Below are 57,311 nucleotides of genomic sequence, written 5' to 3' on the forward strand. Positions count from 1 at the left end.
ACCTGACCGAGCTGCAGGTGCCCAAGGAAGTGACGCTCACCTCCGAGACGATCACCAAGGAGAACGCGAGCAGCTACGACAAGCTCGGGTTCTGACACACGGGGGGAGACCCACCTTGTCCACGACAGACAGAGAACTGCGGGTCGGCATGGTCGGCTACGCGTTCATGGGCGCCGCGCACTCACAGGCGTGGCGCACCGTGAACCGCGTGTACGACCTGCCAGCGCGGGCTCGGATGGCGCTGATCTGCGGCCGGGACGCACCGAAGGTGGCTGACGCCGCCGATCGGCTCGGCTGGGACGCGTACACCACGGACTGGCGAGATCTGATCAACCGGGACGACATCGACGTGGTCGACGTCTGCACCCCGGGCGACAGTCACGCCGAGATCGCTCTCGCCGCGTTGGCCGCCGGCAAGCACGTCCTGTGCGAGAAGCCGCTGGCCAACACGGTGGCCGAGGCGCGGGCGATGACCGCCGCGGCGGACGCCGCCCGGGTCGCCGGGGTGCGGTCGATGTGCGGGTTCAACTACCGCCGGGTCCCCGCGGTCACGATGATGCGCCAGATGGTCGCCGACGGACGGCTCGGGGTGATCCGGCACGTCCGAGCGGTGTACCTGCAGGACTGGATCGTGGACCCGCAGTTCCCGCTGGTTTGGCGGTTGCAGAAGGACAGGGCGGGCTCCGGCGCGCTCGGTGACATCGGTGCGCACATCATCGACCTGACGCAGTTCGTCACCGGCCAGCGGATCACCGGCGTCAGCGCGGTGACCGAGACCTTCATCAAGGAACGGCCGCTGCCGGCCGAGTCGAGCGGCCTGGCGGCCTCTGTGGACGGTGCCGGGCCGGTCGACGGCAACGGCTCCGCCACCGGGGCGGTCACCGTCGACGACGCCGCGGTCTTCGTGGCCCGGCTGGACGGTGGCGCGCTGGCCACGTACGAGGCGAGTCGGTTCGCCACCGGTCGCAAGAACGCCCTGCGGGTCGAGATCAACGGCTCACTCGGCAGCGTGGTCTTCGACCTGGAGCGTCTCAACGAGCTGGAGTTCTACGACGCCACCCGGCCCACCGTGGAACAGGGCTTCAACCGCATCCTGGTGACCGAGGGTGAGCACCCGTACATGTCGGCGTGGTGGCCGCCCGGCCACATCATCGGCTACGAGCACTCCTTCACCCACCAGATGCGGGACTTCATCGAGGCGGTCGCCACCGGCGCCGACCCGGCTCCCTCGTTCGCCGACGCGTTGCAGGTCCAGCTGGTGCTGGACGCGGTGGCCCGTTCGGCGGAGCTCGGCTCCTCCTGGACCGAGGTGGAACCGGCGCTGACCGCGGTGGCCGTCTGACCCATGTTCATCCGCGGTGGCGGTGCGCCTGCCACCACCGCCCGACCGGCTTTCCGGAGCCGACCGGCGAGGGACCGGCCGCGGTTTGCGCCCCGCGGCCGGGACGAGGTCGGCACCGGAGGGCGTGCAGCCGAGCCGTACGGCCCGGTGGCGCACGAGCAGGACGGTCGTCCGGTGCGACCGGACCGGGATTCCCCGGCCGCACCGGAGGACCGCCACCACCCCGGCGACTGTGCAAGTGCGCCGGCCTGAGACGTCCGCTCGGGGCGTGCCAACGCCCCGGTCGGCCGGATGCGGGGGAGGCAGGGTCGAGACGCCGACCCGACCCTGCCTGCCAGCCCCGTCTGCCTGCACCCGTACCGGGAGCCGGTCCGGCGTCGTCGCCGCCGACGCCGACGTCGGAACCCGGTGCCATCCCGGTGCGGGCGGGCGGACGGGGCCCATCCACTCAGGGCGTATCTTTCCGAAGAATATTCTGATATTCCTATATTTAGCTGTACCGACGGTTCCTCCTGAACGGGAAGGAGCACCATGCGAACGGGTGTCTGGCTGGTAGGAGCGCGCGGTTCCGTCGCGACCACCAGCATCGTCGGAGGGCTCGCGCTGCGGGCCGGCCTGGCCGGGTCGACCGGCTGCGTCACCGAACTGCCCGAGCTACGCGGGCCGGCCCTGCCGTCCTTCGCCGACCTGGTCTTCGGCGGGCACGACGTGGCCACCACACCACTGTGCAAGCGCGCCGAGGCCCTGGCCGACGCCGGTGTCGTCCCCTGGCGGCTGGTGGCCGCGCTCCCCGACGAGCTGGCCGCCGTCGAGCAGGAGCTGCGCCCCGCGCCGGTCGGCGACACCCAGGCCGATCGGGCCGCCGCCGTGGTCCGCGACCTCACCACCTTCCGCGAGCGGCACGGGCTGGACCGGGTGGTGGTGGTGAACGTCTCGGCCACCGAACCGGCCCCCCGACCGCACCCCGGCCACGCCGATCCGGCCGCGCTGCGCGCCGCCCTGGCCGGCCCGGACGAGGTGCTGCCGCCCAGCTCCCTCTACGGATACGCGGCGCTGCTGGCCGGCTGCCCGTACGTCGACTTCACCCCGTCCATCGGGCTGCGACTGCCGGCGTTGACAACGTTGGCCCAAGAGGCCCGGCTGCCGTACGCCGGGCACGACGGCAAGACCGGGGAGACCCTGGTCAAGTCGGTGCTCGCGCCGATGTTCGCGATGCGCAACCTCGCCGTACGATCCTGGTCCGGCGTCAACCTGCTCGGCGGCGGCGACGGCGCGACCCTCGCCGACCCGGCCGCCAACGCGGCCAAGGTGCAGAGCAAGCAGCGGGTGCTCGGCGAGACGCTGGGCTACCTGCCGCAGGGCGGCAGCCGGATCGAGTACGTCGAGGAGCTGGGCGACTTCAAGACCGCCTGGGATCTGATCACCTTCGCCGGCTTCCTCGGCACCGGGATGCGGATGGAGTTCACCTGGCACGGCTGCGACTCCGCACTCGCCGCGCCGCTGGTGCTCGACCTGGCCCGGCTCACCGCCGCCGCGCACGCCGCCGGGCACGTCGGGCCCCTGGCCGAGCTGGGCTTCTTCTTCAAGGACCCGATCGGCGCGCCGACCCACTCGCTGGCCGAGCAGTGGGCCCGGCTGACCGACTTCACCCAGCGGCTGCACGCCGGCCGGGACGGTGCCCATGGCCACGCTGGCTGACCTCGCCGAGCTGGTCCGGGCGCCAGCCGCGCTCTCGGTACCCGGCGACGTGGTCGCCGGTGCGGCGGCGGCCGGCGCGCTGAGCCCGCGTACACCCGCCCTGGCCGGCGCGTCGGTCCTGCTCTACTGGGCCGGCATGGCCGCCAACGACTGGGCCGACCGGCGGCTCGACGCCGTGGAACGGCCCGAGCGGCCGATCCCCAGCGGCCGGGTCGCACCGGCCGCCGCGGTCGGGCTCGCCGCCGGCCTCACCGTCGCCGGCGTGGGCCTGGCCGCCGCCGTGGGCGGTCGCCGCGCCGCCGCGCTCGCCGTGCCGCTGGCCGCCACCATCTGGGGGTACGACCTGCTGGCCAAGAACACCGCCGCCGGGCCGGCCGTGATGGCCGCCTGCCGGGGGCTGGATGTGCTGCTCGGCGCGTCCGGCGGCAAGCTGGTCCGGGCCCTGCCCGCGGCGGCGACCGTCGCCGCGCACACCTGGACCGTCACGGCGCTGTCCCGTCGGGAGGTCACCGGCGCCGACGCCGCCCTGCCGCTGCGCACGTTGGCCGGCACCGCCCTGGTGGCCGCCAGCGCCGCCGTCGCCGCCCCGGGCACCCGACCCGGTGCCGCCACCCGGCGTGCCGATCCGACCCTGACCGTCGATCCGACCCTGAGCGGCCGGGCGCGGTCGGCCCGGTTCGCCGCCGCCCTGCCCGCCGTGCTGGCCGGCTGGTACGCCGCCCGGTACGGCGCGGCCCAGGCCCAGGTGGTTCGGGACCCGTCCGCTGGGCGGGTACGCGCGGCGGTCGGCGCCGGGATCACCGGCCTGCCCGCCCTCCAGGGGGCACTCACCGCACGGGGCGGGGCCGGCCTGCTCGGGTTGGCCGTCGCGGCGGCCGCGCCGCTGGGCCGTCGGCTGGCCCGGAAGGTCTCCCCGACATGACCGCCCCCCGGCCCCGGTCGGAGTCGCCGGCCCCGGGCAGCCCGACGCCGCGCTTCGGCTACGGCACCAACGGCTTCGCCAACCACCGGCTCGACGACGCGCTCGCGGTCATCGCCGACCTCGGCTACGTCGGGGTGGCGCTCACCCTGGACCACGATCACCTCGACCCGTTCGCGCCCGGGCTCACCCGCCGGGTGGCGGCGGTCGGCCAGCGGCTCAGCGCGCTGGGCCTCGCGGTCGTGATCGAGACTGGCGCCCGCTACCTGCTCGACCCGTGGCACAAACACGCCCCGACGCTGCTGCACGACGACCCGACCCGCCGGATCGAGTTCCTGCGCCGGGCCGTCCGGATCGGCGCCGACCTCGGCGCGGAGGCGGTCTCCTTCTGGGCCGGCGTACGCCCCGACACCGTGCCGCCGCAGACCGCCTGGGACCGCCTGGTGGCCGGCTGCGCCACCGTGGTCGACGCTGCCGACACCGCGAATGTCACGCTCGGCTTCGAGCCGGAGCCCGGGATGCTGGTCGAGGACATCGCCGGCTGGCGGCGGCTGCGCGCCGCGCTCGGCGAGCCGGCCCGCTTCGGCCTCACCCTCGACATCGGGCACTGCCGCTGTCTGGAGCCGCAGCCGGTGCCGCAGTGCGTCGCCGAGGTGGCCGGGCACCTGGTCAACGTGCAGATCGACGACATGCGCCGGGGCGTGCACGAGCACCTGGAGTTCGGCCAGGGCGAGATCGACTTCCCGCCCGTGCTGGCGGCCCTGACCGAGGCCGGCTACCGCGGTCTGGTCGCCGTCGAGCTGCCCCGGGACTCACACGCCGCGCCGGCCGTGGCCGCCCGGTCCATCGACTTCCTGCGCGCGGCGGTGCCCCAAGCCGTGGGGTGAAGCGGAGCACAGGACGCACTCGGGTACCTGCACAGCAGCACGAGGGAGGAGACGGGATGACACCGGATTCACTACGGGCCGCGCTGCGGGGCGTACCCGATCCTGACTGGCTGGCCACGGCGCTGCGCCGGGTCGCGGCCGAACCCACCGCGATCACCCGGCTCTTCCCCGCCGCCGGCCGGCACTGCGGCCGGGCCGCGCTGCCCGACGCTGCCGGCTGGACCGCCGACGACGCGGCCCGGGTGCTGCTGCTCACCGCGCTGCCCAGCGACCACGTCGCCCATGCCGACGCCCTCTACCGGCACGGCGACGCGGCCGAGCGGCGGGCCGTGCTGCGCGCCCTGCCGTTGCTGCCGATCGGTGCCGCCGGGGTGCCGCTGCTGCACGACGCGATCCGGACCAACGACACCCGGCTGGTCGCCGCGGCCCTCGGCCCGTACGCGCGGCACCTCGACCCGGCGGCCTGGCGGCAGGCGGTGCTCAAGTGCGTGTTCAGTGGCGTACCGCTGGCCGTGGTGGCCGACCTGGACACCCGTGCCGACGAGGAGCTGGGCGTGATGTTGGCCGCGCTGGCCGCCGAGCGGTACGCCGCCGGCCGGGTGCTCCCCGCTGACGCCACCGACCTGCTCGACCGGCTCACCGCCCGCACCCCCACGGAGGCGTGACATGCGCATCTTCGACCCGCACATCCACATGACCTCGCGTACCACCGACGACTACGAGCGGATGGCTGCCGCCGGGGTCCTGGCGGTGGTGGAGCCGGCGTTCTGGCTGGGCCAGCCGCGTACCAGCGCCGCCTCGTTCGCCGACTACTTCGACTCGTTGATCGGCTGGGAGCCGTTCCGGGCCGGGCAGTTCGGGGTGCGGCACCACGCCACCGTGGCGCTCAACCCCAAGGAGGCGAACGACCCGCGCTGCCGCCCGGTCCTCGACCTGCTGCCCCGCTACCTGGACAAGGACGCGGTGGTGGCGGTCGGCGAGATCGGGTACGACTCGATGACCCCGGAGGAGGACGAGGCGTTCGCCGCGCAGCTCGCGCTGGCGGTGGCGTACGACCTGCCGGCGCTGGTGCATACCCCGCACCGGGACAAGGCGCGGGGCGTCGAACGGACTCTCGCCGTGGTCGCCGAGTCCGGTATCGATCCGGGCCGGGTGGTGGTCGACCACCTCAACGAGGTCACCGTCAAGCTGGTCCAGGACAGCGGCTGCTGGCTGGGCTTCTCCATCTATCCGGACACGAAGATGTCGCCACCCCGGATGGTGGAGCTGCTGCTGGAGTACGGGACGGAACGGATGCTGGTCAACTCGGCCGCCGACTGGGGTCGGTCCGACCCGTTGCTGACCCGGGCCACCGGCGAGGCGATGCGCCAGGCCGGGTTCACCGACGACGACATCGACCGGGTGCTGTGGCGTAACCCGGTGGACTTCTACGGGCAGTCGGGCCGGCTCGACCTGAGCGACCTGGCGGTCACGGCGGTCGATCCGCAGACCGGCAACTCGATCCTGCGCGGCGGCAGCTGATGCGGCTGCGGCACGCCAGCGGCGACACCATCCACCTCGGCTACTGCACCAACGTGCATCCCGCCGAGCAGTTCGCCGGCATCCTCGCCCAACTGGACACCTACGCCGTGCCGGTCCGCGCGGCCCTCGGCTCCGACGTGCTCGGCCTCGGCCTGTGGCTGGCCGCCCCGGTCGCCGCCGAGCTGGCCGCCGACCCGGCGCTGCGCCGCCGGCTGCGCGTCGAGCTGGACGCGCGCGGCCTGGAGGTGGTCACCCTCAACGGCTTCCCGTACGCGGCCTTTCAGGCCCCGGTGGTCAAGCACGACGTGTACCGGCCGGACTGGACCACCGAGCAGCGACTGGCGTACACCCTGAATCTGGCCCGGGTGCTGGCCGACCTGCTGCCCGAGGACGCGGCCCGTGGCTCGATCTCGACCCTGCCGCTGGCCTGGCGGCAGCCGTGGGACACCGACCGGGCCGACGCCGCCCGACGCCGGTTGGACCAGTTGGCCACCGGGCTGGCCGCGGTGCAGCGGGACACCGGCCGCGTGGTGCGGGTCGGCTTCGAGCCGGAGCCGGGCTGCGTGGTCGAGAGCACCGGCCAGGCCGCCGCACTGCTGTCCGGAATGGATACCGAACGACTGGGTGTCTGTCTCGATCTGGCCCATCTGGCGTGTGCCTGGGAGGAGCCGGCCGAGGCGCTGGACCGGCTGCGTACGGCCGGCCTGCCGGTGGTGAAGGTGCAGGTCTCGGCCGCCGTCGAGGCGGCCGACCCGGCCGGCGGTGCCGACGCGCTGCGTCGCTGGGTGGAGCCGCGCTTCCTGCACCAGACCCGGGGCGTCGGCTGCGCCGGTGCGGCCGACCCGGCCGACCCGGCCTGGGCCGCCGACGACCTGGACGCCGCCCTGGACGCGACGCTGCCCGGCCCGTGGCGGGTGCACTACCACGTGCCGCTGCACGCCCCACCCGAGGAACCGCTCGGCTCCACCCTGCCGGTGCTGCGCGCCGCGCTGGCCGCGCTCTACACCGGCCCGGCGGCCGGCTGCGACCACCTCGACGTGGAGACGTACACCTGGGGGGTTCTGCCGGAGGCGCGGCGGCCGCGCACCGACGCGGAGCTGGCCGCCGGGATCGCCGCCGAGCTGGCCTTCGCCCGCGACGAGCTGGTGGACCTGGGCCTGACCCCGGCGCGGACCGCGTCGGCAACCATGGAGGTGTCCCGATGAGCCGGCGACTGGTGGTGCTCGACGTGGTCGGGCTGACCCCGCGACTGCTGGCGCACATGCCCCGGCTGCGGGGGGTCGCCGACGGCGGCTTCCGGGCCGAGCTGGGCACCGTGCTGCCCGCGGTGACCTGCTCGGTGCAGTCCACCTTCCTCACCGGGGAACCGCCGAGCGGGCACGGGATCGTCGGCAACGGGTGGTACTTCCGGGAGCTGGGCGAGGTGCTGCTGTGGCGGCAGCACAACGCGCTGGTCGGTGGGGACAAGCTGTGGCAGACGGCCCGTCGGGCCGAGCCCGGCTACACCGTGGCCAACGTCTGCTGGTGGTACGCGATGGGCGCGGACGTGAACTGGACGGTCACTCCGCGCCCGGTGTACTACGCCGACGGGCGCAAGGAACCGGACTGCTACACCGACCCGCCGGAGCTGCACGACGCGCTCACCGGCCGGCTGGGCACGTTCCCGCTGTTCACCTACTGGGGACCGACGGCCGGGCTGCCCTCGTCCCGGTGGATCTGCCAGGCGGCCGAGCAGATCCTGGCCGACGTGTCACCCGATCTGACCCTGGTCTACGTCCCGCACCTGGACTACGACCTGCAACGGTACGGCCCGTCGTCGGCACAGGCGGCAGCCGCGGCAGCCGAACTGGACGCGGTGCTCGGGCCGTTGCTGGACGCCGCCCGGGCCCGCGACGCGACCGTGGTGGTGCTGTCGGAGTACGGCATCACCGACGTGTCCCGGCCGGTGGACGTCAACCGGCTGCTGCGCGCCGAGGGGCTGCTGCGGGTGCACACCCAGGCCGGTATGGAGTACCTCGACCCGTGGACGTCCCGGGCGTTCGCGGTCGCCGACCACCAGGTCGCACACGTCTACGTGCGGGATCCGGCCGACCTGCCGGCGGTGGCGAAGCTCTGCGCCGGGCTACCGGGGGTGGCCGAGGTGCTGGACGCGGAGGGTAAGGCCGCGTACGGACTGGACCACCCTCGCGCCGGCGAGTTGGTGCTGGTGGCCGAGCCGGACGCGTGGTTCACCTACTACTACTGGCTGGACGACGACCACGCGCCCGACTTCGCCCGGCTGGTGGAGATCCACCGCAAGCCGGGGTACGACCCCGCCGAGTTGTTCTTCGACCCGGCCGCACCGGGTGCGGCCAAACGCCGCGCCGGGGTGGCGCTGGCGCGCAAGAAGCTCGGCATGCGCTACCTGATGAGCGCGGTCGGTCTGGACGCCGGGGCGCGGGCGGTACGCGGCTCGCACGGGCGCCTGCCGACCGATCCGGCGGACGCTCCGGTGCTGCTCTGCTCCGATCCGGCCGCCGCCCGGGACCGGATCGCGGCCACCGAGGTCAAGGCGCTGCTGCTGGAGCTGGCCGGGCTGACACCCAGCGGTGCCGCGGCAACAGCCCGGCCGGGGGAGAAAATATGACGGTCACCGTCGCGCCCACCGACACCAGCGGGCTGCGGGCGCGTTTCGACGCCGAGCTCGCCGCGTTCCTCGACCGGCAGGGGCCGGACTGGCCGGACGGGGCGCCGCGCGGGGTGTTCACCGCGCTGCACCGGTTTGTACTGGCCGGGGGCAAGCGGCTGCGCCCGCTGTTCTGCTACTGGGGTTGGCGCGGTGCCGGTGCGGCCGACGGCACCCCGATCGTGGTGGCCGCGGCGGCGCTGGAGCTGTTCCACGCGTTCGCGCTGATCCATGACGACATCCTGGACGGCAGCGACCGCCGCCGGGGGGAGCCGTCGGTGCACCGGCTCTTCGCTGACCTGCACGCCCGCTCGTCGTGGCGGGGCGACCCCGAGGCGTACGGGCGGAACACCGCGCTGCTCTGCGGGGATCTCTGCGCGGCCTGGTCGGACCAGATGTTCCACGAGTGCGGCCTGGGCACCGACCAGGTGCACCGGGGGTACGGGGTGTTCGCCCTGATGCGTACCGAGGTGATCGCGGGGGAGTACCTGGACCTGGTCTCCGGGGTGGGCGACGGCTCGGTGGCCAGCGCGCTCACGGTGATCCGGATGAAGGCGGCCCGCTACACGGTGACCCGACCGTTGCAGATCGGGGCGGCACTGGCCGGTGCGGAGCCGGAGCTGATCTCCGTCCTGGGTGAGTTCGGCGACCCGCTGGGTGACGCGTTCCAGCTCCGCGACGACGTGCTGGGTGTCTTCGGTGACCCGGCGGTCACCGGTAAGTCAGTCCTGGACGACCTGCGCGAGGGCAAGCCCACGGTGATGATGGCGCTGGCCCGCAGCTCCGCCGACCGGCCGCAGACTACCCGGCTGCGAGAGTTGTTCGGCAATCCGGCACTGGACGCCGATGGCGCGGCCGAGCTGCGCGAGATCATCGAGGCGACCGGTGCCCGGGAGCGGATCGAGCAGATGATCCGGGTCCGGACCGAGGCCGCGCTGGCCGCGCTGGAGAACGCGCCGGTGGCCGAGCAGGCCCGTGCCGCGCTGGTCGCGCTGGCCGCCCAGGCGATCGACCGCCGGGCCTGATCCACCGGGTGTCCGCCGGCGCTCGCCGGACGCCCGGTCGCCGGACATCGCGGGGTGGTGTCCGGGGACCTCTTGTTGCCCGGCCGACTTTCGATTGAATCGACAAAAGTTCATGTTGGTTCGCCGGAAGGTATAGACACATCGACACGTGCAATTTAGTGTCGGGGCCAACACGACAATGTTTCGTCGAGGTGAACCGGCGGCGCGGTAACCCATCGACACCCCACCACCGCTACGGCATCCGGCGCGACGGCGCGCGCCCGGCCTGGCAGTCACTCGTCAGGAAGGGACAGCACAACGATGTCCATGAAGGACGCTCCCACACACCGGTCCCGACGATGGTTCTCCGCCGGATCGGCACTCTTGCTGGTTGCCACCGCGGCTGGCACAGCCGCGCTCGGTGCCGCGGCTCCGGCCCAGGCGCACCCGATCAACGCCACCGACTTCCAGCAGGTCGAGCTCGCCCGCGGCGTGGCCGACATGGGCGAGCCGATGTCGTTGGCGGTGCTGCCGGACCGCTCGGTCCTGCACACCGCCCGCAACGGCACCCTGCGTCGCACCGATGCCGCCGGCACCACCTCGGTGATCGGCACCCTGGCCGTCTACACGCACGACGAGGAGGGGTTGCAGGGCGTCGGGGTCGACCCGAACTTCGCCAGCAACCGGCAGATCTTCCTCTACTACGCGCCGCCGCTCTCCACCCCGGCCGGTGACGCGCCCGCCACCGGCACCGACTTCTCGGCCTGGCAGGGCGTCAACCGGCTCTCCCGGTTCACCCTCAACGCCGACTTCACGATCAACCAGGTCAGCAAGGTCGACGTCCTCGACGTACCGGCCGATCGCGGGTTCTGCTGCCACGTGGGCGGCGACATCGACTTCGACGCCGCCGGCAACCTCTACCTCTCCACCGGCGACGACAGCAACCCGTTCGACTCCGCCGGCTACTCCCCGCTGGACGAGCGGACCAACCGCAACCCGGCGTACGACGCGCAGCGCAGCGCCGGCAACACCAACGACCTGCGGGGCAAGATCCTGCGGATCAAGGTGAACGCGAACGGCACGTACGCCATCCCGTCGGGCAACCTATTCGCGCCCGGCACGGCCCGGACCCGCCCGGAGATCTACGCGATGGGCTTCCGCAACCCGTTCCGGATGAGCGTGGACAAGGCCACCGGCGTCGTCTACGTCGGTGACTACGGGCCGGACGCCGGCTCCACCAGTGCCACCCGTGGGCCGTCCGGCCAGGTGGAGTTCAACCGGGTGACCTCGGCGGGCAACTACGGCTGGCCGTACTGCACCGGCACCAACACCAGCACCGAGACGTACAACGAGTGGGACTTCGCGTCCGGCACCGGCGGTGCGAAGTACAACTGCACCGGCGGGCCGACCAACAACTCGTTCCGCAACACCGGCCTGCCCACGCTGCCGGCGGCCCGGCCGGCCTGGATCCGGTACGCCGGTGACGCCGGCACCCCGCCGGAGTTCGGCGGCGGCTCCGAGTCGCCGATGGGTGGCCCGGTCTACCGGTACAACGCGTCGTCGACCTCCACCACGAAGTTCCCGCAGTCCTTCGACGGGCAGTTCTTCGCCACCGAGTTCGGCCGCGGCTGGATCAAGCCGATCCACGTCAACGGCGACGGCTCGCCGGGCACCATCGACACCTTCCCCTGGGTGGGCAAGCAGGTGATGGACTCGGCCTTCGGCCCGGACGGCGCGTACTACGTGCTCGACTACGGCACCGGCTACTTCAACGGGGACGCCAACTCGGCGCTCTACCGCTTCGACTACGTCGCGGGCGGCAACCGGGCCCCCAACGCCGTGGCGAGCGCCAACAGGACCTCCGGTGCGGCACCGCTCACCGTGGCGTTCTCCTCGGCCGGCTCGTCCGACCCCGAGGGCGGCGCGCTGACCTACTCGTGGGCTTTCGGTGACGGCACCACCTCGACGGCCGCCAACCCGTCGAAGACCTACAGCACCAACGGCACCTACACCGCGACGCTGACCGTGCGGGACCCGCAGGGCGCCACCGGCACCGCCAGCGTGACGATCAGCGTCGGCAACACCGCGCCCACGGTGACCATCAACAGCCCCGGCAACGGTCAGGTGTTCAGCTTCGGCGACACGGTGCCGTACAGCATCACGGTGACCGACCCCGAGGACGGCACGATCGACTGCACGCGGGTCAAGATGACCTACGTGCTGGGCCACGACCAGCACGGTCACCAGATCACCTCGAAGAACGGCTGCTCCGGCTCGATCACCATCCCGGTGGACGGTGAGCACGACGACGCCGCGAACATCTTCGCCATCTTCGACGCCGAGTACACCGACAACGGCGGCCTCACCACGCACACCCAGCACACGCTGCCGCCGCGGCACCGCCAGGCCGAGTTCTTCGGCACCTCGTCCGGGATCAACGTGTTCAGCAAGACCCCGGCCGAGGGCGGCAAGACCGTCGGTGACATCAACAACGGCGACTGGATCGCGTTCCAGCCGTACCGGTTGGGCAACGTGACCTCGTTCAGCGCCCGGGTCTCGTCGGCCGGCGCCGGCGGCACCATCCAGGTCCGCGCCGGCTCGGCCACCGGCACGGTGCTCGGCTCGGCCACGGTCCCGGTGACCGGCGGTTGGGAGACCTTCACCAACGTGACCGGGGCGATCACCAACCCGCCGACCGGCACCACGACGCTCTACCTGACCTTCGCAGGGTCGGGCACCGGCGCGCTCTACGACGTGGACGCGTTCACCCTCACCACCGGGACGCCGCCCACCGGCGGGGCCGGTGCGATCAAGGGTCTGGGCGGCAAGTGCCTGGACGTGCGGGCCGGCGCCACCGCGGACGGCACCCAGATCCAGATCTACACCTGCAACGCCAGTACGGCACAGACCTGGACGGTCACCCCGAACTCGACGATCAAGGCGTTGGGCAAGTGCCTCGACGTCTCTGGTGGCGGTTCGGCCGACGGCACCAAGATCCAGCTCTGGACCTGTAACGGCACCGGTGCGCAGAACTGGTCCGCCCAGGCCGACGGCACGCTGCGCAACGCGCAGTCCAGCAAGTGCCTCGACGTCTCCGGGAGCAGCTCCGCCGACAGCACGGTGGTGCACCTGTGGACCTGCACCGCAGCCGCGAACCAGAAGTGGATCCTGCCCTGAGTTGAAAGGAAGGGCCCCTTGTTAACGCCTATCGTTGTACAAGGGGCCCCTCCTAACCGTTCTTAGGAGAGCGACATGCGCAGACTCCTGCGACCCGTCCTCGGCGCGGTCACCGCCGCCCTCGCCGTCATCGCCTGTACCGCACCGGCCACCCCCGCCAGCGCCGCCGACGCCCCGTACGACGTGCTGGTCTTCTCCAAGACCGCCGGCTTCCGGCACGACGCCATCCCGGTCGGCATCCAGACCATCCGGGACCTGGGCGCGGCGAACAACTTCACCGTCACCGCCACCGAGGACGCCGCCGCGTTCACCACGGCGAACCTCGCCCAGTACGAGGCCGTGGTCTTCCTCAACACCACCGGCGACGTGCTCAACGCCACCCAGCAGACCGCCTTCGAGTCGTACATCGGCTCCGGCCGCGGGTACGTGGGCGTGCACGCCGCCGCCGACACCGAGTACGACTGGCCGTTCTACGGCAACCTGGTCGGCGCGTGGTTCGCCTCGCACCCGGCCATCCAGCAGGCCAACGTCAAGGTGGAGGACCGGGGCCAGGCGGCCACCGCGCACCTGCCGCAGACCTGGACCCGCACCGACGAGTGGTACAACTACCGGACCAACGCCCGGTCCACCGCACACGTGCTGGCCACTCTGGACGAGTCGTCGTACTCCGGCGGCGGCATGGGCTCCGACCACCCGCACTCCTGGTGCAAGGGCTACAGCGGCGGCCGGTCCTTCTACACCGGCGGTGGGCACACCCAGGCGTCGTATGCGGAGCCGGCGTTCCGGGCCCACCTGCTCGGTGGCATCCGGTACGCGGCCGGCCGGAGCAAGGCCGACTGCCGGCCCGAGACCGGCTACACCCCGCTCTACAACGGCTCGACCACCGGCTGGTCGCAGGCCGGCCCGGGCAGCCTGACCAACTCCGACGCCACCCTCACCACCACCGGCGGGATGGGGCTGTTCTGGTACAGCGCCAAGCAGTTCACCAACTACTCGCTGAAGATGGACTGGAAGCTGGCCGGCGACGACAACTCCGGCGTGTTCATCGGCTTCCCGCCGTCCAGTGACCCGTGGTCGGCGGTGGACAACGGCTACGAGATCCAGATCGACGCCACCGACGCGGTGGACCGCACCACCGGAGCGGTCTACACGTTCAAGTCCGCCGACATCGCGGCCCGCGACGCGGCGCTCAACGCGCCGGGGGAGTGGAACACCTACGAGCTGCTGGTCGAGGGCGAGCGGCTGCAGGTCTTCCTCAACGGGGTGAAGATCAACGACTTCACCAACACCAATCCGGTACGGTCGCTGGCCGGCCACATCGGCATCCAGAACCACGGCACCGGCGATGACGCCTACTTCCGTAACATCCGGATCAAGGAGCTGGGCACCACCCCGCCGCCGACCGGGAACACCACCATCCAGGCCGAGTCGTTCAGCTCGGTGAACGGGGCCACCCCGTTCACCAAGGCCGGCGCCAACGGCGGCCAGACTCTCGGCTACATCGACCCGGGTGACTGGGCGGCGTACAACGGCGTGAGCCTGACCGGGGTCACCTCGTTCACGTCCCGGGTCGTCTCCGGCGGCGCGGGCGGCACCATCCAGGTGCGTACCGGCTCGGCCACCGGTCCGGTGCTCGGCTCGGTCGCGGTGCCGAACACCGGCAGTTGGGACACCTACGCCAACGTCACCACCACCCTGTCCAACGTCCCGTCCGGCACCCAGAACCTCTACCTGACCTTCACCGGCAGCGGCACCGGGCTCTTCGACGTGGACGACTTCACCCTGGTCCGGGGCGGTGGCACCGGCACCCCGGGGGTCGGCCCGATCAAGGGCCTGGGCGGCAAGTGCCTGGACGTACGGTCCAGCGGCACCGCCGACGGCACCCAGATCCAGATCTACACCTGCAACGGCAGCACCGCGCAGACCTGGACCGTGACGCCGAACTCGACGATCAAGGCGCTCGGCAAGTGCCTGGACGTGTCCGGCAGCGGCACCGCCGACGGCACCAAGATCCAGCTTTGGACCTGCAACGGCACCGGCGCGCAGAACTGGGCGGCCCAGGCCGACGGCAGCCTGCGCAACGCCGCGTCGAGCAAGTGCCTCGACGTCTCCGGGAACAACTCCGCGGACAGCACGATCGTGCACCTCTGGACCTGCAACGGTGCGGCCAACCAGAAGTGGACCCTGCCCTGACCGGCTGAGCGGCACCTGACCCACCCCGCCGGGCGTGCCCCGCCGGCGGGGTGGTGTCGCGTGTGGGGGTGGGCTTGGTGGATGTGGGTGCCGCGGGGTGGTGCACAGGGAACTGCCGTACCTTGACCGGGATGGGGCGTTGGGCGCGGTGGCGCCGGCTGGTGTGGGCGCGCGGGAGCGTGCTGCTGCGCCGTGTCGAGGAGCCGGACGACACGGCTGACCCGGCGCCCAGCCTGAACCGTCTCGACGCGCTGGTGGAGGGCTTCGCCGCAGGTCAGCCGGTGCGTTGGACGCTGGCTGGTCAGCCCCGACCACTGCCCGGCGTGGTCGACGTGGCGGCGTACCGGATCATCGAAGAGTCCTTGACCAACGCGCGCCAGCACGCCCCGGGCGCGCCGGTCGCGGTCCGGCTGCGCTACGACACCAGGGGCGTCACCATCGAGGTACGCGACGAGGGCGCCCCGCCCGGGCCGCCGCCCGAGCACCCGCGCGCCGGGCGTGGCCTGCTCCGCGTCCGTGGGCGAGCCGAGAAGCTCGGCGGCACCTTCTCCGCCGGCCCGCGGGCCGGGGGCGGATTCACCGTCCGGGCCGTCCTGCCCGCGCCCGAGGAACTGGCCGAGTGACGACCGACGGCCGTCGGCCGGAACATCCTGCGTCGGTGGGCTTCCGCGATCGGGTACGGCGGAAATAGGGTGGTGTCGGCGACCGTGACGGTGGCCGGTGACCCTGGTGGGAGGCGCAACCCGCCGGGGCCCAGGTGTGCTCCGCACCCACCGGTGATTCGTCCCGACGCCGCGCACCGGCCCGACCGGTCACCCTCGCCCTGGTCCGCACAAGGAATCCCCATCACAACAGGGGAGAAGGACAATGGCGCGACCCATCACGCTCTTCACCGGCCAGTGGGCCGACCTGCCGTTCGAGGAGGTCTGTCGGCTCGCCTCCGAGTGGGGCTACGACGGTCTGGAGATCGCCTGCTGGGGCGACCACTTCGAGGTCGACAAGGCGCTCGCCGACGACTCGTACGTCGAGCGCAAGCGGGAGACCCTCGCGAAGCACAACCTCGAGGTCTTCACGATCTCGAACCACCTGGTCGGTCAGGCGGTCTGTGACCACCCGATCGACGAGCGGCACCAGGACATCCTGCCCGGCCGGATCTGGGGCGACGGGGAGCCCGAGGGCGTCCGCCAGCGGGCCGCCGAGGAGATCAAGGACACCGCGCGGGCGGCGGCGAAGCTCGGGGTGAAGACGGTCGTCGGTTTCACCGGCTCGTCGATCTGGCACACCCTGGCGATGTTCCCGCCGGTGCCGCCGTCGATGATCGAGCGCGGCTACCAGGACTTCGCCGACCGGTGGAACCCGATCCTCGACGTGTTCGACGAGGTGGGTGTGCGGTTCGCGCACGAGGTGCACCCCAGCGAGATCGCGTACGACTACTGGACGACGAAGCGAACGCTGGAGGCGATCGGCAACCGGCCCGCGTTCGGGCTGAACTGGGACCCGTCGCACTTCGTCTGGCAGGAACTGGACCCGGTGAACTTCATCTTCGACTTCGCCGACCGGATCTACCACGTCGACTGCAAGGACGCGAAGGTGCGCACCGGGGACGGCCGGCGTGGCCGGCTCGCCTCGCACCTGCCCTGGGCGGATCTGCGCCGCGGCTGGGACTTCGTCTCCACCGGCCACGGCGACGTGCCCTGGGAGGACTGCTTCCGGGCGTTGAACGCGATCGGCTACACCGGCCCGATCTCCATCGAGTGGGAGGACGCCGGGATGGACCGCCTGGTCGGTGCCCCGGAGGCGTTGCAGTTCGTCCGCCGGCTCGCCTTCGACGCCCCGAGCGCCGCCTTCGACGCGGCGTTCAGCAGCAAGGACTGACCTGCTCCCGGACAGACCACGGGCCGGTCGCCCTGCGGCGACCGGCCCGTCGACGTGCGATGGGTCAGAGCGTGCTGGCGTTGGTGCCCGAGCCGGACGGCTTGGTGCGGGGGGTGGCGCTGGCCGACGGCGACCCGGAGGTCGTGCCGACCGTGCTGGTGCCCGCCTTGGCGCCCACGGTGGCGGGCGTGCCGGCGAACGCGTCGTCGGCGGCGGTCAGCTCCTGCTTGCCGGAGCTGCCGTTGCCGGTGCCCAGCTTCTCGCCCAGCTTTGTCTGGCCGAGCTTGTCCTTGCCCTCGCTGTAGAGCCGGTTGGCCTGGGCCTGCGCGACTCCGGCCGCCTCCTGGACGGTCGGGTGATCGAGCACCTTGCGGCCCCGGACGACGAGCTCTTCGTACTTCTCCCGGCCGGCACGGGCGCCCAGGACGAATCCCGCAGCCAGCCCGCCAAGAAACATGATCTTTCCGCGCATGGCGGCTCCTTCCGTACCTGACGCGCCGTCGCCCCGCCGGGTTGCCCCGTCGCAGCGACCTGTTCGCGCCTGCGTCCTCTGTCCGCAGCTAACTACCCATCCTGCTCTCCGCTCATGCCTGGTTGTGCCGGGATGACGATTTACCCGAATTGTCGAGGGGGCCCGACGGGGCGGAACCCACTGGACCGACACCCCCGCATGTCCTGTACTCTTGTCCCGTCGCACGGCACCGGAAAGATCCGGAGTCGGGCGGTGTTCGATCCCCTGTAGCTCAATTGGCAGAGCAGCCGGCTGTTAACCGGCAGGTTATTGGTTCGAGTCCAATCGGGGGAGCTTCTCCACCCAGCGCCCGTCGGCGGTATGCCGACGGGCGTTTTCGTGTCCGCGCCACCCGTCGGTCCTGTTTCGCCTCCCCGTGCCGTGCTCGCCCGGCAGGATGGTCCATGTCGACCTAAGCTGCTATTGCGTCGATTGATGCGTCGATTCATGGGGTGAGAGCGGATGTCCGGACGAGGCGGCAAGGCCACGCTGATCGCAGTCGTGGTCGTGCTGGCCTGGCTGGTGATCGGCGGCGTTGCCGGGCCGTACTCCGGGCGCCTCGGTGAGGTCGCCACCAACGACAACGCCGCCTTCCTGCCCACCGACGCCGAGGCGACCCGGGCCCAGGACCTCGCCGGCGAGTTCGTCGACCGGCAGACCATTCCGGCGTTGGTCGTCTACGAGCGGCCCGCCGGGATCACCGACGCGGACCGGCAACGGGTGAGCGCCGACGCGGCCCGGTTCGCCCAGGTGTCCGGAGTGATCACCCCGCTGCCCCCACCGATCCCCAGCGAGGACGGCCAGGCGCTCCAGGTCGTCGTTCCGGTGGACGACGCCGAGGGCGAGGAGATCGGCACGGTCGTCGAGAAGTTGCGCGACATCGCCGGCGGCGACCGGGACGGCCTCAGCGTGGACATCGCCGGACCGGCCGGCCTGCTCGCCGACCTGATCGAGGTGTTCTCCGCCATCGACGGGCCCCTGCTGCTGGTCACCCTGGTCGTGGTGCTGATCATCCTGCTGATCGTCTATCGCAGCCCGGTGCTGTGGGTCTTCCCGCTGCTGGCCGCCGGCATGTCGTACGCGCTGGCCTCGGTCTTCGTCTACCTGCTCGCCGACGCCGGCGTGGTCAAGCTCAACGGGCAGGCCCAGGGCATCCTCACCGTGCTGGTCTTCGGGGCCGGCACCGACTACGCGCTACTGATGATCGCGCGGTACCGGGAGGAACTGCACCGCCACGACCGCCCCTGGGACGCCATGCGTACGGCCTGGAGGGGCGCCGCGCCGGCCATCATCGCCTCCGGCGGCACGGTCATCGTCAGCCTGCTCTGCCTGCTGGTGTCCAGCCTCAACTCCAACCGGGCGTTGGGCCCGGTCGCCGCCCTCGGCATCGCCGCCACGCTGCTGGTGATGCTCACCTTCCTGCCGGCCCTGCTGGTGCTCGGCGGCCGGTGGGCGTTCTGGCCGCGACGCCCCCGCGTCGACCAGGCCGACCCGCAGACCGAGCACGGCATCTGGAGCCGGATCGCCGGCTTCGTGGCCCGGCACGCCCGACCGATCTGGCTGAGCACCGCGGTCGTCCTGGCCGTGCTCACCCTCGGCCTCACCCAGCTCGGCGCCACCACCCTCGGCCAGTCCGACCTGTTCACCCAGCGCACCGACTCGGTGGACGGCCAGGAGGTGATCGCCCGGCACTACCCGGCCGGCACCGGCAGCCCGGCCACCATCTTCACCACCGAGCGGACCGCCCGGCAGGTCACCCAGGTGGCGCGGGGCGTGCCCGGTGTCGCCGCCGTCCGCCCGCTCACCGGTGGGCAGCAGACCGGCCCGCCCGACCCGAACGCGGCACCCAAGGTCGTCGACGGGCGGGTCCAACTGGAGGCGACGCTGGCCGACGCACCGGACAGCGACCGCGCCGAGCGGGCCATCCGCGACCTGCGGGTGGCCGTACACCGGGTGCCCGACGCGGACGCGGTGGTGGGCGGCTTCACCGCGATCAACGTGGACACCTCGGACGCCGCCGAGCGCGACCAGAACGTCATCATCCCGGTGGTGCTGGTGGTCATCGCGGTCATCCTGGCCCTGCTGCTGCGGGCACTGCTCGCCCCGCTGCTGCTGATCGCCACCGTGCTGCTCAGCTTCGCGGCCACCCTCGGCCTGTGCGCGCTGCTGTTCCGGCACGTCTTCGACTTCCCCGGGGTGGACTCGTCGTTCCCGCTGTTCGCGTTCGTCTTCCTGGTCGCGCTCGGCATCGACTACAACATCTTCCTGATGAGCCGGGTCCGCGAGGAGTCGGTCAAACGCGGCACCCGTGCCGGTGTGCTCGCCGGCCTCGCCGTCACCGGCGGGGTGATCACCTCGGCCGGAATCGTGCTCGCCGCGACGTTCTCCGCACTGGCCGTCCTGCCGCTGGTGGTGCTCGTGGAGCTGGGCACCGCCGTCGCGGTCGGAGTCCTGATCGACACCATCGTCGTCCGGTCGCTGCTGGTGCCGGCACTCGCGTACGACATCGGGCCCAAGATCTGGTGGCCGGGCCGGCTGTATCGGGCGAACGGTGAGCGGGCGGCGCGCGATGCGCGTTGAGGCCGACGTGGTCATCGTCGGCGGCGGCCTGGCCGGCCTCGCAGCGGCCCGGCGGCTGCACCGCGCCGGCGTGCCCTGGCGGCTGCTGGAGGCCGACGGCCGGCTCGGCGGCCGGGTCGCCACCGACGCCGTCGACGGGTACCTGCTGGATCGCGGCTTCCAGGTGCTCAACACCGCCTACCCGAGGCTCGGCACACTGCTGGACACCGACCGGCTCGACCTGCGCTACTTCACCTCCGGGGTGCTGGTGCGCAAGGGCGACGACCTGCTGCGGCTGGTCAACCCGCTGCGGGAGCCGACCGGTGGGCCGCGTACCGCGCTGGCCGGGGTCGGCTCCCTGCTCGACCGGCTGCGCTTCGCCGCACTCGCCGCCGGCTGCGCCACCCTGCCCACGTCCCGGCTGCTCGCCGCGCCGGAGACCAGCGCCGAGGCGGCCCTGCGCCGGGCCGGCCTCTCCGACGCGATCATCGAGGAGTTGCTGCGGCCGTTCCTGTCCGGCGTCCTCATCGACCGCGAGTTGGCGACCTCCAGCCGCGTGCTGGCGATGGTGCTGCGCTCCTTCGCCCGCGGCCGGATCGGCCTGCCCGCCGAGGGGATGGCCGCGCTGCCCCGAACCATCGCCGACCCGCTGCCGGCCGACCTCATCGAGCTGAACTGCCCGGTCGACGAGGTCGCGCCCGGCCGGGTCCGCACCCGGGCCGGCGAGATCCACTGCCGGGCCGTCGTGGTCGCCGTCGACCCGCCCGGCGCGGCCGCGCTGCTGCCGACCCTGGCGACCGTACGGATGCACAGCTACACCACCTACTACCACAGCGCACCCGAGCCGCCGCTGACCGAGCCGATCCTGCTCCTCGACGGCGACCGGCGGGAAATCGTCGCCAACACCGTGGTGGTCAGCAACGCCGCCCCGACCTACGCGCCGGCCGGGCGGCACCTGGTGGCCACCTCGGTGGTCGGCCCGGCCCCGACCGAGCCGGCCGTACGGGCCGAGCTGACCCGGCTGTACGGCCGGTCCACCGCCGACTGGAGCCACCTCACCACCGCGCCCGTACCGAACGCGCTACCGGCCGCGCCGCCGCCGCAGGGGCAGCTGCGCAAGCCGGTCGCGCTGGCCGAGGGACTGTTCGTGGCCGGTGACCACCGGGACAGCCCGTCCATTCAGGGCGCGCTGGCCAGCGGCTGGCGTACCGCCGGGGCGGTCCTGGCGGAGCTGCGGGCGGGCTGAGCCGAGCCGGTCGGATCGAGGCGGCGGCGTACCTGATCCGTCGCCGTGATCAACTGGTCGGCCCCGTTCCGGGTACCTCGAAGGGGGACGTCGCCGTCGCAGTTGATCACTTATGATCCCCGCCATGCCCGCCCCTCTCCCGGCCCCCACCTTCGACGCCGGTGTCGCTTACCCCGAGGTCAACGACCTGCGCAAGGCGTTGACCGCCGCCGACTGGCCCGCCGTCCAGGCGGTGTTCGCCGACCGCGACCACGACGACCGGACGAAGCTGGTGGGGATGGCCGGCGACCAGGAGGGGACCGAGCCGTTCCTGCGGCAGGTGTACGACGCCGACCCCGCCGACGCCCTCGCCGGCACGCTGCTCGGCAACAGCCTGGTCCGTACCGGCTGGCGGATCCGCAGCGCAGCCCGTGCCCAGAACGTCAGCCGGGAGCAGTTCGACCACTTCCACGACCACCTGCGTCGCGCCGAGCAGGTGCTCATCGACGTCACCGCCCGGCACCCGGACGACGCCGCCGCCTGGACCCAGCGGGTCACCATCGCCCGGGGTCTGGAGCTGGGGCAGGCCGAGGCCCGCCGCCGCTACGACCGCCTCGCCCACCAGCACCCACACCACCTGCCCGCGCAGGCGAGCCTGCTGCAGCAGCTCTGCCCAAAGTGGAGCGGCGACTGGGACCGGATGTTCGCCTTCGCCCGCGAGCGTGCGCAGGCCGCGCCCGAGGGTGCACCCAACGCCGTGCTGGTCGCCGAGGCGCACATGGAACGCTGGCTCGACTTCGACAGCGACCGGGAGAGCGCGGACTATCTGCACAGCGCGTCGGTGGTCGACGAGATCATGCGGGCCGGGCAACGATCCGTACTGCACCCGGACTACGTCGACCGGGCGGACTGGGTCTGGGTCCGCTCGACGTTCGCGGTGATGTTCAGCCTGATCGAACAGTGGCCCGCCGCCGCCCGCCAGTTCACCGCCCTCGGCAACCTCGGCACGACGAGCCCCTGGGGCTACGTCGGCGGCGCCGAGGGCTACACGAAGTACCGCACCATGGCGTACGCGAAGGGTGGTCAGTCATGATCCAGCACCTGGACGTGGACGGGGTGCCCACGCTGCTCGCCCCCACCGGCGGGCCGATGCACGCCGGGCTGACCTTCCGGGTCGGCACCGCCGACGAGACGCTCGGCCGTGCCGGCATCACCCACCTGCTCGAGCACCTGGCGCTGGCCCCGCTCGGCCTGGCCGACTACCACGTCAACGGTTCGACCGCCCAGGTGTTCACCACGTTCCACACCCAGGGCTCGGGGGCCGACATCGCGGCCTTCCTCACCGCCGTCTGCGGGCACCTGAGCGACCTGCCGTTGGCGAGGCTCGACGTCGAGAAGGAGATCCTGCGGACCGAGTGGAGCAGCCGGGGCGCCGCCGCGACCGACGACATCCCACTGTGGCGGTACGGTGCCCGCGACTACGGGCTGACCAGCTACCCGGAATGGGGACTGGGCGCACTCACCGCCGACGACCTGCGTCAGTGGGCCGCCCGGTGGTTCACCCGGGAGAACGCGGTGCTCTGGATCGCCGGCGGCCAGGTGCCCGCCGGGCTGCGCCTGGCCCTGCCCGCCGGCACCCGCCAGCCGGTACCGGTGGCCTCGTCGGCACTGCCGCGGACACCGGCGTACTTCGTCGGCGGCTCGCGGGCCGTGGTGCTCGACTCGGTGGTGCGGCGCCGTACCGCGGCCAGCGTCTTCGCCGGGGTACTGGAGCGTGAGCTGTACCGCTCGCTGCGCCAGGACGCCGGCCTCTCCTACACCACCACCACCGGGTACGAGCCGCGCGGCGACGGGTACGCCTCGCTGCGGGCACTCGCCGACGCGCTGGCCGAGAAGCAGGGCGCCGTACTCGGCGGCTTCGTCGACGTGCTCGCCAAGCTGCGGGTCGGGCGGATCGACCAGGCCGACCTGGACGCCACCATCGCCAAGCGGGAAGACTTCCTCGGCATCGCGGAGATCGACGCCGCACGGCTGCCGTCGTACGCCCTCAACGTGCTGACCGGAGAGCCGAACCTCGGCGTCGACGAGTACCGGGCCGAGCTCAAGGCCGTCGACCTCGCCGCGCTGCACGAGGTGGCCGGCGAGGTGATGGCATCGGCGCTGCTGATGGTGCCCGGCCGGCTCACCGCCGACTGGGCCGGCTTCGTCGCGGCACCAACCCACTCCACCAGCGCCGTGTACGGCACCACGTACACCTCACGGGAGGGCAGCGGCGCGCTGCGCATCGGCGACGACGGTGTCAGCTACCTCGGGTCCGACGGCGTGCTGACCATCCGGTACGACGAATGCGCCGCCATGCTGGCCTGGCCGGACGGCGCGCGGCAACTGATCGGCTCGGACGCCATCGTGCTGCACATCGAGCCCACGATGTTCAACCTGCACTCGGCGGCGCTCCCGATCCTCGACGCCAAGGTGCCGGCCGACCGGCAGGTCGCCATGCCGGCCCGCGCACCCGAGGCGATCCCCCAGCCGAAAACCGCGGGACGGCCCCCCAGGGAACCCCACGTCCGCTCCTGGTGGGAGGTCCCGGTGCTGGTGGTCAGCTGGGTCGCCGTCGTGTTGGTGGGCGGTTTCTTCCTGCTGTTCACCCTCGGCATGCTCACCACCGAGACCGAGCCGGGCGACGAGTGGCTCTGGGGAGCCGTCGTGGTGGGCTGGCTGCTCACTGTTATCCTCGCGTTGCCCATCGTGCTGCTACGGCGACGGCGGCGATGATGGCGGGGTCGGATCACTGCTGGCCGGTGATCCACCGGACGGGATAAGATCCGGCGCGGTGTACGGGGCGGTAGCTCAGCCGGTTAGAGCAGGGGACTCATAAACCCTCGACACAGCAGGGGGCGGTAGCTCAGCTGGTTAGAGCAGTGGACTCATAATCCATCGGCCACGGGTTCGAGCCCCGTCCGCCCCACCAGCGAAAACGACCCGGGCACCTGACTTGACGGTCAGAGTGCCCGGGTCGATCCGTATCTATGGGTGCAAGATCAAGGGTGTATTTCAGGGTGTACTCGGCCTCCGGAGCAACGTTGCACCCATACGATCCGTAGCCGTCTTCGCCAGCTCCGACACGACGTGCACGTAGCCGCGGGTCACCTGGATCGCCGAGTGCCGCAGCACCTCCTGAACGACCTCGATCGGCACGCCCTGCGCGATCATCAGCGTGGCCGCCGTGTGCCGGGCGTCGTGCACCCGCGCACCGTGCAGCGATCCCTTGCCGATGCAGAGCAGCGCGCCCGAGAGTGGGGTCCGGAGGGCACCGGCTGGCGGTACAAGCCGCTGTCGACCCGGGGCACCTACCAGCTGCGCCGTAGCGCCGTGTTGGCGAAGGCTGGCGAGCCCGAGTAGTAGTCACGACCGAAACGCCCCCGCTCACCGACACGGTGAGAGGGGGCGTTTCGTCGTGCGCTTTGGTGGCTCATACTTGCCGTATGAGTGGTGGCTGGAGACTGAACCCGCCGGAGCCGTTCCGTGCGGCGAGCTGGTGGCAGCGCGTCCGCCTGACCTGGTCGCGGCTCACTCGGCAGCTCACCGCGAGGTCGTGAGTTTGCACTGCACCTGACCGGCGGCGCGTTCCTGGGCCCGTTTCTCCCCGTCGCTGATCTGGCAGCGGAACATGTCAGTGCGGTGCCCGGTCGCGGTGATGGTGATCTCGATCTTCAGCCCGGACGTGTAGTCGAGGGTCTGCTTGTACTTGCCGCCCGCGATCTTGTCGCGGGTGTGGTCACCCAGGGCCTCGCCGAACTTTGCCGCGCGGACGTACACGTCGTACGGGCCGGTGGCCTCGGTGATCTCGATCGTGACGACGCGTTCGGCGCGCGGGTCGGCGACCCGGTCGGTGGCGGGCCGGTCGCTCTTGACGCCGCCTTCGCCTTCGCAGGCGAGCGCGGCGAGGGCCATGGTGACCGCTGCGGCCTTGACGATGCGGCTTCGGTTGGGGTGGCGCATGGCGTCCTTCCGTTGTCTCATGTCGGCCGGCGCGGTCGCCGGCCCGTGAGGTTCGAGGCGCCGGCGGGTTTGGCGGGCCAGATGCCCTGCTGCCGCTCGCGGCACATCGGCTTGGGGCAGTCGCACCACCAGCCCAGGCCCTGGGCCGGGATCTTGTCGCCGCCGCAGTCGTGCGGGAGCGGAAGGATCGAGTCGGCGCAGCCCATACACCGGGACGGACCCTGCGGGCGTGGCCGAGGCGGCGAGGTATCAATCGGACCGTTGATCATCGGTAGGTACTCCAGACCGCCAGGGCAGGAGCAGTCGCCCACCGCAACCCCTCACCGCACACGTACAGCTCCCGCGCCTCGCCGACGCCCCCGGTGGGGCTCAGCTCGTATGCCTCGATCCACAGCCAGCCGCTGCAGGTGCGCCGGTCGGTCAGTGGCCGGATCACCCGGACCGTGATCGGCCGGGTGAACTGTGGACTTGCCAGGCGCGTCAGGTACAACAGGTCACCGGCCTGTACGCGCCGGATCCCAGCGAGCGGAGTCTGGATCGACCGGCGCATCGGTCAGTAGTCCTGGCCCGAGCGGATGCTGGCGATGAACGCCGCCCACCCCTGCCGGCTGACGCGGATCTGCACGTCGGGCCGTAGCGAGTTGCGCAGGATCCGGTTCAGGTCACCGTCTATGGCGACCTCCAGGCGGTCCTGGGCGGGGTCTACCCGGTCGTCGGGGCTCGTGGGCGCCGGCATCGTCTCTCCTGGCTGGGCTACAAGGGTCATCAGGACAGCAGCAGGTCGTGAGTGACGAGCTGGCCGAATGCCTCGGCCCACTCCCAGCAGCGGCCTTGCTTTCGGCAGCGCGGGCAGCGGCCGTCGACGGCCTGGTGCTCGTCGAGCGTCCGCCGCCAGCGTGCCGCCGGCAGGGCGATGGATCGGGCGGTCACGACTGCTCGCCCGCGGCCGCAGCGGCCAGTGCGTCGACGCTGACGAGGACCTCCCAGCACCAGGGCGCGGTGCAGTCGGCCGACGGCCAGGAGCACTCCGGGCCGTGCCCGCGTACCCACGACCAGGCGGTGTCCTCCGACGGGTGGACGGAGACCACCCGGATGTCGTGGTAGGTGTACGCGGGGGTGCCGGGCACCATCTGCCACTCGCCGGCCCGCAGCGACAGTCGGGAGCCGGGCTCCGGCATCGCCGGGGCGGTCACCGGGCCGGCCCGTCGTAGCGGGTCTCGGCCGCGCGCCGGCGCGCCTGGTCGATTAGCCGGGCCCGGGCCGCTTGCTGCTCGCGGGTCTGAATGCGCTGGCTGGTGCCCGGCGGGACCGGTGGCAGCGCGTCCGGCCGGCGGGCGAGCCGCCGCAGCCAGTTGGGGACGATGTGCACGGTGTCGCCTCCCTCGCTCCGAGGGGCGCGGCCTCACCGCTGGTAAACGGTGAGTTACCGCGTCCTGACCTCAGAGTTCCGGGCGCGAAGTGAGGATCCCAGGTACCTCACGTACCAGATTTAACGGATCGATGGTACGTCACGTACCAGCTGTCAGATCGGGCCGTCCATCAACGACCGCAGCACCGCGAGCTCCGCCGACAACGCCCGCCGGTGTCCGTCCTCGATCGACTGCACGATCTCCCGGGCGTACCGCTGCTGCCGCAGCCACTCCGGTGCCGTGTCCCGCAGCTGCATCAGCACCCGGGTGGCGTCGGCGCTGTGGCCGGTCTCCTGGTACGACCAGGCCACGTCGAGCTGGTGGCGCTGCCGCGACGACGGCGTCACCTGCGGAGCACCGGCCACGGCGCCGGCGAGCTCCAGCGCCCGATCGGGCTGGCCCGCGATGACCGCCGTCTCCACCTGCATGAGCTGCACGCCGGCCTGGTGGAAGTCGTTGCCGCCCACCTGCGCGAAGAACCGATCGGCCTGGTCTGCCGGTCCGACCATCCGGTCGCCGAGCTGCTGCGCGCCGGCGGCCGCGAGAGTCAGCATCGACCGCGCGTCGTCCTCGCGGGCGTTGCGGGCAGCGGCGGCCGCACCCTTGAGCAGCAGTACACCCCACGCCGCCAGATCCCGAGGCGTGGCGGTGGACAGCCGCGGCTCGACGGCGTCAGCGGTCCGAGCGGCGAGCGTCTCCACCTCGACGATCCGGCCAGTACGCAGCAGCAGCCAGCACATGTGCGCGGTCGCGGTCGCAGCGGCGAGCTGGTCGTCGGCGGTACGCGCGTAGGTGGTGGCCCGGTCCAAAGCGATGTGCGCCAGGTCGAGCTGGCGCAGCTGGATCAGCAGCCGCCCGGCCAGCTGGTAGGCGTACGAGGCGACGCCCAGGGCGGGCTGCCCGCTGTCGGTGGTGCCGGCCTGCTCGACGATCGCGTCGGCGGCGGCGAGCATCGGCGGTGTCAGCCCGATGGCGGTGGCGTAGTCGTTGGCGTGGTACGCCGCGTTCGCGTCGGTGACAAGGGCACGAACCTGCGCGAGCTCCAGTTCGTCGGCGACCGGCTGGCGTGGGCCGACCAGGTGGCCGGCGACGTCGCGTACGGGCGCTAGGGCCTGTCGTATTCCGACGAGGCCGAGCGGCTCGGCGTCCGCTTCGCGCATGGCCTGCGCCCGGGCGGCGGAGCCCATCAGCGCGGCGGTGTGCACGCCGAGCGCCCGGGCGATCTTGTTGAGGGTGGAGATCCGGGCGCTGGTGCGCTTGTTCTGCTCCAGGGCCTGGATCGTCTCGATGCTGAGGCCTGCCCGCTCGGCCAGCTGCTCTTGCGTGAGCGTGGTGGTCTCGTTGCGGATGGCGGCAACGCGGTCGCCGATGGTTGGCTCCATGGTGGGAGGTCCTTCCCAGGTAGCGGTCTGGGTGGCGGCCCGCCGACCGCTACAACCGGCGGGCCTGCCACTGCCGACGGTACCGCACCGGTGACAGTCTGGTGCTGTGTGCGGTACTTAGGTACCCGACCGCCCCACTCCGGGTCGGCTCATACCCTGCGGCGGTGATCTACCCGGGGCAGGAGCCTGTCGGCCGCCGAGAGCTGGCCGAGCTGCTGCGCGCCCAGATCAGGTCCGGCCAGCTCAGACCGGGTGACCGGCTACCGTCCGAGAGGGTCCTCAGCCAGTCGTACGACGTCAGCACGATCACTGCCCGTGCGGCGGTACGGCTGTTGCGCGATGAGGGCCTGGCCGAGGCGGTGCGGGGCCGCGGGGTGGTGGTCCGTGCACCTGTTGAGCCGGAGCCGGTGTATGTCGGCATCGGCGAGTGGGTGTCGGCGCGGGCACCGACGCCGGAGGAGCGGCGCGAGTACGGGGTGCCTGAGGGTGTGCCGCTGCTGGTGGTGACGCATGTGGACGGTCTGCAGGATCTGTATCCGGCGCACCGCTTCAAGGTTGGCTTCGTACAGACTCAATCACCCGATCGGCCCCGTTGATCTACGACGTTCGTAACGGATCCGTTAACCGTTGACTCCGCAACGTTTCGCCATCTGCGAGATGCGACGCTCGATGGTTTCCTCCCGACCGTCCCGCCGATGAGACTCCCACGATGGACAACACGTGGGGAAACGTAAACGAACAACCGCGCCGCCGCACCGAGGAACGAGCCCGTCTGCGCAGGGGTCCACACCATCACCGGGGACGGCCGTTCGCCGGTAGCCCGCCAACGCGCGACGCGCTCGTCCGTCCAGACGAGCGCCTTCGGCCGGCGAACCGGGTCGAGCTCCACATGGGCGGCCGGGTCGAAGGCCCCCAGCGGCGTCGGCACCGTCAGTCACACAGGGTGGCGAGATCTTAACGCGCTCCGCTAGCGTCTCATGTGGAATGCCGTCGGTGAGATGTTGGCCTTGCTGCGGGGGAGGGGCGGCAGCTGCCGCCGCCTCAACATGACGGAAGGGTGTGAAGCATGGCGTTCGAGGTCGAAGCAGCGACATTGCACACCGTCGTGAGCGACGTGCGGGCCACGCGCACCGAGGTCTCCACCGAGATGAGCAATGCCGAGGTGTGTGGCTGAGACGATGTGTCCGTCGTGGCGCCGGTCTGGCAAGGCGGACCGTAGCCGCACCGTGTAGCGAGTGATCAAGGTTCGGGGAGTGCCGTGCGTAGGGGCGAAGGTCGTTGGTCGGTGCTGAGGTCTGTCGTCGCCGCGTCGATGGTTGGTGCGGTGGTCGGCTCCGGGGTGATGGGCGTGCAGGCACCGGCGCGAGCCGCCGACACGGTACGCGGCCTGCAGTGGTATCTCGACACGCTGAAGATCCCGCAGGCCCACGAGATCACCAAGGGTCGCGGGGTGACCGTCGCCGTCATCGACAGCGGCGTCGACGCGAAGCATCCGGCACTCGCCGGCCAGTTGGCCGGCAGCGCGAGCGTCGTAACGGCGGGGTCACCGACTGGTTGGGCTGATCGGGACACGAAGGATGGGCACGGCACGTCAATGGCAGGCCTGATCGCGGGTCGAGGCGGCGACCGGAACCGGCAGCTCGGCATCGCACCGGAGGCGAAGGTGCTGCCGATCGCACTGAGTGGCAGCGAGGGCGACGGCGACGACGGCGAGGTAGCGCAGGACATCCGCGACCCGGGGGTCCCGGACGACACCGACTGGCGGCTGCGGCCATGACAGCAGCCAACGGTCCAACCGGCGTGCCGCGGGGAACGCGAGCGCTGACCGTACTCGCCGGGCTGCTAGCCGTCGCGTACCTCCTGTTGCTGGTGTTTGTGGCCTACCTGGCCACGATCCAGGCGGCCAGCGTGCTGGTTCCTCTCGTGGCCGGGAGCGGTCTCGGGCTCGTGGGTTCGCTCGCGGTACTCGCGGCGAACGCGCGGCTGGCGGCCGGGCGGAGCGGTGGGCCAACCCGCGGTCTGTTGTGGGGCGCTGTCGCCTTGACCGCAGTGGGCGCGGCTGCCCTGGTCGTGGTGGGGATCTTCTATCTGATCAGCTCTGACTCGACGGTCGGGCTCATCACGCTCGCCTCGGTCATCCTGCTGCTCGGGCCGCCGATCCTGGCGGCCCTGTCCCTGCCTGCTGCCCGGCGCCGCTGACTCGTATGGAAGGCGTAGCGGTCCTCGCGGTGCTCGGCTGCGTTCTCGCCCTCGCGCTCGTGGGGTTGCTCGTCGGGTTGATCGCGTACTCCCGCAGACGCGAGCGAGACCGGCGCGATGTGTTCCAACAATGGGCCATGCAGCACGGCTGGACCGTCGTTCCGGCACCGAACGTCGACTGGGGCAGCCGGCTGCCGGGCCGTAACCGACGTGGTGTCTCCCTGGCCCTGTTCGGTGCGGTCGGCGGCTACCGGGTCAGCGTCGCCGAATACTCGTACACCGAGACGCACACCTCCACCAGCGGCGATGGAATGGGCGGTACGACCACCACCACGTCCAGTCACAGCCATCCCTACGTCGTGATCGTGGTCCACCTCGACGAGCCTCATCCCGCGATCTCTGTACAGCCACGCACCGCCGTCTCCCGAATTGGTCAAGTCCTGTTCGGCGACGCCGGGCCCGTGACCGGCGACCAGAACTTTGACAAGCACTACCGGGTGGCCGGTGATCCGGTAGCCGTGGGGCAGCTCGTCGGGCCTGCCCTACGAGCCGAACACCTCGCTGGCACCGTGCCACTCTGGGCCCTGCACCAGACAGAGCTGATGACCTACCAGCCTGGCCGAATCGACAGCCCATACCAGATCCCCAACTTGGCCGCACCCTTGATCCGCGCAGCTGCCCTGCTGAGGGTGAAAGATCAGCGGAAGTTGTGAGGCGGTCCTTCTCAGCGACCTCGCGATCTCTGTGCTCGGTGATTCGTCCGTCCTCGATCCGCAGGTCCGCGGGTGAGACGGCTCGCGAGCTGCGCTCGTCGCTCGGGTGGCCTCCGATCACACGAATGATCTGGTGGGACCGCGGGCACGCGTCAGTGGGGCGGAGAGGCCTGCTCCAGTGGGCGTCCGTGGGCGCGGATCGCGTCCGAGACGGCGATGCCGAGCAGGACGGCGGCGGCTGCCGCACCGACCCCGAGTGGCGGCTGGCCGACCAGCACCAGCGCCATGGCCGCGAGGACGAGGATCCCGATCGGCCGTGGCCGGGACACGCGTGCGAATGCCACGTGCTCGAATACTGAGCGCCCGGCGAGGTAGAGCGCGGGACCGCCGAGGATGGCGACGACCCAGGCGGGTTTGGCGTGTCCCGTTGGATCCATGAGGACGAGTTCGGAACCGGCCGAGGTAAAGACGATGCCGGACACCATGAGCAGATGGGCGATCTCGACCGATCGACCGAGCCGGCCGGGGTTGGCGGATGCCGCGATGGCCTCGCCCAGGATCTGGCCGGCCCGGTAGAAGTAGATTCGCCACAGCAGCACCGTGGTGAGGAACGACAATGCGAGGGCCAAGGTTCGTTCGACCACGATCGGGCCGCGTAGAAGACTCATTCCGGAGGTCAGGATCGTCTCACCAAGCGCGACGATGACGAACTGCCAGTAGCGTTCGGCCAGGTGCTCGCCCGCGACGGCCCACGGGGACACCCGCGAACGACCCAGCCGCGGTACGGGCCAGCCGAGTCTGCCCCCCAGGTAGTCGATCACCAGGGCCAGCGTCCACAGCGAGTTCCGCGCCACCTCCGACGCGAAGAATGCCCCGCTGAGCCACGGCACGGCCGAAACGCCGAACCAGACGAGCGCCAGCATGTTGACGCGCCGCAGATCGTGACCCCGCAGGGTGAGTACGAAAAAGAGGGTACGGCCCACCTGGAGCGCGACGTACGTGCTCGCGAAAAGCAGCCCGGTCTCGGCGAGAGCACCGGATATCGCGACCGCCAGCAACAGGCTCCCGAACATCGTCGCGAGGACAATGAACTGGATCGCCGGCTGGAACGGGTCGTACCTGCTGGTCGTCCACGCCGTCTGGGTCCAGATCCACCAGAGGGCCAGGAACAGCAGCAGAGTCTCGCCGTTCTCCGAGAGGGAAGTCGTCAACGTCTCGGCGACGTGACCCCTGGTGTAGTCCAGCACGAACTCGTGCACGATCCGGGTGAGCGCGAAGACGTACACCAGATCGAAGAACAGTTCCAGGAAGGTCGGCCGCTGCGGACTCTCACGCTTGCGCAGCAGGTGGGCCACTCTGTTCGTTGTCACCGGTCCCGCCCGCGTCGTCTGCTTGTGGCTGAAGCAGTCGTACCACGTCGCCGTGCCGCCCACGCGTAAGACGCCAACAACGACGTGGAGCACGACGACGTCGCCCGCCAGGCCAGCCTCACCCCGCTTCGAATAGCGCGTCGACATCCACTGTGAGCAGGCTGCGTGGCGGTTTTTCGAGCCGCACCGGCAATAGTCGAAAGGTTCGCATCGCGTTAAGCGCCTGTTGGCCGACCAGCGCCAACAGTCTTTCAGGTTCTCGACGATGCCCCGGAGTTGATGGAGTCGCCGGGGTCACTTGGATGCGGGCCACGGGCGTCACGGCCGCGCCGTCGGGCACGCGCGTACGCCAGCGGGCTTCGGAGTAGCCCGCTGGCCTACGGCGTCCCTATGTCCTTGTTGGTCTCGCCGGAGACCGAGGTTCCGGTGGCAGACTGCCCAGGCTCGAACGGTCGGCCGTGCGATGCGTGGAGTTATCGGGGCAGGTGAGTCTCTGCGAATGCGGTCAACAGGCCTGGGTGTAGCAGATCGGAGTCCAGTCATAGGACGAATTGCTGGAGTATGCGGGCGGCATCCAATCCAAATAGCCTGAGCACCGCCAGAAGACCGGCCGGGTTCCGGACGTCTGGTTGTTGCGCCACGAACCATACCCAGACCAGGGGATATATGGGGCGTTTGTGCTACCGCACTTTGTTACATGGTATGCCGAGCCTTCGAAGTTCTGGTATTGATATGCGCAGAGGTACTGGTACGGACATCCGTTTGGCTCACGCAATGCCGAAGTGAGACTTCGGGCCTTCCGTTCTCCGGGGAGGGCGACCAGGATCCGAGCGCCCTGGCCGAGCGATATCTCGTTCGCGGCCACCTGATTTCCGCCGAGTTTGGCGAGGTAGGAGTCGACCTCAGCCTGCAACTGCCGCGACTGGGCGGAACTCAGGCCGGCCCTCTGCGCCTGGTCCGCGAAGGCTGGGCGCTGCGCGGGGGCTGCCGTTGCCGGTCCCGTCCCGGATATGACAAGAACTAGGGAGGCGAGAATCGTGTAGACGATGGACTGTAAGACTTGACGCTTCGCAGGTCCCGGGGACTTGGCCATCAGCTCTCTCCTCTGCGGTTCCATCAGGTCGCCGCTCGTTGTCTTGGGGACGTTTTCCCAGGGTCCCTAGACTGACGACATAACCCACTCCAATCGACGTGCTTGGAGGGTCGAACCATGATGGCTCTCCGGAGACGTCGGTCTCATTGACGCTGCGCGCACAGCCATTGACCGTCGACGCACTCTTCGCCCTTCGTGTGCCGGCGGCGCAAGTCGCCGGGCGGGGGCTTCGGGGCGGTCGTCGTGCGGCTGTGGGAGCCGGTGTACGTCCCTACTGCGGGCGCCGATGTCGCTGGCGACCGGGAGGTGGGAACTTCTCGGTGAGCGCGGGCTGAGGCCGTGAACGCTGGCGTGTGGGTGTACGGCGGCGGGCTCGATCGGCCGAAGGCGAGCGTCGTGGCCACGGACGGAGTGCTCACCGACGGTCCGTACCCTGAGCCGCGTCTTCGCCGCGCACCAGCAGTGGCGCCAGATCCGCGAGCAGAACGGTTGCAACGCCACCGACGCGCCTACCTGCCCCACCGTCCCGTGGCCCAGAGCCGCCGGCCGGATCAATCCCGACAGTCACGGGTGAACCTGGCTCAGGTTGCCAGGCGTACGTTGGACTGGGTTGTGGTCGCCTCGATGTCCCACCGCAGCTCGAACGCCGACACGTTCGTCATCCGGATCCGGCCGATCTCGGGCGGGATCTCGGGGTCGAGGGTGAGCTGACGGTTACGGGGCTCCGTGCCGAGCATCGTGCGCAGGAACAGGAGCGGAGCCGCACTGGCCCAGGCCTGCGGGTTGCAGGCGGTGGGATAGGGGACCGGGGCGCGCCCGAAGGACCGGTCGTAGCCGGAGAAGGCCTCCGGGAGACGGAATTCGGAGAACCGCGCGGCGTCGAGCATCGCCAGGATGATGCGGTTGGCCTCCCGCCGAAAGCCGTACCGGGCGAGGCCATGGGCGATGAGCGAGTTGTCGTGCGGCCAGACGGTGCCCCGGTGGTAGCCGATCGGGTTGTACGGGCGGTCGTCGGTGGAGGTGGTGCGGACGCCCCAGCCGGAGAAGAGCTGGTCGGACATGAGTTGGCCGGCGACGATCGCGGCGCGCTCGCTGGGCACGATGCCGCTCCACAGCAGGTGGCCCATGTTGGAGGTCATCGAGTCGATCTGCCGGTTGTCGCCGTCGAGGCCGAGGGCGTAGTAGCCGCCGCGGTCGTCGATCCAGAAGTCCTGGTTGAAGCGGGCGCGCAGATCCGCGGCTGCGCTGCGGAGCCGGCTGGCGAGCGACGGGTCGTCGAGTGGGCCGTCGGCGAGTTCGGCGAGGCGCAGCTTGGCGTCGTACGTGTAGCCCTGTGTTTCGCAGGTCGCGATCGGCAGGACGGGCATAGCACCATCGGAGAAGAGGATGCCGTCCCAGGAGTCGCGCCAGCATTGGTTGCCGAGTCCCTGGGTCGAGCGGGTGGCGTAGTCGACGTAGCCGTCGTCGTTGCTGTCGCCGTATTCGTCGATCCAGCGCAGTGCGGCGTACGCGTTGTCCCGCAGGCTCTGGACGAACTGGTCGTCACCGGTCCAGCGCCAGTATTCGGAGAGCAGAATCAGCCACAGTTGGGTGGCGTCGACGCTGCCGTAGTAAGGGTTGTGGGGTTTGAGGCCGAGCTTGGTCAGCTCACCGGACCGGTACTCGTGCAGGATCTTGCCCGGCTCCTGGTCGGTGAAGTCGTCGAACTCGTTGCCCTGGTAGCGGGCGAGGACGAGCAGAGCGCCGCGCGCCAGATCCGGCCCGCCACCCATCGTCTGGTACGCGGTGATCAGTGTGTCCCGGCCGAAGAGGGTGAGGAACCACGGCAGCCCGGCCGACAACAGAACGACAGCTTCGTCCTTTAGGCGTATCTCGGTCCGCAGGGCGGTCAGATCCAGGGTCGACTTGTGGTACACATCGCGCAGCAGCTCAGAATCTGTCTCCAGGACCGGTTTGGCATTCTGCCAGCGGGCCAGGGGATCGTCCTGCTCGACGTCGAACGCCTCGCCGAAGCCGCGTTCCGTCGGCGCGATCTCCTTCTCGTCGTAGTACAGCGGGACCCGCAGGTGACACCGCCATTTCTGGTTGGGCACCAGGTCCAGTTCCCACACCAGCTCGTCGCCGTCGACCCGGTCGGCCGGCGGATCCGCCAGCACCTGCGTACGGGCCTCGAAGGTGCCGTTGCGGTATGCGAAGTCCAGCCGCGACCCGTCCGGGGCATGGGACCGGGTGATCTGGTGCGAGCGGTCCCGGACGGTCTCCTTGATCTCGAACAGATCCGCGAAGTCCGTACCGGCGGCCAGCCGCAGCTGGATCGTCACCGGCTCGTCGACGTACGACTGCAGTTCGATGCGTTCGTGCAGGCCACCGCCGATGAACCGCTGCCGGCGTACCCCGATGGCGTTGGCCTGCAGGCCGGGAAGCTCGGGATTGGCGAGAAAGAACGCCGCCGAGTAGTCCTCGACCGTGCCGGAACGCAGGATCAGCAGGGGCGACCCGCAGATCGTGAGTTCCCACCGACTCAGCAGGCGGGTGTCGTCGTTCACCAGTCCGCCGATCGAACCCGGCGGCACGTCCCCGGCCGCGTTGGAGAACATGAACGTCCGATATTCGAGTACGCCGACCGCGTCCGGCCCCAACTCCGGCGGTAGGTTCCGCACGGTCTCGCTCGGTATGGCACTCCGACGCGTCACCTGGGGCATCGGATCGGCCGGGGTAGGCCGACGAGCGTCGTTCGCCACGACACACCTTCCGGCAAGGAGAGAAGACGAGACGTACGAGGGCTGCGATTCACCGTATCCCCAGCCGGTGGCCGCGAGCGCCTGAACCGGTGACCCACCCCGTCCGGGCGAGGGGGCAGCAGGGCGGTGAGCAGCAGGGTTCGGCCTGCCCTTCTGGATCACTCGGCGGGTCGGCGGAGGATCACGAAGCGGCCGACGTCGGTGGAGGCGACGCGTACCAGGTCAAAGCCGGCCGACTCGGCCTCGGCGGCCAACTGCTCGGCGGTCCGGCCGAAGGGCGCGCCCCAGCCCTGGTACACCAGCCGCCGCAGCGCGTACGCGGGCCGGTCGGTCTCCTGCGGTTCCGGCTCCAACTCCTGGACCAGCAGCAGCGCGCCGGGCTTGAGCGCGCGCCGGATCATGGCGAGCGTCGCTGTTCGGGCCGACTCGGGGAAGAACGGCTGCGCCCAGAAGGCGCCGGTGAACGTGCCCTGCTCGTCGATGTCCCGGGCGTCCGCGCGCCTGATCTCGACCCGGTCGGCGACCCCGAGGGCCTCGGCCCGCCGTACCGCCTCGGCCGCGACGAGCGGCACCAGCTCGATGGCCAGTGCCCGCAGCTGCGGAAAGAGAGTCGCCATGGTGAGGGTCGCCCCGGCGATCCCGCAGCCGACGTCCAGCCAGCGCCCGGTCTGGGCGGCCTCGGCCATCTCGGTGAGCTGCGTGGTGAGGAGGTTCCCGTACACCGTCCTGGTGACCGGGGTGACCCGCGCGCCCACCGCGCGGGCGAGGACCAGCGCGTCGGCGTCGGTCAGCGCCAGCGCGCCGGAGGCCTCGGCGGCCGTGCGGACCTGCCGGTTCATCAGTGCGGCACCGGCCAGCACGTCGCTCAGACCGATCATCGCGTCGTCGGCGGCGAGGGCTTCGAACGACGGGCTGAGTCGTACGGTCCCGTCCTGCTGCTGGACGACACCGTGCGCCTCCAGCGCGGCCAGCAGATCGTGCAGGCGGGCCGGCGGGAGGCCGGAGAACTCGGCCAGTGCGTCGAGGTCACGGGGCTCGGCGAGGAAGCCCGTCCAGCCCTGTTCGTCGACCGCGGTCAACAGCGCCAGGATCTGTGCCCCGGCGATCCAGGTATCAAGGCTCTGCCGGGCACCGCCGGCGAGCGCGAGTCGCTCCATGGGCTGTACGTCGTTGCTCACACCGCTCACCTTTCTCCAGGTCAGCACCCCGATCGGTGCTCACCTCGGCCAGATGCGTTCATCGGGCCGGAAGTTCGCTGGACCAGGTATGCCGCCGGTCACACGGTGAGCATGGGCTCCGCCGCCGCCCGACGGGCATCGAATGCGGTCGGGGTCCCTCTAGGCTCGGACCGGTCGTCGACCGGCGCCTTCGGCGGCCCGAGGAGCGCGCGAGGTGAGGGAGTAGCTGTGCCGTACGGATACATCGGTTCGATGAAGACGACCCCGGGCCACCGCGACGACGTCGTGGCCATCCTGCTCAGCGGCGTCGACGGCCTGCGCGAGGCGGGCTGCGACCTGTACGTGGTGAGCGTCTCGACCACCGACGACGTCACGATCTGGGTCAGTGAGGTGTGGCAGAGCAAGGAGCACCACGCCGCCTCCCTGCAACTCCCCGAGACCAGGGCCGCCATCGGCAAGGCCATGCCGATGCTCACCGGCGAGTTCACCGGTCAGGAACTGACCGTGGCCGGGGGACTGGGGGTGTGACCTCGATGTTTCGTACGCCGCAGGTCATCCTGTTCAGCGAGAACATCCCGCGTGCCGCGGAGTTCTACGCGGGTCTCGGGTTCACCGAGACGTTCCGGGTGCCGACCGAGGGCGAGCCCATCCACGTCGACCTGACGCTCGACGGCTACAAGATCGGCATCGCCTCGGTCGCCTCCACCCGCGACGACCATGGCCTCGACCCGGTGCCCGACGGCCAGCGGGCCGCGGTGATCCTGTGGACCGACGACACCACCGCGGCGTACGCCCACCTCACCGCCCAGGGCGCCCCGGCGCTGGTCGCACCCCACACCTGGCTCGACCGTCTGTTGATCGCCTGGACCGCCGACCCGGACGGCAACCCGATCCAGATCGTCCAGCACCTGCGACGGCCCGGTTAGCAGGCCGAGCGGAGCCGGTTGTCCCGGTACCACGAGCAGACCTTCGTCACGCCAGGTGCCTTCGCCAGGGCTTGCCGGAGCTGCTCCTGCCCGTCCGCCGAAAGGCCGGGTCCGAACCTGACGGTCATGGTCACGCCCTTGCCGTCGGCGCGGGTGACGGTGCTGGTCTCCACCACGCCGGGCCCGCTGGTCGCGGCCTTCACCGCCGCCGAGTCGGTCGCGGTGAGATCGGGAAGGCCGTGGACGACGAATCCGGCCGGCGGTTCCGTCAGCGACCGGTGGATCGGTCCGGCCGATGCCACGCACGTGACGACGACCAGCGCGGCGCCGACGAGCACCGCTACCCGTGCACGGCGTGGCGACCGACGGGGATCCGCGATCGGGGCCAGGAGAATCAGCGCCGCCGGGAGGAGGGACGCCAGGACGAGCAGCAGGACGCCGGCGGCGAGGCTGGCGTACTCGAATGGCTTACGCCGTACGAGGAACAGGGGGATCGCCGTCAGTACGACCGGTAGCCACGCCGTCCAGAAAGCCGTGGTGCTGTCGTGCGTCTGGTACACCCAGCCACCGAAGAGGGCGGACGACAGCAGCGCGGCCCCCGCCAGGGCACGAGGCCAGAGATGTACCTTCTCCACCGTCACGGTCTGGGTGTCCACGGAAGGCATTGTGGCGTAACCGATCAAGAGCGTGGGGGCACGCGACCCCGCCTGGAGTCGACCGCCGCAACAGGCGAAGATCGGCGCCGGCAGAGCGCGGTGACCGTTGATCGCCAAAGCGTCACCTAGGATGAGGCTCATGAGCGCTGAGGCCGTTGGCATGCACATGCCTGCCGTCGTGACGCTCGACGACGTTGCGGCGATGAATGCCGCCGACCCGAACGGCCACCGCTACGAGACGAGCCCCGAGGGGGTCCTGTCGGTCATGCCGCCGCCCGACTCGGAACACGCCATGATCGCCAGTCGTCTCTTCGCGTGGCTGATCTTGGCTGGCTGGCCTGCCGAACAGGTGCTCCAGGCGGCCGGCGTGCGGATCCCCGGGCCGGACGGTGACGGCGGTCGGATCCCCGATCTCAGCGTGTGGCACAAGCCGCCGACCCGAAGCGTGTGGGCAACGGTGGCCGACGTCGTGCTCGTGGTGGAGATCGTCTCGCCCGGCTCGGAGGCGATGGACTCGGTGACCAAGGTCCGCGAGTACGCGTCGGCGGGGATTCCGCAGTACTGGGTGGTGGACCGGGACGGTGCGCAGACGGTGACCCTGCACCGGCTCGGCGGAGACGGCGCGTACGAGGAGCGGGCGCGGATGCCGCTGGCCTGGCTGCTCCAGACGGCGCCCGCCGATCACCTCGACTGAATCCAGGCCGGACCATCTACGGTGTCGACCCGTCGTATCGTTGCCTGATGTGGGCGGATGGTGACGCGTACGAGGCGTACGTGGGTCGGTGGAGCCGGCTGGTCGCGGCCGACTTCCTGACCGGGCTGGACGCGCCACCCGGGCGGCACTGGTTGGACGTGGGTTGCGGCACCGGCGCACTGACCTCGACGATCCTCACCGGGGCGGATCCCGTTCGGGTGACCGGCGTCGACCGCTCGGCCGGCTTCGTGGGTAACGCGCGGGCCCGCGTCGGCGATGCGCGCGCGACCTTCCAGGTCGGCGACGCCGGTGCGCTGCCGTTGTCCGACCACAGCGCGGACGTGGTGGTCAGTGGGTTGACGCTCAACTTCGTGCCGGAACCGGCGCGGGCGGTGGCCGAGTTCGCCCGGGTCGTCCGGCCGGCGGGGACGGTGGCCGCGTACGTCTGGGACTATGCCGACGGAATGGCGATGATGCGGTACTTCTGGTCCGCTGCCGGGCAGTTCGATCCGGTCGCGGCGGAGTTGGACGAGGGGCGCCGCTTCACGATGTGCTCGCCGGACGGCCTGCGGGAGCTCTGGAACGACGCCGGGCTGGGCGAGGTGTCGGTCCGGCCGGTCGAGGTGCCGACCGTCTTCACCGACTTCGCCGACTACTGGACGCCGTTCCTCGGCGGACAGGGCGCGGCGCCGGCGTACGTCGCGACGCTGGCCGAACCGGATCGGATCGCGCTGCGTAGCCTGCTCGCGGCGCGGCTGCCGATCGAGTCGGACGGCTCGATCCGGCTCACCGCCCGGGCCTGGGCCGTACGCGGCACCGCGCTAACGTGAGAAACGAGCATCTTCCCAGCTCAGCGGGGGTCTCTGTCGCATAACCGACAAGACGGTGAGGCCCCTGGTAGAGCACTGTTGGGGCAGGTGGAGAGGCTGACGGATGGCGAGCCACATCCGATTCCTCCGGCCGGGTGCGGCCAGCACCGTCCGCACCGAGGTCGCCTCCACCCAGCTCGGCCCCGCCGTCGCGGCGGACACGGCGTAGCCCGCCGGCCCACGCGTTCGGCCTGGCTCGTGGCTGCCGCCGACACCTCTGCGGGCGCCCGCAGAGGTGTCACCACCCATCGGGACAAGGACGTCAGCACCGACGACGTCGCCTTCCGGCCGCGCTGCCGCGCCGGTATCCCGCCTGCTCCCTGAACATCGTGCACTCCCCGCCGGTCCGGCGGCGCTTCTTGGCGTGCCCGGAACCGGCGGCCCCAACCAGAGAGGGCCTGATATGGCCACTCCGACCGTGATCGCACGTCTGAGCGCAGCGGTGTTCGCACCGGGCGAGCAGATGCTGCTGACCGTGACCTACTCCGATGCCGATACCAAGCCCCTGACCGTCACCATCGTGGTCACCGACGCGCAGGGCAACAGCAGCGCACCGGTTCGGGCAAACGTGGTGATCGACCCGCTCACCCTCGTCGTCACCGACGACTCGGGGCGTACCTGGGCCCGGGTCTCCGACACCGGTTCCGTCGCCGTGTATCGGGCGGTGGCGTGATGCCCCGCGTCACCGTTGTGGTGCGGGACAGCGCCGGGCACACCGCCACCGCGACTGCCGACTACATCGTCGGCCTGCAGCCGGTGCTCGGCGGCTACTACCTCGCCGGCAACGCCGACCCGACCACCGACATGGTCGGCGGCAACTTCCGCTCGTTGACCCAGTACCGCAGCTTCGCCGACGGCTACATCTTCCCCGGCTACAACCGCCCCTGGTTGATCACCCTGGGCGACGCGGGGGTGATGATCAACATGATTTTGGAGTTCAAGCACTACGGCGCCCCGACCGACGGGCCGCAGACCTTCACCGTGGACGGCACCACCTACACCGTGCCGGCTCCCGCGATGACCATCCAGCAGCGTCCCGGCACCACCTGGCCCAAGGCCTACGGGTACGGACAGGTGCTCAGCGGCCAGTGCGACGGGCTCTTCGCCCGCGCCCTGTCGCAGTATCGGACGCTCGGCTTCGGGGTGAACATCCAGCTCGCCTCCGAGTTCGACACCGATCACGAGTTCGGCACCACCGAGGCCGGCGTCCCGTTCACCTGGGCCCAGTCCGACGCCCGCGCGGTGCAGGCGGTCAACTACATCCTCACCTGGTTCAAGGCGCGCACTCTGCCGGGCGGCACGACCTTCTCGGTCGGGATCGCCGGCTTCGACCGGGCCTGCTTCCAGCGCATCCACCCGGAATCGCTGATGGCCCGGCTGGACTTCCTGCAGTGGAACGTCTACGCCACCAACGCCGGTGACACCGCGCTGTCGCGATTCCGGCGGACCAAAGACTGGGCGGTGGCCGACCTCGGCCCGGTGGGGCTGTCCCGTCCGGTGCTGATCGCCGAGTGGGGGGTACGGGTGGCCGAGTTCCCCAACCAGGCCGCCTGGATCGCCACCGTGCCGCCGGCGGTGGCCACGCTCAACGCCGAGCGAGGGCCGCTGATCGCCCGGACCAACTACTTCAACTCCGGCTGGGGCACCCTGGTCCCGAAGCCGGCCGGGTTGGCCGCGCTGCGAACCGCGTACGCCACCCCGCCGTACGTCTGACCGACCCGGCGGCGTCGGATCGCCGTTGTGGGGCCCTCGCCGGCGCAGGCCGGCGGGGGCCCGTTCGGGCTGCCGGGAGCGGCACCGGGATGTCGGGCGCACCGTCGCCGTCGACGTCGGTGACCACCTCCACCGAGCCGTCCAGATGCCGGGTCACGATCGACCGCGCGGCAGGGGCGCGGGGCGGTGGACCGGGCGACGGGACCGGCGTCGGGGCGGGTGCGGGGGCGGGTGTGGGACGGGGGCCGGGCGTGGGCGCGGGGTGGCTGTGCAGCCGGCCGCCGGGCGGGGCGCTGGCCGGCTCCACCGCGCTGCCGGTCGGGTCCAACTCCTCCTCGGAGGGGAAGACGTCGCCCCGTGGGGCCGGATCACGGTAGCTGCTCATGGGCGTAGGTTCCCCGACGATGACGAGAACAACCGTGCCCGATCGACCGGTGGTCCTGGTGCCCGGTCTGGCGGAGGATGTCGGGACCGACGCCACGGTCATGAACGGGGGTCCGAGCGTGGAATTGCGCCGGAATCGGGGAGCCCTTGTGCTCGCCCTGGCCTGCGTACTCGGTGGGGTGGTTCTGCTGTCATTGCCGAACGACGGCGCCCTGCTGCGGACGATCGTCGCGGTCGGGGCCGTCGCACTCGGCGTGGTGGCGCTGGTCAGCGCGTTGCGGCCGTTCCGGTTCGGGATCGGCGCGGACGGGCTGACCGTCCGGCGGCCCGGCCTGCGCCGGTCGATCCGGTGGGCCGAGGTCGAGGCGCTGGTCCTCGACGAGCCGGTCCGACAGGACGGCCGTGCGGTGCCACCACGGCTGCTGCTGGTGCCCGCGGCGGGGGTGACCCTGGGGCCGCCGATGACCGCCCGTCATCCGGTCGACGGCCGGCCCGCCATCGAGCTGCTCATCCTCGACCAGATCCGGGAACAACCGGAACAGGTGTCCGCGGCGCTCACCCGCTATGCCGGCGAGCGGTACGCGGACCTGCCCGCGCAGCGCCGCGCCGCCTTCGCCGCCCCGGACTTCCCGGTGGGCCTGCGCGGCTACAAGATGGATCAGGTCGACCAGTTGATCCGGCTCGGCCAGGACGCCCTGGTGTCCGGGGACGCGCAGGTCCGGCAGGCGGCCCGCGACGAGATCGAACGGGCCTGCGCCGCCGGCCTGCCGATCGCCCAGCGGGGGTACGCCACCCTCCCGACCGATGCCGCGCTGGACGCCCTCGCCGCCGCGCTGGCCGACCGCCCGTCCACCGACCGGACCACCTCGTGACCGCACCGGGACCGGGCGGCCCGTTGGCCGCAGCCGAGGTGCCGCACCGCAACTGGGCCGGCAACGTGCGCTACGCCGCGCGGGCATTCCACCGGCCCACCTCGGTCGACGAACTGCGCCGGCTGGTCGCCGGCAGCACCCGGATCCGCGCGGTGGGCAGCGGGCACTCCTTCAACCGCTTCGGCGACACCGCCGGCGACCTGGTCACCCTGGCGGGTCTGCCCCCGGTGATCGAGCTGGACGCCGCGCGCGGGCAGGTCACCGTCGCCGGCGCGCTGCGCTACGGCGACGTCGCCCGGCACCTGCACACCAAGGGGTACGCGCTGGCCAACCTCGCCTCGCTGCCACACATCTCGGTGGCCGGGGCGATCGCCACCGCCACCCACGGCTCCGGTCAGACCCACGGCAACCTGGCCACCTCGGTCGCCGGCCTGGAATTGGTCACCGCCGACGGCGATCTGCTGCGCGTCGACCGCGACACCGACCGGGACACGTTCGCCGGCATGGTGGTCGGGCTCGGCGCGCTCGGCCTGGTCACCCGGGTCACCCTGGACGTGGTGCCGACCTTCGAGGTGCGCCAGTACGTCCGGCTCGACCTGCCCCGCGAGGCGCTGGACGAGGCGCTCGGCTCGGCGTACAGCGTCAGCGTCTTCACCGACTGGCGCACGCCGCGGCTGCGCGAGGTGTGGCGCAAGCAGCGGGCGGACCAGCCGCCGCCCCCGGCGGACTGGCTCGGCACCACGGCCGCCGACCAGCCGCGGCATCCGGTGCTCGGCATGCCGGCGGAGAACTGCACCCCGCAGCTCGGGGAGCCGGGCCCGTGGCACGAGCGGCTGCCGCACTTCAAGCTCGGCTTCACACCGAGCAGTGGCGACGAGCTCCAATCCGAGTACCACGTACCGCGTGTGGTCGCGGCCGACGCGCTGGCCGCCCTGGACGACGTGGCGCACCTGATCGCCCCGGTGCTGCTGGTGTGTGAGCTGCGTACGGTGGCGGCGGACGAGCTGTGGCTCAGCCCCAACCATCGGCGGGACAGCTTCGTGCTGCACTTCACCTGGATCGACGACGCCGCCGCGGTGGCACCGGTGGTGGCCGCGGTCGAGGAGCGGCTGGCGCCGTTCGCGCCCCGCCCGCACTGGGGCAAGGTGTTCGTCACCGACCCGGCCACGCTGGCCGCCCGCTACCCCCGGTACGCCGACTTCGCCGCCCTGCTCACCCGGCTCGACCCCACCGGCACCTTCCGTACCGACCTGCTCGACCACTACTTCCCCCGCTGAACCCCCACGGGGGCATAGCGCGGTGGGGGGTGCCGGGTGGGATTGGTGCCGATCACCGAGACGGGCGGACGATGACGTCTGTCGATGGATAGCCGTCGACCGGTCCTGCCCGGGACCGTCGGTTCGTCCCGTCGGAGCGACGACATGCAGCCCGTACCCACCACCACCCCCCATTCGACGACCCGCCGCCCTCGGCGGGCCCTGCGGTGGGCGGTCGCCCTGGCCGTGCTCGGCGCCGGCCTCGGTGCCGCACCGCCGGCCCAGGCCGCCGCCAGCCCCTACCAGCGCGGCCCCGCCCCCACCGTGGCCAGCATCGAGGCCACCCGGGGGTACTTCACCATCGCCCAGAGCACCGTCTCCGCCGGTAGCGTGAGCGGCTTCGGCGGCGGCACCATCTACTACCCGACCAGCACCGCCGAGGGCACCTTCGGCGCGGTGGCGATCTCGCCCGGCTACACCGCCACCCAGTCCAGCGTGGCCTGGCTCGGGCCGCGCATCGCATCGCAGGGCTTCGTGGTGATCACCATCGACACGTTGTCCCGCTACGACCAACCGGCCAGCCGGGGGACCCAGCTGCTCGCCGCCCTGGACTACCTGAGCAACACCAGCAGCGTGCGTACCCGGCTCGACCGTTCCCGCCTCGCCGTGATGGGTCACTCGATGGGTGGCGGCGGCAGCCTGTCGGCGGCGAACACCCGGCCGCAGTTGCAGGCCGCGATTCCGCTGACCGGCTGGCACAGCGTCAAGAACTGGTCCGGCGTACGAGTGCCGACGCTGGTGGTCGGCGCGGAGAACGACTCGGTGGCGCCGGTGGCGTCACACTCCGAGCCGTTCTACACGAGCTTGCCATCCACACTGGACAAGGCGTACCTGGAGTTGAACAACGCCAGCCACTCCGCGCCCACCTCGCCGAACGTGACGGTCGCCAAGTACAGCATCTCCTGGCTGAAGCGCTTCGTGGACGACGACACCCGCTACGAGCAGTTCCTCTGCCCGGCTCCCGCAGCCTCAACCATCCAGGAGTACCGGGACACCTGCCCCCACTCCTGAACCCTGCCCCTCCCTCCCGCCTCTCCCGGCCCGTCACCGGGAGTTGGCGGGGGCTCGCAGGGCGGTGCGTTGGACTGCTCGGGAGATGTCGGTGGGGGAGACGATGCCGACCAGGCGGTTGTCGGTTACCACCAGGGCTCGGCCGTCGGCGCAGTCGGTGAGGCGGGGGAGTAGCTCGTTGAGCTGTTCGTCGGGTGCTGCCAGGCCGAGCCGGAAACTCGCCCTCATTCCCGGCTCATACCCGCAGGTGGCGTTCCCATGTCAGCCGGCGAGGTGGTGTGTCGGTCGGTGTGATCGGGCGGCGGTGTCGGTTGAACATCTGTCCGAGCTCCGACCGGCCGCACTCGATCACGTCGATTAGCGGACCGAAATCGACGTCTCGGAGGGGTGGGAAGGCATCGCGTGAAATCTAGTGATACCCAGGGTGTTTGACCAGACGCTCCAAGTGCGCAGCCTGCGGGTCGCCGCTGATCATTCGCCGAAAAGGTAAAGTGCGCAGACTGAGCCGGAACATGGATGGCCAGGGCGGAGGGGTCGGCGAATGCGGGAGGATTCACCGCGCTGGGAGCAGATCAACTCCAGCTCGTACGTCTGGGAGCAGGACGGGCTGCGTGAGTTGGCAGGCTACCTGCCCGACGGCGACCCGTACCACGTTTGGACGAACGTCGAGTTCGTCGGCGCCGACGGCACGATCAACGAGGTCGACGCTCTGGTGCTCGCCCCGAGCGGGCTCTATGTGCTGGAGTTGAAGCATTGGCAAGGGGAGATCCGCGGCGACGGCACCCAGTGGGTGCGGCGGGCGCCGAACTCCCGGCTCATCCCCGAGGACAACCCGTACATTCTGGCCAACCGGAAGGCTAAACGGCTGGCCAGTCTGATCCGCTACTACGCGAAGCAGCACGGACGGCAGCGCGAGACACCCTATGTCGGGGCCGCCGTGTTCCTCCACGCGAGGGCGATGCGGGCCGACCTCGATGCGATCGGCAGCCAGCACATCTATGGGCTGGAGGGGCACGACTCCGGTCTGCCCGGTCTGAAGAAGCTGCTGCTGGCTCTGCCCCGCAATCCGGATCATCTGGTGGACGAGGCGCGCGGCCGGGAGATCGTCGAGCTGGTGCGCGGCGCGAAGATCCGGCCGTCGGTGGCGGACCGAAAGGTCGGCCAACTGCTGCTGCACCCGAAGCCGTTCGCGGAGGGCCTCGGCTGGCAGGACTTCCTCGCCGGGCACGCGCTGGACACCTCGCTGGTGCGTCGGGTGCGGTTCTACCTGACCAGCCGGGCCGCCGAGCACGAGGTGCCGGCGATCCGTAAGGCGGCGGAGCGGGAGTTCCGCCTGCTGCAGGGCATCCACCACCCCGGGGTGGCCCGGGCGCACGACCTGGTTGAGCATTCGTGGGGCCCGGCGGTCATCTTCGACCATCAGCAGGACTGGGTACGCCTCGACCAGTGGCTGCTCCGGCGCGGCGACGCGTTGACGCTGGCCCAGCGGTTGCAGCTGGTGCAGGATCTCGCCGAGATCGTCGACTATGCGCATTCCCGCAGGCTCGCCCACCGGGCGCTCTCGCCCCGTGCGATCTATGTCGGCGACCCGGACGGGTCGCGCCCCACACTGGTGGTCACCGACTGGCAGACGGGTGGCCGGTTGGCCGGCACGACTCAGCTCACCCGCCTGGGCCCGTCGAGCGATCCGGCCAGCCTGGAGCTGTTCTTCGATGACGAGGTCCGTCGTTATCAGGCGCCGGAGGCCGAGAACGCCACCCGCCTGCCGGGCCACCAGCTCGACGTGTTCGCGCTCGGAGCGCTGGCGTACCGGATCTTCGCCGGGGTGGTGCCGGCCGCCACGCCGGAGGAGTTGGTCAACGCGGTCCGGGACAGTGGTCTGCATCTGGATGTCGCGGTCGATGGAATGCCGGACCGGCTGGTCACCCTGATCTACGACGCGACCCGGGGTGACCCGGCGCACCGGCTACCCAGTGTTTCCCGCTTCCGCAGCGACCTCGAAGAGGTCTGGGAGAAGCTGACCGCACCGGAGCCGGAGCCGGTCACCGACCCGCTCTCCGCCCATCGCGGGGACGTGCTCGACGGCGGCCTGGAAGTGAAGGACAGGCTCGGCTCCGGTGCTACCGCCGTCGCCCTGTTGGTTGCTCGAGAGGGGGAGTCCCGCCCCCTGGTGTTGAAGGTGGCCCGCGACGAGCAGCACGAGGAACGACTGACCGCTGAGGCCCGTACCCTCAAAGGGTTGAAACATCCCCAGGTGGCGGCGTTGGTGAAGGGCCCGGTACGGGTCGGCGGCCGGACCGCCCTGCTGATGGAGAGCGCCGGGTCGCGCACCCTCGCCGAGGAGCTGCGCGGGGGCCGGTTGGCGCTTGACCTGCTGGAGCGGTACGGGCGGGACCTCCTCGACATCGTCAACTATCTCGACGGGCAGGGTGTCTGGCACCGTGACCTGAAGCCTGCCAACCTGGCGGCCCGGCCCCGACCGAAGGACAAGCAGCCACACCTCTGCGTCTTCGACTTCTCGCTGTCGACGAGCCCCGCCGACCAGATCGGTGCAGGGACCGTCGGCTACCTGGACCCGTTCCTCGGCCCGCCGCGCCGGCTGCGCTACGACGCGGCGGCGGAGCGGTTCGCGGCGGCCGTCGTCCTCTACGAGATGGCGACGGGCACCCTGCCACGGTGGGGCGACAACGCCAACCCGGTGGTGGTCAATGATGAGGTGACCCTCGACCCCGCGGCGTTCGACCCGGCTGTGGCCGACCGGCTGGTGGAGTTCTTCCGCCGGGCGCTGGCCAGGGACGCGGCGGCCCGGTTCGACACGGTCGACGAGATGACCGATGCCTGGCGGGCCATCTTCCAGCAGATCCCGCAACCGGCCGTGACGCCGGTCGGGCCGCTGCCCGCGGTGGTGGGGCTGACCCGTGAGTCACCGCTGGAGGTGACGGAGCTCACCGCGCGGGCCCGCTCGGCGCTGGAGCGGCTCGGCATGCACACCGTCGGGGACCTGCTGGACGCCGAGCCGTCGGCGCTGACCAGGGCCAAAGGGGTGCCGGACGCCACCCGCAAGGAGATCCTCGCCCAGGCGCGGACGCTGCGCGCGGTGCTGCCCGGCGACAGCGAGCCGACTCCCACCGACGAGCAGCCGCTGGCACAGGGCGTGGAGGCGCTCTGCGTGACCCTGCTGCCGGCCACCACATCGCGCAACCATCGGACGGTGGCCGTGCTGCTCGGGCAGGCACCCGCCGAGGACGGCGCATTCCTGTGCTGGCCGGCCCAGAGCGAGGCAGCCCGAGCCACCGGCCGGAGTCAGCCGCAGATCTCCAAGCTGCTGAGCGCGCAGGCCAAGACCTGGTTGGCCAACCCCGCACTGGAGGCGGTGCGCAACGAGCTGGTGGCGTTGCTCGACGCCCGCGGCGGGGTGATGTCCGCCGAGGAGTTGGCCCAGTCGTTGATCACGGCACGCGGCTCCTACACCGCTGCGCCGAGGCGATTGCCGCAGGCCGTCGGGCTGGTCCGCGCCGCCGTCGAGGCCGAGCTGAGCACCGGCGGGGACGCCAGGCTGGCCATCCAGCGGTTCCGTAGCTCTGGCATCGTCCTGGCCGGTCGGGAGCCGGACGACCCGGCGTCCGACGTCACCGCTGCTGATTTCCTCGGGTACGTGGTGAAACTGGGCGACCGCGCCGTCGATCTGGTTGACGCTGACCCGCTGCCGACCCGGCAGCGCGCCGTCGAGGACCTACGCCGGCTGTCCTTGCCGGCCGGCATGCCGGTGGTGGCCGACCTGCGGCTGTTGCAACTTGCGGCGGTCGGGAGCAACGACCGGGTCGACGTCAACGCGCAGGGGCAGCTCTATCCGGTGGGCATGTCGGCGGAGCGTGCGGTGCGGTTGTCGGTCGGTGGCCTGATCGGCCAGCGGCTCGGGCCGCAGCAGATCCGTGACCGGGTGCGAAGCCGCTTTCCTCGGGCGGAGCGGGTGCCGGACCGGCCCATCCTGACCGACCTGCTGGCGACGGCCCAGGTGCCACTCACCTGGCATCCGCAGGACCGGGTATACGGCCCGGAGAGCACCCTCGCGTCGGTGACCGGCACCCGGATGGCAACCACGCACGCGCCGTTGCTCGGGCCGACCGCCACCGACGAGGTGGGCCAGAAACTCGCCTCGGCCATCGAGCGGCGGGCTTTCCTCGCGGTGCTGGCACCATGGCGGCGGCTCGGCCCGGCTCGGCGGGCACTGCTGGCCCGGCTGTCGGTGACCGAGGTGGATGTCACGGCGATCCTGCTGGAACGCTTGCGCTCACTGGGCTTTCCGTGGGAAGCGATCGTCGCGGCGGACAACGGCTCGGCGCTGGATGCCGACTTCCGCAGCCTCGTGGATCTGGTCCGGCACCAGGTGGTGCCGGCGGTCAGCGAGGCGATCGCCGCAGCCGACGGGCCGGTGCTGATCACCGAGGCGGCGCCACTGGCCCGGTACGGGCAGCTCGTGCTGCTCCAGGAGTTGGCCGACCCGACCCGGCCCCGGCCGGCGGCCCGGCTGCTGTTGGTGCCGGCCCGTCGACCTGATCCGGCGGTGCTGGACGGGGTGCAGTTGCCGCTGACATCACCGGCCAGTCAGTCGATCTGGCTGGCCGACGACTGGATCGAAGCAACTGCCCTGACGCCCCGACCAAGCGCGTGATCAGTCAGCGGTGCCGGGCAGGACGACCCAGGCGGTGGTAAGCCAGTGGAGGGATCGATTGTGGCAAAACTCGCCCTGAGTCAGGCCGAGGCTGCGCTTTACGAGCTTGTCGGCCCTCGGACCTTCGTACGCGCGCGCCAGTTGCTCGAGCGTGGCGAGCTGCTGGACGTGCAGTGGGATCCGGAGACCGGTCAGGCGCACGGTCGACTCGGCGGCAGCGGAGCCGGATGGGTGGCAGCGACGGTGCGGTCGGGCGCCGAGGGCATTGTCGAGGCGCTGGATGGCTTGTGTCCGTGCGGGCAGGCCGATTGTGCCCACCCTGCCGCGCTGGTACTTGCGACGTTCGCCGCGCCCGCGCCCCGGAGGCCTCGCCGCGCGCGGGAAGCGGCGAGTTGGGAGCGGGCGCTCTCTGCGTTGGTCCGGGACGTCGCCCCGCCACCGTCGGTGGTCGAGTCGGAGCCGCCCGGTCTCGGCCTGCAGTTCGACGTCGTCTCTCAGGGCCCGGACGATGCGGCCGATTTCCGGGTCGAGCTGCGGCCGGTGGTGCCGGGCCGTACCGGCTGGGTGCGGTCCGGGGTCAGCTGGTCGACGTTGAACTACACCTACTTCGGCCGGTCGACGCGCACGGAGCGGCACCGCCGACTGCTCGTCGAGATCGCCCGACTGGCGAGTACGGGCACCGACGGCTTCGACCACTACTACGACACCCACCGGCGGGCGATCGTGCTGCACGAGTTCGCCAGCCGTCGAATCTGGGACCTGCTGGCTGAGGCGGAGGAGGCCGGGCTACCGCTGGTGCAGGCCGGCAAGCGCGCCGGGCCGGTCGTGGTGGGTCGCCCGGCCCGGCTCTCGGTGCAGGTCGGTCGGGCCGATGGGGAGCTGGTGCTGGTACCGACGTTGTCGGCCGGTGGCGCGCCGATCCCCGTGTCGCGCGTACTCCTCGTCGGTGAACCGGCGCACGGCCTCGCCGGGCGCGCGGAGCTGAGCGGGTCTGACGGCCGACCCGGCGTACCGGCGCTCTGGTTGGCGCCGCTGGCCGGGCCGCTGCTGCCGGGGATGGTGCGGGCGCTCGCCGGGCCGCCGATCCGGATTCCGGCTGCCGAGGAGCAGCAGTTCTTCGACCGCTTCTACCCAGAGCTGCTCCGCCAGGTGGAGGTGTTCGCCGCCGACCCGGCCGTTCAGCTTCCGCCGGCTGGGCCGGCCACCCTGACCGCGACGGTGACCGCCGAGCCAGATCAGCGTCTCCGAGTGGGCTGGGAGTGGCATCGGCTCGTCGGTGGCCGACGTCATCCCGAGCCGCTGTGGGACGGGGTGGCCGCCGTCGCGGACGAGCGCCGCGCGGAGCTGCTGCGACGGGTCGTCGACCTGGTCGCCAAGGCCGCGCCCGAGCTTCTGGAGCCGTCGTCGGCCGGGGCCCGGTTGGCGGCCTCGGTGAGCCTCGCCGGCGACGCCCTGATCCGGTTCCTCAGTGATGTCGTGCCGCGCCTGGCCGAACTCGACGGTGTGGAGCTGGTCACCGCGTCGGACGGCGTGCTCGATGACTATCAGGAGACGCACGCCGCGCCCACCATCACCTTCGTGGATGGGGGCGAGCCCGGCGAGCATGACTGGTTCGACCTGTCGGTGCGGGTCGCCGTCGGTGGGGAGCAGGTCGACTTCGCCGACCTCTTCGGCGCGTTGGCGCAGGACCAGCAGTACCTCATCCTGCCCAGCGGCAGCTACTTCGCACTCGAACGCCCCGAGTTCCAACAGTTGCGGGAGCTGATCGCCGAGTCCCGGGCACTCGCCGACGCCCCGTCCGGTGTGCTGCGGGTCGGCCGGTTCCAGGCCGGGCTCTGGGACGAGCTGGCCGAGCTGGGTGAGGTGACCGGCCAGGCCGCGGCCTGGCAGCGGTCGGTCCGCGCGCTCAGCGAGGCGACGCCCACCACCGAACAGCAGGTCCCCGCCGGGGTACGGGCACAGCTGCGCCCGTACCAGCGGGATGGTTTCCGCTGGTTGGCGACCCTGCATGACCACGGCCTCGGCGGTGTACTCGCCGACGACATGGGGCTCGGCAAGACTCTGCAGACGCTGGCACTGATCTGCCACGCGCGCGCCGAGGCGCCGTTCCTGGTGGTCGCCCCGGCCAGTGTCGTCGCCAACTGGGCGAGCGAGGCGGCCCGGTTCACTCCGGAGTTGGCCGTCCGAGTGATCAACCAGACCGCGGCGCGACGTCGCGCCACGCTGGCCGAGGCGGTGGCCGGTGCGGACGTCGTGGTCACCTCCTACACGCTGTTCCGGCTGGAGTACGACGACTATCGCGGCCTCGGCTGGGCCGGGCTGATCCTGGACGAGGCGCAGTTCGTCAAGAATTCGCAGTCCCAGGCGCACCGCTGCGCGAAGCTGCTGCCGGTCCCGTTCAAGCTGGCGATCACCGGCACGCCGATGGAGAACCACCTGGGCGAGCTCTGGGCGCTCTGCTCGATCACCGCACCTGGGCTGTTGCCTCGGGCTGAACGGTTCACCGAGTACTACCGCAACCCGATCGAGAAGGAGCGGGACGCGGAGCGACTCGCCCAGCTGCGCCGCCGGATCCGACCGCTGATGCTGCGCCGACGGAAGGCGGACGTGGCGGCCGACCTGCCGGCCAAGCAGGAGCAGGTCATCGAGGTGGAGCTGGACCGCCGGCACCGCCGGGTCTATCAGGCGTACCTGCAGCGGGAGCGGCAGAAGGTTCTCGGTCTCCTCGGTGACCTGGAGAAGAACCGGTTCGAGATCTTCCGCTCGTTGACCCTGCTCCGGCAGGCGAGTCTCGACGTGGCGCTGGTCGACCCGAAGCACGCCAACGTGCCGGCGACGAAGCTGGACGTGCTCACCGAACGGATCGTCGGCCTGGTCGACGAGGGGCACCGGAGCCTGGTGTTCAGCCAGTTCACCCGCTTCCTCGACGCGGCTCGGCAGCGCCTCGAGGCAGCGGGGATCACCTGCAGCTACCTGGACGGGACCACCCGGGACCGGGCGGCCGTCATCGACGGGTTCAAGAGGGGCGACAAACAGGTCTTCCTGATCAGCCTCAAGGCCGGCGGCTTCGGCCTCAACCTCACGGAGGCCGACTACTGCCTGCTGCTCGACCCGTGGTGGAACCCGGCCGCGGAGAATCAGGCGGTCGACCGCACGCACCGGATCGGCCAGACCCGCAACGTCATGGTGTACCGCCTTGTCGCCAAGGAGACCATTGAGGAGAAGGTGATGGCGTTGCAGGCTCGTAAGGCGGAGCTCTTCAGCAGCGTCCTGGACGGGGGCGAGTTCGGGTCCGCGCAGCTCACCGTCAACGACATCAAGAGCCTGCTGGAGTAAGCGGCACAGCCGGACGTCAACGAACTGTCCAACTTCGCCACATTGAGGGCACCGGGCTTGTTACGGGCTGTGGTAAGAATCTAGGAATGTCGCTGCGCAAGATCGTGTTGGAGAACTACCGCTGCTTCCGGGATCGGCAGGAGATCGAGTTGGCCCCGGTTACGGTGGTCCTCGGCAAGAACAACTCCGGCAAGAGCGTGTTGACCCGCGCGCCGCTGGTTATCGCCACCGGATTCAACACCACCGGCACGGCACCGCTTGACCTTGACCGGCTCGGGCCGGACACCGTGGACGACTTCAGAGAGCTTTACCATGATCATCTCACCGGTCGGCCGATAAAGCTCGGACTGGTTGTCGAGGGCGGATCGAGATTTGCCCTCGAGGCTGAGATCCAGTACCTCGACAGCATCAACAGCGCTATCGTGTCGAGCCTGGACATCTTGTCACCCCAGATCACGGCGATGCTCGTTTCATCGCGGCTGGTCGCGTCCGGTCGGCGCGAAACACCCGACATCGACGGGATCGCCGTCACTCCGCTGCCTCAGATTCGTCAGGGCGAGCTCCTGGAGTACGAAATCGATCAGGTTGGACGAGAGCGGTTTGTCCGGCCGGTCGCCTTCAAGGGGCTCGTGCCGGACCTGAGTGCTGCGCCCGGACTGACCGACCTCGTCGACTTCGACCTGAGTCCCGGCCCGATCCGGTATCTCAGCCCTTATCGGGAGCGGGTTGCGCGCCAGCACCGACTGCCGCTCGGGGCACCGAAGTTGCTGGGCGTGCAGGGCGAAGGGATGCAGGGCATCCTCGCGGATGACGCCCGGCGAGCGGGTGGCGCTTTGGTAGTACGGGTCAACGAACTCTTGGAAGCGATCGTGCCAGACTGGCGGATCGCCGAGATCCCGGACGGCACCCTGTGGTCGACCGTATTGGTTCGGCGGGATAGCGCGGTCAGGGTCAACCTGGCCGACGCGGGTACCGGCCTGGCTCAGGTGCTGCCGATCCTGGTGCAGTGTGCCCTCGACGAGATGCGCGGCGCAACGGACCGCGCGCCATTGCAGATCATCGAGGAGCCGGAGATGCACCTGCATCCGGCCGCGCACGCCGAATTAGCGGACCTATACCTCAACACCGCCAGGGCGACGGGGACGCAGTTCCTCATCGAGACGCACAGCGAGACGTTGCTGCTGCGACTACGCCGCCGGATTGCCGAGCACAACGACATCTCCGCCGAGATGGTGCGGGTGTATGTAGTCGAGCAGCGGGACGGCGCCTCGGTGGTTCGTCGGGTCGATATCGATGAGCTAGGGAACCTCGACGACACCTGGCCCGATGGCTACTTCTCGCAGGACTACCACGAGGTCCGAGCCCTCGCTGCCGCCCAGATGGAGCGACTTGACGATGCTTCTTGACATCGACACTGAGGTCTTCGATGGCGATGACCACCTCCCGGTGATCGAGATCCTCAAGCTCGTCGCGAGGGGACGTCACGATTGGTCGCCGACCAGCCCGGCAGCGGTACGCGCCGCAACCTTCGTGGCGACGCTCTACGCAGCCAAGATCAAAGGGCCGGATCTGAAGCTTTGGGCTACGAAGGCGGTGGAGGCGGCAGCAGACCGTGGCTTACCGGCAGTCACTCGGCCGCAAAGCCGACGAGCTTTCACCGTGACGGCTAAGAATGTCGGGGCGGCCGCCGATGACCTGGGCAAGCCTGCCGTCCTGGTGGTCGAGAATAGAATCGGCGATGGCGGCTTCGTTCGGGCGATGGCTGCCGCACTCGACGACGAGCGGGTGGTCCACGCGCTTCGAAAGCGCTGGCTGAAGTTTTGCCACAGCGGCGGCACCGGGCAGATGCCGGCCCTGGCGGCGGACGAGTGCCGAGACTTCTCGCTGATCATTCGGGTCGCGATGCTGCTCGACAGCGACCGAGACGACGTCGCCAAACCGAGCCCGAACGACGCCAAGGTCCGGCAGGCGCAGCGCGACGGCGTGCCGCACGTGCACATGCTCACCTGGCGGATGGTCGAAAACTATGTGCCGTTCCAGGTGTGGGATCAGCACTTCCCGCACCGCACGGATAAGGTCAAGGAACTTCGGGGGATGGTCCCGCAGCAGCGCGGATACAAACATCTGAAGGTTCACTTCGTGGGCAGGGATGGGAAGATGCCCTCTCCGCTGATGCCGGAGGGCTTGATGTTGTCCGAAGCCGACTTCCATGAGCTGGGACCTGACGTGGTGGCCGAGCTGCGGCAGGTGCTGGCAATGATCCACGAGATCCTTTAGGACACTGGTAAAACATGCTGAGTGAGCGCGGCGAGAGTCGACTCGAGCCTGCCGTCCTTCACCTGGACGCGGTGCTGGATGACGTTGCCGCCGGCGTGCTGCGGGTGCCGGCCTTCCAGCGGCCATTCGTGTGGCGGCCTGAGCAGATGCTTGACCTGTTCGACAGCGTCGAGCGCGGCTACCCGATTGGGAGTCTGTTGCTATGGGAGACCACTAGGCAGGTCGAGTCGCTCGACCAAGTTGGCGACGTCGTCGTCGACGATCCACCTGGGGGGCAGGTGGTGTCCTATGTGCTGGACGGACACCAACGACTCTCCACGCTCTTTGGTGTCCTCCGTCGCCTCGGTCGTCCGCCTCGCCCTGACGATCAGCGCGAATGGAAGTGGCGGATCTACCGTGACCTGTCGCCCAGGAGCGACACTGAGCGCTATCGCCACCACCGTGCAGCCGGCACTCCGCCCGCTCCGGCACCGGACAACTTCCTCCCCGTCCGCTCAGTGGCCAGCACCCTCGACTTCCTGAACTTCTCGCGGAACCTGGAATATCGCGTGGGGCGGGACAAGGCGGATCGGCTGGTGCGCGAGGCGGATCGGGTCGTTCAGCGAATCAAGGGCTACAAGCTCAGCCTGATAAGGATCAAGGGCGGTGACCTGGAGCAGGCTGTGGAGGTCTACACCAGGCTCAACCGCAAAGGCGTACGCATGGACGCCGATCAGGTGATCTCGGCGCTGACTCACCGGCCAGGTCAGCGCACGCTGGCCAATCGCGTTGACGACATCGTCGAGTCGGTCGCCACCACCGGCTTCGGTGAGCTGCCTCGCCTGGCAGTTTTCCGCGTCGTCCTGGCGGTCGCCGATGAGCCGGACGTGATGACGCCGCGGTGGGAGGCGATGGCCCAGCGACTTCAGAACCGGTTGGTCGA

General features: G+C 70.8%; 50 protein-coding genes, 2 tRNA genes and 1 pseudogene (2 of these 53 running past the window's edge). 39 read left to right on the forward strand and 14 right to left on the reverse strand.

Features of this window, described 5'->3' with window-relative positions; genetic code table 11:
- The 14 genes from ACFQGL_RS20770 to ACFQGL_RS20835 all read left to right on the forward strand — a co-directional run.
- Positions 1-95: the 3' end of a substrate-binding domain-containing protein gene (locus tag ACFQGL_RS20770; protein ID WP_377513853.1), read on the forward strand. 958 nt of this gene lie to the left of the window's left edge; only the last 95 of its 1,053 coding nucleotides appear in the window; its start codon lies off the left edge, out of view; its stop codon occupies positions 93-95.
- Between the two features lie 53 nt (positions 96-148).
- Entirely contained in the window at positions 149-1,342 is a 1,194-nt protein-coding gene (locus tag ACFQGL_RS20775) for a Gfo/Idh/MocA family protein (protein ID WP_377513940.1), read from the forward strand.
- Positions 1,343-1,873: 531 nt separating this feature from the next.
- The gene (locus ACFQGL_RS20780) at positions 1,874-3,040 is read left to right on the forward strand and encodes an inositol-3-phosphate synthase (protein ID WP_377513854.1); all 1,167 of its coding nucleotides are present in this window, start codon (positions 1,874-1,876) and stop codon (positions 3,038-3,040) included.
- Positions 3,024-3,962: an SCO3242 family prenyltransferase gene (locus ACFQGL_RS20785; protein ID WP_377513855.1), complete on the forward strand. Its 939-nt coding sequence runs from the start codon at positions 3,024-3,026 to the stop codon at positions 3,960-3,962. Before ACFQGL_RS20780 ends, ACFQGL_RS20785 begins: the two co-directional genes overlap by 17 nt.
- Complete coding sequence (locus ACFQGL_RS20790; protein ID WP_377513856.1) at positions 3,959-4,846, forward strand: sugar phosphate isomerase/epimerase family protein; 888 nt, start codon at positions 3,959-3,961, stop codon at positions 4,844-4,846. The genes ACFQGL_RS20785 and ACFQGL_RS20790 overlap by 4 nt, the downstream gene beginning before the upstream one ends.
- Before the next feature lie 56 nt (positions 4,847-4,902).
- Positions 4,903-5,511: an EboA domain-containing protein gene (locus tag ACFQGL_RS20795; protein ID WP_377513857.1), complete on the forward strand. Its 609-nt coding sequence runs from the start codon at positions 4,903-4,905 to the stop codon at positions 5,509-5,511.
- A gap of 1 nt (position 5,512) precedes the next feature.
- Positions 5,513-6,367, forward strand: coding sequence for a TatD family hydrolase (locus ACFQGL_RS20800; RefSeq protein ID WP_377513858.1), 855 nt, complete (start codon positions 5,513-5,515; stop codon positions 6,365-6,367).
- On the forward strand, positions 6,367-7,572 hold the full coding sequence (eboE, locus tag ACFQGL_RS20805; RefSeq protein ID WP_377513860.1) for a metabolite traffic protein EboE: 1,206 nt from the start codon (positions 6,367-6,369) through the stop codon (positions 7,570-7,572). The genes ACFQGL_RS20800 and eboE overlap by 1 nt, the downstream gene beginning before the upstream one ends.
- Positions 7,569-8,993 carry an alkaline phosphatase family protein gene (locus tag ACFQGL_RS20810; protein ID WP_377513861.1) on the forward strand — a complete coding sequence of 475 codons (1,425 nt, stop codon included), beginning with the start codon at positions 7,569-7,571 and terminating at the stop codon, positions 8,991-8,993. Before eboE ends, ACFQGL_RS20810 begins: the two co-directional genes overlap by 4 nt.
- A complete protein-coding gene (locus ACFQGL_RS20815) occupies positions 8,990-10,057 on the forward strand; it encodes a polyprenyl synthetase family protein (RefSeq protein WP_377513862.1) in 1,068 nt (355 codons plus the stop codon). Before ACFQGL_RS20810 ends, ACFQGL_RS20815 begins: the two co-directional genes overlap by 4 nt.
- A 300-nt stretch (positions 10,058-10,357) precedes the next feature.
- Positions 10,358-13,213, forward strand: a complete 2,856-nt coding sequence (locus ACFQGL_RS20820) for a PQQ-dependent sugar dehydrogenase (protein WP_377513863.1) — start codon at positions 10,358-10,360, stop codon at positions 13,211-13,213.
- 75 nt (positions 13,214-13,288) lie between these two features.
- Positions 13,289-15,406 carry a ThuA domain-containing protein gene (locus ACFQGL_RS20825; protein ID WP_377513864.1) on the forward strand — a complete coding sequence of 706 codons (2,118 nt, stop codon included), beginning with the start codon at positions 13,289-13,291 and terminating at the stop codon, positions 15,404-15,406.
- Between the two features lie 131 nt (positions 15,407-15,537).
- A complete protein-coding gene (locus tag ACFQGL_RS20830; RefSeq protein ID WP_377513865.1) occupies positions 15,538-16,029 on the forward strand; it encodes a sensor histidine kinase in 492 nt (163 codons plus the stop codon).
- Positions 16,030-16,273: 244 nt separating this feature from the next.
- On the forward strand, positions 16,274-17,281 hold the full coding sequence (locus tag ACFQGL_RS20835) for a sugar phosphate isomerase/epimerase family protein (protein ID WP_088949630.1): 1,008 nt from the start codon (positions 16,274-16,276) through the stop codon (positions 17,279-17,281).
- A 64-nt stretch (positions 17,282-17,345) separates the two neighbouring features.
- On the opposite strand, the gene ACFQGL_RS20840 is transcribed toward ACFQGL_RS20835, so the two are convergent.
- Positions 17,346-17,753 (reverse strand): hypothetical protein, encoded by a 408-nt coding sequence (locus ACFQGL_RS20840; RefSeq protein ID WP_377513866.1) that lies wholly within the window; start codon positions 17,751-17,753, stop codon positions 17,346-17,348.
- A gap of 260 nt (positions 17,754-18,013) precedes the next feature.
- Here ACFQGL_RS20840 and ACFQGL_RS20845 point away from each other — a divergent pair.
- The 6 genes from ACFQGL_RS20845 to ACFQGL_RS20870 all read left to right on the forward strand — a co-directional run bounded on the left by ACFQGL_RS20845 (position 18,014) and on the right by ACFQGL_RS20870 (position 24,547).
- Positions 18,014-18,086 (forward strand) — tRNA-Asn (locus ACFQGL_RS20845).
- Positions 18,087-18,254: 168 nt separating this feature from the next.
- On the forward strand, positions 18,255-20,372 hold the full coding sequence (locus ACFQGL_RS20850; RefSeq protein WP_377513867.1) for an MMPL family transporter: 2,118 nt from the start codon (positions 18,255-18,257) through the stop codon (positions 20,370-20,372).
- Positions 20,362-21,597, forward strand: a complete 1,236-nt coding sequence (locus ACFQGL_RS20855; protein ID WP_377513868.1) for an NAD(P)/FAD-dependent oxidoreductase — start codon at positions 20,362-20,364, stop codon at positions 21,595-21,597. Before ACFQGL_RS20850 ends, ACFQGL_RS20855 begins: the two co-directional genes overlap by 11 nt.
- Before the next feature lie 124 nt (positions 21,598-21,721).
- Positions 21,722-22,669, forward strand: coding sequence for a tetratricopeptide repeat protein (locus ACFQGL_RS20860; RefSeq protein ID WP_377513869.1), 948 nt, complete (start codon positions 21,722-21,724; stop codon positions 22,667-22,669).
- Positions 22,666-24,351, forward strand: a complete 1,686-nt coding sequence (locus tag ACFQGL_RS20865; RefSeq protein WP_377513870.1) for a M16 family metallopeptidase — start codon at positions 22,666-22,668, stop codon at positions 24,349-24,351. The genes ACFQGL_RS20860 and ACFQGL_RS20865 overlap by 4 nt, the downstream gene beginning before the upstream one ends.
- Before the next feature lie 119 nt (positions 24,352-24,470).
- Positions 24,471-24,547, forward strand: a tRNA-Ile gene (locus ACFQGL_RS20870).
- Between the two features lie 83 nt (positions 24,548-24,630).
- Here ACFQGL_RS20870 and ACFQGL_RS20875 read toward each other — a convergent pair.
- A complete protein-coding gene (locus ACFQGL_RS20875) occupies positions 24,631-24,822 on the reverse strand; it encodes a tyrosine-type recombinase/integrase (protein ID WP_377513871.1) in 192 nt (63 codons plus the stop codon).
- A gap of 9 nt (positions 24,823-24,831) precedes the next feature.
- Between ACFQGL_RS20875 and ACFQGL_RS20880 the strand changes: the two genes are divergently transcribed.
- Positions 24,832-24,978 (forward strand): hypothetical protein, encoded by a 147-nt coding sequence (locus tag ACFQGL_RS20880; RefSeq protein ID WP_377513872.1) that lies wholly within the window; start codon positions 24,832-24,834, stop codon positions 24,976-24,978.
- Between the two features lie 180 nt (positions 24,979-25,158).
- Here the strand turns inward: ACFQGL_RS20880 and ACFQGL_RS20885 are convergent, their stop codons facing one another.
- The 7 genes from ACFQGL_RS20885 to ACFQGL_RS20915 all read right to left on the reverse strand — a co-directional run bounded on the left by ACFQGL_RS20885 (position 25,159) and on the right by ACFQGL_RS20915 (position 28,369).
- Positions 25,159-25,707 carry a hypothetical protein gene (locus tag ACFQGL_RS20885; RefSeq protein WP_377513873.1) on the reverse strand — a complete coding sequence of 183 codons (549 nt, stop codon included), beginning with the start codon at positions 25,705-25,707 and terminating at the stop codon, positions 25,159-25,161.
- Between the two features lie 136 nt (positions 25,708-25,843).
- The gene (locus tag ACFQGL_RS20890) at positions 25,844-26,128 is read right to left on the reverse strand and encodes a hypothetical protein (protein WP_377513874.1); all 285 of its coding nucleotides are present in this window, start codon (positions 26,126-26,128) and stop codon (positions 25,844-25,846) included.
- Positions 26,129-26,131: 3 nt separating this feature from the next.
- Entirely contained in the window at positions 26,132-26,314 is a 183-nt protein-coding gene (locus ACFQGL_RS20895) for a hypothetical protein (RefSeq protein ID WP_377513875.1), read from the reverse strand.
- A 29-nt stretch (positions 26,315-26,343) separates the two neighbouring features.
- The gene (locus tag ACFQGL_RS20900) at positions 26,344-26,508 is read right to left on the reverse strand and encodes a hypothetical protein (protein ID WP_377513876.1); all 165 of its coding nucleotides are present in this window, start codon (positions 26,506-26,508) and stop codon (positions 26,344-26,346) included.
- Positions 26,505-26,771: a hypothetical protein gene (locus ACFQGL_RS20905; protein ID WP_377513877.1), complete on the reverse strand. Its 267-nt coding sequence runs from the start codon at positions 26,769-26,771 to the stop codon at positions 26,505-26,507. Before ACFQGL_RS20905 ends, ACFQGL_RS20900 begins: the two co-directional genes overlap by 4 nt.
- Positions 26,768-26,947 (reverse strand): hypothetical protein, encoded by a 180-nt coding sequence (locus ACFQGL_RS20910; RefSeq protein WP_377513878.1) that lies wholly within the window; start codon positions 26,945-26,947, stop codon positions 26,768-26,770. The genes ACFQGL_RS20905 and ACFQGL_RS20910 overlap by 4 nt, the downstream gene beginning before the upstream one ends.
- 153 nt (positions 26,948-27,100) lie before the next feature.
- Complete coding sequence (locus ACFQGL_RS20915) at positions 27,101-28,369, reverse strand: helix-turn-helix domain-containing protein (RefSeq protein WP_377513879.1); 1,269 nt, start codon at positions 28,367-28,369, stop codon at positions 27,101-27,103.
- 164 nt (positions 28,370-28,533) lie between these two features.
- Between ACFQGL_RS20915 and ACFQGL_RS20920 the strand changes: the two genes are divergently transcribed.
- The 4 genes from ACFQGL_RS20920 to ACFQGL_RS20935 all read left to right on the forward strand — a co-directional run bounded on the left by ACFQGL_RS20920 (position 28,534) and on the right by ACFQGL_RS20935 (position 31,281).
- Entirely contained in the window at positions 28,534-28,965 is a 432-nt protein-coding gene (locus ACFQGL_RS20920; RefSeq protein WP_377513880.1) for a GntR family transcriptional regulator, read from the forward strand.
- A gap of 689 nt (positions 28,966-29,654) precedes the next feature.
- Complete coding sequence (locus tag ACFQGL_RS20925) at positions 29,655-30,146, forward strand: S8 family serine peptidase (RefSeq protein WP_377513881.1); 492 nt, start codon at positions 29,655-29,657, stop codon at positions 30,144-30,146.
- Between the two features lie 23 nt (positions 30,147-30,169).
- Positions 30,170-30,568 carry a hypothetical protein gene (locus tag ACFQGL_RS20930; protein WP_377513882.1) on the forward strand — a complete coding sequence of 133 codons (399 nt, stop codon included), beginning with the start codon at positions 30,170-30,172 and terminating at the stop codon, positions 30,566-30,568.
- A gap of 77 nt (positions 30,569-30,645) precedes the next feature.
- Positions 30,646-31,281, forward strand: coding sequence for a hypothetical protein (locus ACFQGL_RS20935; protein WP_377513883.1), 636 nt, complete (start codon positions 30,646-30,648; stop codon positions 31,279-31,281).
- A gap of 152 nt (positions 31,282-31,433) precedes the next feature.
- Here ACFQGL_RS20935 and ACFQGL_RS20940 read toward each other — a convergent pair whose 3' ends face one another.
- The 3 genes from ACFQGL_RS20940 to ACFQGL_RS20950 all read right to left on the reverse strand — a co-directional run bounded on the left by ACFQGL_RS20940 (position 31,434) and on the right by ACFQGL_RS20950 (position 37,663).
- A complete protein-coding gene (locus tag ACFQGL_RS20940) occupies positions 31,434-32,651 on the reverse strand; it encodes a low temperature requirement protein A (protein ID WP_377513884.1) in 1,218 nt (405 codons plus the stop codon).
- Between the two features lie 1,674 nt (positions 32,652-34,325).
- On the reverse strand, positions 34,326-36,404 hold the full coding sequence (locus ACFQGL_RS20945) for an amylo-alpha-1,6-glucosidase (RefSeq protein ID WP_377513885.1): 2,079 nt from the start codon (positions 36,402-36,404) through the stop codon (positions 34,326-34,328).
- 239 nt (positions 36,405-36,643) lie between these two features.
- A complete protein-coding gene (locus ACFQGL_RS20950) occupies positions 36,644-37,663 on the reverse strand; it encodes a methyltransferase domain-containing protein (protein ID WP_377513886.1) in 1,020 nt (339 codons plus the stop codon).
- A 228-nt stretch (positions 37,664-37,891) separates the two neighbouring features.
- Between ACFQGL_RS20950 and ACFQGL_RS20955 the strand changes: the two genes are divergently transcribed.
- On the forward strand, positions 37,892-38,191 hold the full coding sequence (locus ACFQGL_RS20955; protein WP_377513887.1) for a putative quinol monooxygenase: 300 nt from the start codon (positions 37,892-37,894) through the stop codon (positions 38,189-38,191).
- A 5-nt stretch (positions 38,192-38,196) separates the two neighbouring features.
- Positions 38,197-38,589 (forward strand): VOC family protein, encoded by a 393-nt coding sequence (locus ACFQGL_RS20960; protein WP_377513941.1) that lies wholly within the window; start codon positions 38,197-38,199, stop codon positions 38,587-38,589.
- Here ACFQGL_RS20960 and ACFQGL_RS20965 read toward each other — a convergent pair.
- Entirely contained in the window at positions 38,586-39,245 is a 660-nt protein-coding gene (locus ACFQGL_RS20965; protein WP_377513888.1) for a hypothetical protein, read from the reverse strand. The genes ACFQGL_RS20960 and ACFQGL_RS20965 overlap by 4 nt on opposite strands.
- Positions 39,246-39,384: 139 nt before the next feature.
- Between ACFQGL_RS20965 and ACFQGL_RS20970 the strand changes: the two genes are divergently transcribed.
- The 7 genes from ACFQGL_RS20970 to bdeA all read left to right on the forward strand — a co-directional run bounded on the left by ACFQGL_RS20970 (position 39,385) and on the right by bdeA (position 46,104).
- Positions 39,385-39,939: a Uma2 family endonuclease gene (locus ACFQGL_RS20970; protein WP_377513889.1), complete on the forward strand. Its 555-nt coding sequence runs from the start codon at positions 39,385-39,387 to the stop codon at positions 39,937-39,939.
- 47 nt (positions 39,940-39,986) lie between these two features.
- Complete coding sequence (locus tag ACFQGL_RS20975; RefSeq protein ID WP_377513890.1) at positions 39,987-40,769, forward strand: class I SAM-dependent methyltransferase; 783 nt, start codon at positions 39,987-39,989, stop codon at positions 40,767-40,769.
- A gap of 442 nt (positions 40,770-41,211) precedes the next feature.
- Entirely contained in the window at positions 41,212-41,481 is a 270-nt protein-coding gene (locus ACFQGL_RS20980) for a hypothetical protein (RefSeq protein ID WP_377513891.1), read from the forward strand.
- Positions 41,481-42,521 (forward strand): hypothetical protein, encoded by a 1,041-nt coding sequence (locus ACFQGL_RS20985; protein WP_377513892.1) that lies wholly within the window; start codon positions 41,481-41,483, stop codon positions 42,519-42,521. Before ACFQGL_RS20980 ends, ACFQGL_RS20985 begins: the two co-directional genes overlap by 1 nt.
- A gap of 404 nt (positions 42,522-42,925) precedes the next feature.
- Positions 42,926-43,777, forward strand: coding sequence for a hypothetical protein (locus tag ACFQGL_RS20990; RefSeq protein ID WP_377513893.1), 852 nt, complete (start codon positions 42,926-42,928; stop codon positions 43,775-43,777).
- A 38-nt stretch (positions 43,778-43,815) separates the two neighbouring features.
- Positions 43,816-45,054, forward strand: coding sequence for an FAD-binding protein (locus tag ACFQGL_RS20995; protein WP_377513942.1), 1,239 nt, complete (start codon positions 43,816-43,818; stop codon positions 45,052-45,054).
- A gap of 144 nt (positions 45,055-45,198) precedes the next feature.
- The gene (gene bdeA, locus ACFQGL_RS21000) at positions 45,199-46,104 is read left to right on the forward strand and encodes a bis(hydroxyethyl) terephthalate hydrolase (protein WP_377513894.1); all 906 of its coding nucleotides are present in this window, start codon (positions 45,199-45,201) and stop codon (positions 46,102-46,104) included.
- 33 nt (positions 46,105-46,137) lie between these two features.
- Here the strand turns inward: bdeA and ACFQGL_RS21005 are convergent.
- Positions 46,138-46,314 (reverse strand): annotated as a pseudogene (locus ACFQGL_RS21005) (CBS domain-containing protein); the annotation flags it as partial.
- Positions 46,315-46,645: 331 nt separating this feature from the next.
- On the opposite strand from ACFQGL_RS21005, the gene pglW reads away from it, so the two are divergent.
- The 5 genes from pglW to ACFQGL_RS21030 form a co-directional block, all read left to right on the forward strand.
- A complete protein-coding gene (gene pglW, locus ACFQGL_RS21010; protein ID WP_377513896.1) occupies positions 46,646-50,776 on the forward strand; it encodes a BREX system serine/threonine kinase PglW in 4,131 nt (1,376 codons plus the stop codon).
- A 60-nt stretch (positions 50,777-50,836) separates the two neighbouring features.
- Positions 50,837-54,112 (forward strand): DEAD/DEAH box helicase, encoded by a 3,276-nt coding sequence (locus tag ACFQGL_RS21015; RefSeq protein ID WP_377513897.1) that lies wholly within the window; start codon positions 50,837-50,839, stop codon positions 54,110-54,112.
- 86 nt (positions 54,113-54,198) lie between these two features.
- Positions 54,199-55,518, forward strand: coding sequence for an AAA family ATPase (locus tag ACFQGL_RS21020; RefSeq protein ID WP_377513898.1), 1,320 nt, complete (start codon positions 54,199-54,201; stop codon positions 55,516-55,518).
- Positions 55,508-56,389, forward strand: a complete 882-nt coding sequence (locus ACFQGL_RS21025) for a hypothetical protein (RefSeq protein WP_377513899.1) — start codon at positions 55,508-55,510, stop codon at positions 56,387-56,389. The genes ACFQGL_RS21020 and ACFQGL_RS21025 overlap by 11 nt, the downstream gene beginning before the upstream one ends.
- Before the next feature lie 14 nt (positions 56,390-56,403).
- Positions 56,404-57,311, forward strand: partial view of a DUF262 domain-containing protein gene (locus ACFQGL_RS21030; protein WP_377513900.1) — the 5' portion only. 790 nt of this gene lie beyond the right edge of the window; the window shows 908 of its 1,698 coding nt (coding positions 1-908); it begins with the start codon at positions 56,404-56,406; its stop codon lies off the right edge, out of view.

Source organism: Micromonospora vulcania, from assembly GCF_042658605.1.
GTDB classification, from domain to species: domain Bacteria; phylum Actinomycetota; class Actinomycetes; order Mycobacteriales; family Micromonosporaceae; genus Micromonospora; species Micromonospora vulcania.

Excerpts from the sequence above, each read along its gene's own strand:
- ACFQGL_RS20775 (WP_377513940.1), top strand. The coding sequence starts at position 149 with ATGGTCGGCTACGCGTTCATGGGCGCCGCGCACTCACAGGCGTGGCGC.
- ACFQGL_RS20780 (WP_377513854.1), top strand. The coding sequence starts at position 1,874 with ATGCGAACGGGTGTCTGGCTGGTAGGAGCGCGCGGTTCCGTCGCGACC.
- ACFQGL_RS20785 (WP_377513855.1), top strand. The coding sequence starts at position 3,024 with ATGGCCACGCTGGCTGACCTCGCCGAGCTGGTCCGGGCGCCAGCCGCG.
- ACFQGL_RS20790 (WP_377513856.1), top strand. The coding sequence starts at position 3,959 with ATGACCGCCCCCCGGCCCCGGTCGGAGTCGCCGGCCCCGGGCAGCCCG.
- ACFQGL_RS20795 (WP_377513857.1), top strand. The coding sequence starts at position 4,903 with ATGACACCGGATTCACTACGGGCCGCGCTGCGGGGCGTACCCGATCCT.
- ACFQGL_RS20800 (WP_377513858.1), top strand. The coding sequence starts at position 5,513 with ATGCGCATCTTCGACCCGCACATCCACATGACCTCGCGTACCACCGAC.
- eboE (WP_377513860.1), top strand. The coding sequence starts at position 6,367 with ATGCGGCTGCGGCACGCCAGCGGCGACACCATCCACCTCGGCTACTGC.
- ACFQGL_RS20810 (WP_377513861.1), top strand. The coding sequence starts at position 7,569 with ATGAGCCGGCGACTGGTGGTGCTCGACGTGGTCGGGCTGACCCCGCGA.
- ACFQGL_RS20815 (WP_377513862.1), top strand. The coding sequence starts at position 8,990 with ATGACGGTCACCGTCGCGCCCACCGACACCAGCGGGCTGCGGGCGCGT.
- ACFQGL_RS20820 (WP_377513863.1), top strand. The coding sequence starts at position 10,358 with ATGTCCATGAAGGACGCTCCCACACACCGGTCCCGACGATGGTTCTCC.
- ACFQGL_RS20825 (WP_377513864.1), top strand. The coding sequence starts at position 13,289 with ATGCGCAGACTCCTGCGACCCGTCCTCGGCGCGGTCACCGCCGCCCTC.
- ACFQGL_RS20830 (WP_377513865.1), top strand. The coding sequence starts at position 15,538 with ATGGGGCGTTGGGCGCGGTGGCGCCGGCTGGTGTGGGCGCGCGGGAGC.
- ACFQGL_RS20835 (WP_088949630.1), top strand. The coding sequence starts at position 16,274 with ATGGCGCGACCCATCACGCTCTTCACCGGCCAGTGGGCCGACCTGCCG.
- ACFQGL_RS20840 (WP_377513866.1), bottom strand. The coding sequence starts at position 17,753 with ATGCGCGGAAAGATCATGTTTCTTGGCGGGCTGGCTGCGGGATTCGTC.
- ACFQGL_RS20850 (WP_377513867.1), top strand. The coding sequence starts at position 18,255 with ATGTCCGGACGAGGCGGCAAGGCCACGCTGATCGCAGTCGTGGTCGTG.
- ACFQGL_RS20855 (WP_377513868.1), top strand. The coding sequence starts at position 20,362 with ATGCGCGTTGAGGCCGACGTGGTCATCGTCGGCGGCGGCCTGGCCGGC.
- ACFQGL_RS20860 (WP_377513869.1), top strand. The coding sequence starts at position 21,722 with ATGCCCGCCCCTCTCCCGGCCCCCACCTTCGACGCCGGTGTCGCTTAC.
- ACFQGL_RS20865 (WP_377513870.1), top strand. The coding sequence starts at position 22,666 with ATGATCCAGCACCTGGACGTGGACGGGGTGCCCACGCTGCTCGCCCCC.
- ACFQGL_RS20890 (WP_377513874.1), bottom strand. The coding sequence starts at position 26,128 with ATGCGCCGGTCGATCCAGACTCCGCTCGCTGGGATCCGGCGCGTACAG.
- ACFQGL_RS20895 (WP_377513875.1), bottom strand. The coding sequence starts at position 26,314 with ATGCCGGCGCCCACGAGCCCCGACGACCGGGTAGACCCCGCCCAGGAC.
- ACFQGL_RS20915 (WP_377513879.1), bottom strand. The coding sequence starts at position 28,369 with ATGGAGCCAACCATCGGCGACCGCGTTGCCGCCATCCGCAACGAGACC.
- ACFQGL_RS20960 (WP_377513941.1), top strand. The coding sequence starts at position 38,197 with ATGTTTCGTACGCCGCAGGTCATCCTGTTCAGCGAGAACATCCCGCGT.
- ACFQGL_RS20970 (WP_377513889.1), top strand. The coding sequence starts at position 39,385 with ATGAGCGCTGAGGCCGTTGGCATGCACATGCCTGCCGTCGTGACGCTC.
- ACFQGL_RS20975 (WP_377513890.1), top strand. The coding sequence starts at position 39,987 with ATGTGGGCGGATGGTGACGCGTACGAGGCGTACGTGGGTCGGTGGAGC.
- ACFQGL_RS20980 (WP_377513891.1), top strand. The coding sequence starts at position 41,212 with ATGGCCACTCCGACCGTGATCGCACGTCTGAGCGCAGCGGTGTTCGCA.
- ACFQGL_RS20985 (WP_377513892.1), top strand. The coding sequence starts at position 41,481 with ATGCCCCGCGTCACCGTTGTGGTGCGGGACAGCGCCGGGCACACCGCC.
- ACFQGL_RS20990 (WP_377513893.1), top strand. The coding sequence starts at position 42,926 with ATGACGAGAACAACCGTGCCCGATCGACCGGTGGTCCTGGTGCCCGGT.
- bdeA (WP_377513894.1), top strand. The coding sequence starts at position 45,199 with ATGCAGCCCGTACCCACCACCACCCCCCATTCGACGACCCGCCGCCCT.
- pglW (WP_377513896.1), top strand. The coding sequence starts at position 46,646 with ATGCGGGAGGATTCACCGCGCTGGGAGCAGATCAACTCCAGCTCGTAC.
- ACFQGL_RS21020 (WP_377513898.1), top strand. The coding sequence starts at position 54,199 with ATGTCGCTGCGCAAGATCGTGTTGGAGAACTACCGCTGCTTCCGGGAT.
- ACFQGL_RS21025 (WP_377513899.1), top strand. The coding sequence starts at position 55,508 with ATGCTTCTTGACATCGACACTGAGGTCTTCGATGGCGATGACCACCTC.